This is a genomic window from Pseudomonas sp. PDM05 (assembly GCF_014851685.1).
Taxonomy (GTDB): domain Bacteria; phylum Pseudomonadota; class Gammaproteobacteria; order Pseudomonadales; family Pseudomonadaceae; genus Aquipseudomonas.
In genome coordinates this window covers 163,473-220,046 of the sequence record NZ_JACVAC010000007.1, presented here as the reverse complement: position 1 = coordinate 220,046, position 56,574 = coordinate 163,473, and the positions used below count along the sequence as shown (strand labels likewise).

Genomic DNA, 56,574 nt, shown 5'->3' with positions numbered 1-56,574 from the left:
TTCTGGTACTGGCAGTCTGTACTCAGGCTGAATGAAAGCAATTTTTTGCGGTGCGGGCCGTGACAGGCGCGAGGCTGCCGCGTTTAATGACCACCTGTCCTTTGGAGTTGATGCTATGCGTAAGTCCGTTTTACTAGTTGCCTGCTTCACCACCCTGTCACTTCTGCTGGGTGGCTGTGCTTCGAGTCTGACCGGCGACTCGTACTCCCGTGACGAAGCGCGTCGTGTACAGAGCGTTCGCATGGGCACCATCGAATCCCTGCGCCCAGTGAAAATCGAAGGCACCAAGACCCCAATCGGCGGCGCTGCCGGCGCAGTCATCGGCGGCGTTGGCGGCAGCGCCATCGGCGGCGGCCGTGGCAGTATCGTGACCGCGGTGATCGGCGCAGTTGCCGGCGGCCTGCTGGGCTCGGCCACCGAAGAAGGCCTGACCCGCACCCAGGGCGTGGAAATCACCGTCCGCGAAGACGACGGCAGCATGCGCGCCTACGTGCAGGCCGTGCAGGAGAATGAAATCTTCCGCATTGGCGACCGCGTGCGCATCATGACCGTTGATGGGACTAGCCGGGTTACTCGCTAAGTATTAGTCGCAGAAACGAAAAACCCCCAATCGGGTGACCGGTTGGGGGTTTTTGTTGCAAGCCCAGTTAGTGGCTGGGCTTGCGGCTTCAAAGATGCATCGACCTGCATCCAAAGGCCCACGTGTTCCGGTAAGTGTGCTGGAGGTAAGGCCCAACTTACGGAGGGCCGAGTATGTCCAAGTTTGCACCACGTACGTGGAACCTCGTAGTGAACTGCCTGCGCGCTTATCACGTCTGGACGTTCCTGCGGGACAGCTTTGATGACCTTTAAGGTCTGAGAGGTGGAGCCGTCTTGGTTCAGGCCAAGGCGGCTTTTTGGTGGGGGTCAGGTGAACATTTCTATGTCGTCCATTGCGCTTCCAATGACTCCCCTCAATGCGGGGCATTTGCGCCCTGCTTGAATTAGGGCCGGACCCACCTTCTCCATATCCAGTGTTCCGAAGCGACGCGCGATGTGGCCAATGGCGACAATTGCAGCGGATGCAATCTCATCGTTGTCGCTATCCATATGTTGCAAGCAAACGTTTTGCGCCCAAGTGCCATTCATTTCGTTAAGGCCGACTGAAATCAGTGCTGTGGTGACTTTGCTGACGTCTCCAGTTGCTAGATCGTGCACGGCTTCATCATGGGTCAAGTCGGGGTCGTGGTAGCGCATATTCATTTACCGGCTCCTAAAAGTTTTCCTTTGCGGTTGGTTTTCCCAGCTCTTATCAATGCGTTTTTCATGTGCTGATTAAGTGCTCCCCATGGTCGTACATGTCCGTGAAAAGTGCCTTCTGTTGAGAAATCAATAACCACAAACTCCTTTGTGTGTGGGTCAATACCTATTCGTCGAGGCTCTGAAGGTTTGACTAATACAGAGTCGTTCAAGGCATCCAAGCCATTGGTTGGTTTTTTACTTTTAACCGAATTCCCTTTTTTACTGTGATAAGGCGCGTCCTCGTACTTCCAACTGACGACGATATACAGCGGTCTAACACCCGAATCCGCCGGGAACACCAGGATGAAATCTTTGTAGTCCGGCGGATATATCGGGTCGACGATAATGTTGGCGGCCTTCTCGTTGGCCGGGTACACCCATATATGCGGTGTCGAAGGCGCGGCTTGCAACGCCGGGATGCCGAGGGTGTCACCGGGATTCGCGGCAGGCGTCCAGATCAGTTCAATCCCGTCACCCAGGTCGGCGATGTACTGCATCTCTCGCAACTGAAACTGCACCACATCGACCATTTCCCAGTCGCGATTTTTGCCTGTGTAGAACGCGTATCCCTTGAGCGTGCCGTCCTCCCGTTGCTCGACATGCAAGCGAACCCGCGTGCGTGCTCTCGCCATGGAGCGCAGTTGCTCTTCGGTGTAGAGCGCGCTGTCGCCAAGACTGGAGGGCCAGATCAGCCCCACCAGGCCCGTCAGGAAGGTAGCCCCGACAGTGCCTGCCCCGGCTGCGGCGGCTGAGCCTGTAACAGTGCCGGCCAGCGCCAGCATTCCAAGCCCTGCTGGCAGAGCACTGCCGCTGATTTTCTTGAGCGGTAGCACACCAGACTCGTCGGTCTCGCGACCACCCAGCAACGCGTACTCGCCATAGTCCTCAAGGCGATCAAGCGGTACATAACCGGTGGGGTCGTGATAGTCGATGATGCTGTCCGGCAGGTTGCAGGACTTGGTAAAAACGCAGCCTATCAAGGGCGTTGGGGCGGGGTGCGGATCAGCCTGGCGGCTGTTTTCGTAGGCTTCCTGGCGGGCGAGCAGGGTTTGGTGGTCTTTTTGCCGCGCTGCACGGGCCGCCAATTCGGCCTCGTTCATGGGCTCAAGCATGCGATAACCGCCGGTGCCGGTTCCGTAGGACCGCCAGACTTGGAATGTATCCTTGGTATTTGCCATCGTGCCCTCCTGGCGTGCTGCATAACGAGGGCCGACGTTATGGCAAGCCGAGCAGGGGCGATGTAGGTCTTATCTGAGGAGGGAAGGGGAACAGGAGGGAAATGTGGCGAGGGAGCAAGCTCCCTCGCCACAGTCATTGCATTCGTTATGCTTTCTTGCGACTCGCCATTGCCGTTACTGCATAGCCAATGCACGCAGCCAGAATCGACCCGGTCAGAATCCCCATTCGGTCTTCCCCGGCAAACTCACTGGCACCCGGCACAAACGCCAGGGAACCGACAAACAGGCTCATGGTAAAGCCGATGCCGCACAGGATCGCCACACCAAACACCTGGCCCCAGTTGGCGCCGCTGGGCAGTGCGGCGAGGCCGGTCTTGATGGCCAGCCAGGTCAGGCCGAACACGCCGACGGTCTTGCCGATCAGCAGGCCGGCGGCAATGCCCAGCGGTACGTGGTGGGTGAAGCTTTCCAGGCTGACGCCGGCCAGGGACACACCGGCGTTGGCGAACGCAAACAGCGGCAGGATGCCGTAGGCCACCCAAGGGTGCAGGGCGTGTTCCAGGGTCATCAATGGCGAAGGCTCGGCATTCTTGGTGCGCATCGGGATGCAGAAGGCCAATGTCACGCCGGCCAGGGTGGCATGCACACCACTTTTCAGCACGCAGACCCACAGGATCAACCCGATGATCAGGTACGGGCCAAGCTTGATCACACCGAGGCGATTCATCGCGATCAATGCAATCAGGCAAGCGCCCGCGCCCGCCAGTGCGGCGCCCGACAGGTCGGCGGAATAGAACACCGCAATCACGATGATTGCGCCCAGGTCGTCGATGATCGCCAGGGTCATCAGGAACAGCTTGAGCGACACCGGCACGCGTTTGCCCAACAGGGCCAATACGCCGAGGGCGAAGGCGATGTCGGTGGCCATGGGGATCGCCCAGCCCGACAGCGCGGCGGGGTAGTCCTTGTTGATCGCCCAGTAGATCAGCGCCGGTACGACCATGCCGCCAATCGCGGCTGCGCCGGGCAGCACCACCTGGGACGGCTTGGACAGATGGCCGTCAAGCAACTCACGCTTGACCTCCAGGCCGATCAGCAGGAAGAACAGCGCCATCAGGCCGTCGTTGATCCATAGCAGTGCAGGCTTGGCGATTTTCAGTGCGCCGATCTGTGCCACCACCGGCACATCGAGAAAGGCGTTGTAGAGGTGCGACAACGGCGAGTTGTTGATGATCAGCGCCAGTGCGGCAGCGGCGATCAACAGCAAGCCACTGGCGGCCTCCAGCTGGAAGAAACGGGTGAAAGTGCTACGCAGAGGCAAGGGATGCTCTCCAATCCAGGTTCAATAGGTGGCTACCCTAACCCGTACCGTTAGTTGTTAAAACAAAAGTTATATTCTTATTTGTTATAAGAGAGTGATTGGGAGGGCAGTGCGCCAAAGCTTAGCAATTGTGTGTCCAATTGAGTCGGTACTGTATCTGTGTGGAGTGTAGGAAACCTCCTAAGATTGGGCGTGAAATCCTTAGAGAACCTCCTCATGAGCGACCACCGTCCCTGGGCCCGCGAAGCCATTCGTATCATCGAAGCGGACTTCCAGCGCAGCGCCGACACACACCTGATCCCGTTGCCGCTGCCCGGCTTGCCGGGTGTCGAGTTGTACTTCAAGGACGAGTCCAGCCACCCCACCGGCAGCCTGAAGCATCGTCTGGCGCGTTCGCTGTTCCTGTATGCGCTGTGCAATGGCTGGTTGAAGCCGGGCGCACCGGTGATCGAGGCGTCCAGCGGTTCGACGGCGATATCGGAAGCCTACTTCGCCCGCCTGCTCGGCTTGCCGTTTATCGCGGTGATGCCGGCCACCACCTCCCAGGAAAAGATCGCGCAGATCGCCTTTTACGGTGGCAAGAGCCATCTGGTGAACGATCCGACGCAGATCTACGCCGAATCCGAACGGCTGGCGCAGGAAAGTGGTGGTCACTTCATGGACCAGTTCACCTACGCGGAACGGGCCACCGACTGGCGCGCGAACAACAACATCGCCGAGTCGATCTTCCAGCAGATGCGGTTTGAGCATTACCCAGAGCCGAGCTGGCTGATTTCCAGCCCCGGTACCGGCGGCACCACGGCAACCCTGGGGCGTTACGTGCGTTATCGCCAGCATTGCACCCGCGTGCTGTGTGCCGATGCGGAGCGCTCAGTGTTTTTTGATTACTACTTGAGCGGCGACGCCAGTTTGCGCCTGGACTGTGGTTCGCGCATCGAAGGCATTGGCCGGCCGCGGGTCGAGGCGTCGTTTCTGCCCAAGGTGATTGATGCGATGGTCAAGGTGCCAGATGCATTATCGCTGGCGGCCATGCATTACCTGGCCGCGCGCTTGGGGCGGCGGGTCGGCGGGTCCAGTGGGACTAACTTGATCGGCGCGTTGATGGCTGCGCTGCAGATGAAAGCAGCGGGGGAGTCGGGGTCGATCGTGGCGATCTTGTGTGACGGGGGAGAGCGGTATGCCACCACTTACTATGATCAGGCGTGGCTTAAAACGCAGGGCTACGAGCTACAGGATTTGATTGCCGCCGTGGCGGCGACTGTCGAACAGGGCGAGCCGCTGCCGGCCAGCGTCTTGCGCGCCAATATCTGACTCAACACAAAAACCAATGTGGGAGCGGGCTTGCTCGCGAATGCGGTGTGTCAGTCACACACTGTTCAACTGATCCACCGCTTTCGCGAGCAAGCCCGCTCCCACACAAGCCCGCTCACATTCAATAAATAAGCGAGTTGTCAGGCTTCGAGGCCCAACATATCCCGCGCCAACGCTTCGGCGATCCGAATCCCGTCCACACCCGCCGACAGAATCCCACCGGCATAACCCGCGCCTTCACCGGCCGGGAACAGGCCCTTGACGTTCAAGCTCTGCATCGACTCATTACGGGTGATCCGCAACGGCGACGACGTGCGCGTCTCGATCCCGGTCAGCACGGCATCGTGCAGCGAGTAGCCCTTGATCTGCTTCTCGAACGCCGGCAGTGCTTCGCGGATCGCTTCGATGGCGAAGTCCGGCAGGGCCAGGGCCAGGTCACCCAGGGCTACCCCCGGCTTGTAGGACGGTTCCACGCTACCGATAGCCGTGGATGGCTTGCCCGCGATGAAATCGCCCACCAGCTGCGCCGGGGCCTCATAGTTGCTGCCGCCGAGGATGTAGGCGTGGGACTCCAGACGCTCCTGCAACTCGATACCCGCCAGCGGTCCACCCGGGTAATCCACCTCAGGCGTAATGCCGACCACGATGCCAGAGTTGGCATTACGCTCGTTACGCGAATATTGGCTCATGCCGTTGGTTACTACGCGGCCCGGCTCGGAGGTGGCAGCGACCACCGTACCGCCCGGGCACATGCAGAAGCTGTAGACCGAGCGGCCGTTCTTGGCGTGGTGCACCAGTTTGTAGTCCGCAGCGCCGAGTTTTGGATGGCCAGCGTATTTGCCCAGGCGCGCCGCGTCGATCAGCGACTGCGGGTGTTCGATACGGAAACCCACCGAGAACGGCTTGGCCTCCATGTACACGCCACGGCCGTGAAGCATGCGGAAGGTGTCGCGGGCGCTATGGCCGAGGGCCAGGATCACGTGCTTGGAGAGGATCTGCTCGCCGCCGTCGACAACTACGCCATTCAACTGGCCGTCTTCAATCAGCACGTCAGTGACGCGTTGCTCGAAACGCACTTCACCGCCGAGGGCGATGATCTGCTCGCGCATGTTTTCCACCACGCCGGTCAGGCGGAATGTACCGATGTGCGGCTTGCTGACGTAAAGGATCTCTTCCGGCGCACCGGCCTTGACGAATTCGTGCAGGACTTTACGCCCGTGGAATTTCGGGTCCTTGATCTGGCTGTACAGCTTGCCGTCGGAAAAGGTCCCGGCGCCGCCTTCGCCGAACTGCACGTTGGACTCGGGGTTCAGCACATTCTTACGCCACAGGCCCCAGGTGTCCTTGGTGCGCTGGCGCACTTCGCGACCGCGCTCAAGAATGATCGGCTTGAAGCCCATTTGTGCCAGCAGCAGCCCGGCGAAGATGCCGCACGGGCCAAAGCCGACCACGATCGGGCGTTCCGTCAGGCCTTCAGGCGCCTGGCCGACCACTTTGTAGCTGACATCCGGCGCCTGGTTGACGTTGCGGTCATCGGCGAACTTGAGCAGCAGGGCGGCTTCGCCTTTGACGTCCAGGTCGATGGTGTAGATGAAGCACAGCTCCGATGACTTCTTGCGCGCATCGTAGCTGCGTTTGAACAGGGTGAAATCGAGCAGGTCATCACTGGCGATGCCCAGGCGCTGCACGATGGCAGGGCGCAGGTCTTCTTCGGGATGGTCGATGGGCAGCTTGAGTTCGGTGATTCGTAGCATGACGGGATCCGGTAGGCGGCGGGCAAAGAGGCCGGCTGTTTTGCAAACCGGCGATTATAAGCCCCAATGGACGTTTTCCGTCATGTTAAAACAGCCCAGGGCGGCGTCAGTCGTCGCGCGAGCCGCCAAACGCCGCGCAACCGCGTTGCACCTGGCCGTTGACGCGCAATTCGGCGGTCATGTGTTGCAGGCTGCCGCTGACGCTGTCCACGCAACGTTGCGGGGCTACCCACAGTTCGACGTGCTGGTTGTTGGCTTCGGTCATCAGGTTGAAACGGCCATCGCCGATCTGTTCTTCCACATACGGCACCGCCAGTGGCGGCTGGCCTTCGCGCTCCAGCACCATGCCCTTGGCCGTGACATTCATCGCCCAGGCCGGCTTGTGGCCGTTGGCGCGCAGGATCATGCGCTTGAAGTCCGGGTCGTTGCAGGCCGAGGTCGAACGCTCCACGCGGTAGAGCTGTTGCAGGTCGACGCTGCCCTGGGTGCCGCTGGCCACGCCGGAGAACTTGCCACGCAGGTCGGCGAACAAGGTGCCTTGCTGGCCGGCCAGGGAGGCGGCTTCCTGCAGGACGCTGGTGCCGCCGGTGTCGTTGACCACGTAGTTGCGTTGGTCGTTGCACGGCTGGAACAGCAGCTTGCCGTTGACCGCCGTGAGTTCGCCCTGCATGCGGGTCAGGCCGGCAGTCGACGGCTTGGCCGGCTCGCTTTCGAACATCTGGCAGGCGGCGAACAGGGGGAGCAGGGCAAACAGGGCAAGGGTACGAGCGGCACGCATAGAGGGTCTCCAGACAAGTGCCGCCACGTTACGCAGGCTGGCGCCGCATCACAAGCCCGCCTGCCAGCTTCAGGCGATTCTGACAGACGTTAAGGTCAGCCCACGATAAAGGTCTGACCGGTCTGCAAGCCCTCGACGCTTTTGGCGTAGGCCAACGCCACATCTGCCCCCGCCGCCGGTTTGAAACCGCGGAAATAAGGCGCGTAGCTGCCCATCGCTTCCACCAGTACCGTAGGACTTACAGAATTGACGCGCAGGCCCCGTGGCAATTCGATTGCCGCTGCTTTGACGAACGCATCCAGCGCACCGTTGACCAGCGCCGCCGATGCACCCGTGCGGATCGGGTCGCGGTTGAGGATGCCGCTGGTGAAGGTGAAAGACGCGCCGTCGTTGGCGTACTCGCGGCCGATCAGCAGCAGGTTGACCTGGCCCATCAGTTTGTCGCGCAGGCCCAGTTCAAAGTCGGCGTCGCTCATTTCACCCAGTGCCGCGAACTTCACGCTGCCGGCGGCGCAGACCAGCGCGTCGAACTTGCCGGTCTGCTCGAACAGCTTGCGGATTGAGGCGCTGTCGCTGATGTCCACCTGAAAGTCACCGCTGGTACGGCCGATGCTGATCACCTTGTGACGCTGCGCCAGTTCGTTCTTGACTGCCGAGCCGACGGTGCCGCTGGCGCCAATCAATAGGATTTTCATGGTGCTGTTCCTCCAGTGGGGGTAAGTGAGGGTTCAGTCTAGAGTGGCTTTTTCCCTGGATAAACGTGCTAATAGGCAACCTTTGGTTTTCTTTTGGAAACAATCCATGAGCGAGATGGATGACCTGGCGGCCTTTGCCGTGTTGATCGAAGCCGGCAGTTTCACCGTGGCGGCGGAGCAGTTGGGCTGTAGCAAGGGGCAACTGTCCAAGCGCATCAGCCAGTTGGAAACGCAGTACTCGGTCGTGTTGCTGCATCGCACCACGCGCAAGCTCAGCCTCACCGCGGCCGGCGCGGCGCTGCTGCCCCAGGCCCAGGCGCTGGTGGTCCAGGTCGACCGCGCCCGTCAGGCATTGGCGCGGCTCAAAGACGATCTTGTCGGACCGGTGCGTATGACGGTTCCAGTGTCGTTGGGCGAAACCTTCTTTGATGGCTTGCTACTGGAGTTTTCCAAGCAGTACCCGCAAGTTCAGCTCGAGCTAGAGCTGAACAACAACTATCGCGATCTGGCGCGAGATGGCTTCGACTTGGGGGTGCGTTCCGGTGCCATCGAAAACGCGCGCCTGGTGGCCAAGCCATTGCTGGCCTGGCATGAGATGACCTGCGCCAGCCCGGCTTACCTGGAGCAGCATGGCGAGCCGCAGACCCCGGCGGATCTGGCCCGCCACACCTGCCTGCTCAACAGTCACTACAGCGGCCGCGAAGAGTGGCTGTACCACCAGCAGCACGAGTTATTGCGGGTGCGGGTCAGTGGCACCTTCGCCTCCAATCATTACAACCTGTTGAAAAAGGCTGCGCTGGTCGGGGCCGGTATTGCCCGTCTGCCGTCCTACGTCTTACCCGCGGAATTGGCTGACGGGCGCTTGCGCTTGCTCCTGCGCGACTTTCAGACGCGGAGCATGCCGATGTACCTGGTGCATCCCTATCAAGGCGGCCTGCCGCGTCGCACTCAAGTGTTGGCCGATTACCTGGTGGACTGGTTCAAGCGCAGCGGCGAGGCCCTCGACCGGCTTTAGTGGTAACGGCGGGCGATCAACTGGTCGATGGACAAGCGTCCCGGTCCCTTGGCCACCAGCAGCAACAGCACGGCGATCCAGGTGCCGTGGGTCGGGTAGGCGTCCGGGTAGACGAAGAGCTGAATGACCAGGGTCATGCCGATCAGCGCCAGGGCCGAGAATCGCGTGGCGAACCCGATCAGAATCAGCACCGGGAAAAAATGCTCGGCAAACGCCGCCATATGTGCGGCCACCTCCGGCGACAGCAACGGCACGTGGTATTCGCTGCGAAACAGCGGCAAGGTCGACGCGGCCAGGCGTGGCTCACCCAGCTCAAAGGTGCCGCCGATCAGGTCCACGGCAAAGCCCTCGACCTTGGTTTGCCCGGATTTCCAGAACACCGCGGCGATGGAAAACCGTGCGATGAAGGCGAGCAGGCTGTAGGGGATTTTTTCGAATAGTTGAATGACCTGTCTTACCAGGCACGGTGCGGAGGTGTTCATGGCGATACCTTTTGGTCCAGATGCAAATGAATGATGGCCTGGTGGCTGATCAGCAGCGTCAGGCATTGGTGCAGGTCGAATTCAGCGTTGGCCTCCAGGGCGCACTCCACGGCCCTCAGCAAAGGCAAGCCGTGGCCCAGGCGGTCGATAAAGGCCTGCGATCCAGGGTCGATGGCGAACACCTTGACCTCCAGGCCTTGGCGCAATACCAGGGCACTCTGGGCATGCCAGGGGTCCAGGGTGCCGACGCCATCCTCTGCCTGATGCGCGGCCCACATCGCCACCAGCGCATACGCGCTAGCCAGCGTGGTCACCGACGGATGCAGTTGCACGCGCAGTGCCCCCAGGTCGGCTTGGCCTTGCAGGGCCTGGAGTAGCGCTTGAGGGGCCAGCGGCGCATGGTCGGCCGCGTGATACGCGCAGACCCGCAAGCGTTCCAGCCGTGCCATATCCGCCAGGTAGGGCACGCTGGCCGCCGGTTCGAAACCCTGGATGAAGTCGGCGAGCGTACTGCCGTACTCGCACATCAACGGGCTGGTGGGTGGGCAGCTCTGTAGGTAGAGGCCGGCCATGGCGCGGAAAAACCTGTCGCCCACCAGTTGCAGGGTCACGGGGTACGCGGTGGCCAGCGCGTTGATCAACGCGCTGTGTACATTGTTGCGATACACCGCGAAGCGGCTGGCGGGGTCGGCGCCGTTACGGCTGAACAGGCCGTCGGGGCAGGTCGCTTCGGGGGCCAGCAAGGCGGCGGCAAAATCGGCGTGCAGGCTCATGGGCTGACCTGCGACAGGTGCCAGTCCGCGTGCCGGGCTTCGGCTTGCAGCACGCTGAAGGCCGGTACCTGATTGTCGCGTTCGATCAATGTGGCGACCGGTCCGGTGCGTGTCAGTACGCTTTCGTACAACTGCCATACGGCGTTATCGATGGGCGCGCCGTGATCATCGATCAGTAGGCGTTCGCCGAGGCTGTCAGTGTCTTCGGCAAAACCGGCCAGATGAATCTCACCGACGGCGTGCAGCGGTAACGCGTCGATGTAGGCCAGTGGCTCGCGCTGGTGATTGATGCACGACACGTAGACGTTGTTGACGTCCAGCAGCAAACCACAGCCGGTGCGGCGGACGATTTCGCTGATGAAGTCGGTCTCGTCCAGGGTCGAGCGCTGGAATTGCAGGTAGGTCGACGGATTCTCCAGCAGCATCGGGCGCTTGAGCGCGCTTTGGACCTGGTCAACGTGTTCGCACACACGCTTGAGGGTGGCGGCGTCGTAGGCCAGGGGCAGCAGGTCATGGAGAAACACCGGGCCATGGCTCGACCAGGCCAGGTGTTCGGAAAAGGACTGGGGTTGATAGCGCTCGATCAGCGTGGCCAGGCGTGCCAGGTGCGCAGGGTCCAGGGGGCCTTCGCCGCCGATGGACAGGCCCACGCCGTGCAACGACAGCGGGTACTGTGCGCGGATCAATCCCAGGTAGTGATGAAAGGGCCCGCCGGCGACCATGTAGTTTTCGGCGTGCACTTCAAAAAAACCGATGTCGGGGGTGGTCTCAAGCACTTCGCTCAAGTGCTCGTGCTTGAGCCCCAGCCCGGCCCGGCGCGGAAGGCCGGGCGCCTGAGCCTGGGAGGCGGGGTGCAGGGATGAAAGAATCATCATCAGTACTCAGGCGGCCCAGGGTTTCAGGACTTGGCGGTGAAGGCCGCTTCCTGGCCGAAACCGGTCGGCGAGGTGGAGCTTGGGGTTTGGGTGCAGGTGCCAGCGGGGACCAGCTTCCAGGCGTTGGCCTGGTCCTTGGTTTTCGAGGTGCCAGCGCAGGACGTGCCAGCGCCTGCGGCACAGTCGTTTTTACCGGCTTCAGCGACGCCGAAACATTTCTGCATATCGTCAGCGGCGTGGGCGGTGGTGGTCAGCGCGGACAGGCTCAGGGCGGAACCGAGGGCCAGGACGAGGGTGGCAGCGGACAGTTTGGTGGTCATGGTGAATCTCCAGCAGTGGGTTGAGTTGGCGGGCTTGATTGCCTGCTTGCACCACTAGAGACAGGAGGGGGTAATCCGTTACAAACCCACCCAAAATAATTTCGGGTCTCATCGGATTCAATGAAACACACAACGCAAATGTGGGAGCGGGCTTGCTCGCGAAAGCGGCGTGCCAGCCAACAGATACTTGGCTGATCCACCGCATTCGCGAGCAAGCCCGCTCCCACATTTTTTGACCCGGTTCGTGCAGCAACCGGTGGTTAACCGCCCAGGTACGCCTCACGCACCTTGGGATCGGTCAGCAATTGCTCACCCGAACCTTCCATCACCACCCGGCCGTTCTCCAGCACATAGGCACGGTCGGCGATTTTCAGGGCCTGGTTGGCGTTCTGCTCCACCAGGAACACCGTTACACCGTCCTTGCGCAGCTGTTCGATGATGTCGAAGATCTGCTGGATGATGATCGGTGCCAGGCCCAGGGACGGTTCGTCGAGCAACAGCAGCTTGGGCTTGCTCATCAGCGCCCGACCGATGGCGAGCATTTGCTGCTCGCCGCCGGACATGGTGCCGCCGCGCTGGCTGAAGCGCTCCTTGAGCCGAGGGAAAAGGTGCAGCACCTTGTCCATCTGTTCCTGGAAGTCGCCCTTGTCGGTAAAGAACCCGCCCATGGCCAGGTTCTCTTCCACGGTCAGGCGGGAAAACACCCGACGACCTTCCGGCACCACCGCGATGCTTTTGCGCATGATCTGCGACGATTGCAGGCCCACCAGTTCCTCACCCATGTAGCGGATGCTGCCGCTGTGGGCTTGCGGCGAACCGCACAGGGTCATCAGCAGGGTCGACTTGCCGGCACCGTTGGCGCCGATCAGCGTGACGATCTCACCTTGGCGCACTTCCACGTTGACGCTGTGCAGGGCCTGGATCTTGCCGTAGAAAGTGGAAACGTTTTCGAATTGCAGCATTTTACGCTTCCCCCAAATAGGCTTTGATCACTTCCGGGTTGTCGCGGATCTGCTCCGGCGTCCCGTCGGCCAGCGGCGTGCCCTGGTTGATCACCACGATGTGATCGGAAATGCTCATGACCAGTTTCATGTCGTGTTCGATCAACAGCACGGTGACGTTGTGTTCCTCACGCAGCACACTGATCAGCGCCTTGAGGTCTTCGGTTTCCTTGGGGTTCAGGCCGGCAGCCGGTTCGTCGAGCATGAGGATGCGCGGGCGGGTCATCATGCAACGGGCGATTTCCAGGCGACGTTGCTGACCATAGGCCAGGGTGCCGGCAGGGCGGTTGGCGAACTCGGTCAGGTTGACCTTGTCCAGCCAGTACGCGGCAAATTCCATGGCCTCGCGCTCGCTCTTGCGGAACGCCGGGGTCTTGAACAGGCCCGCCAGGAAGTTGGTGTTCAAGTGGCGGTGCTGGGCGATCAGCAGGTTCTCGACCGCTGTCATGTCCTTGAACAGGCGCACGTTCTGGAAGGTCCGCACCACGCCCTTGCGGGCGATCTCGTGACCGGCCAGGCCCTGGATCGGCTGGCCGTCCAGCATGATGCTGCCACCGCTCGGCTTGTAGAAACCGGTGAGGCAGTTGAACACCGTGGTCTTGCCGGCGCCGTTGGGGCCGATCAATGCAACCACCTGTTTCTCTTTCACGGTCAGGGCCACGCCGTTGACCGCCAGCAAGCCGCCGAAGCGCATGCTCAAGTTTTCAACCTTCAGGATCTCGCGGCTCATTTGCGCAGCTCCATGTGTGGACGTTGCATAGGGAGCAGGCCTTGAGGACGCCAGATCATCATCAGCACCATCATGGCGCCGAACATCAACATGCGGTATTCGCTGAACTCACGCATCATTTCCGGCAGCAGGATCATCACGATTGCCGCCAGAATGACGCCCAACTGCGAGCCCATGCCGCCCAGTACCACGATGGCGAGGATGATCGCCGACTCGATAAAGGTGAACGACTCCGGGGTGACCAGGCCTTGGCGCGCGGCGAAGAAGCTGCCGGCGAAACCGGCGAACGCAGCACCCAGGGTGAAGGCGGAAAGCTTGATGATGGTCGGGTTCAGGCCCAGGGCACGGCAGGCGATCTCATCTTCGCGCAACGCTTCCCACGCACGGCCGATCGGCATGCGCAGCAAACGGTTGATCACGAACAAGGCCGCCAACGCCAGCAACAGCGCCACCAGGTACAGGAACACCACTTTGCTTACCGGGTTGTAGTCGATCCCGAAGTACTCGTGGAAGGTCTGCATGCCTTCTGCGGCGCTGCGGTCGAACGACAGCCCGAAGAAGGTCGGCTTGGGGATGCTGCTGATGCCGTTCGGGCCACCGGTGATGTCGGTCAGGTTACGCAGGAACAGTCGGATGATTTCCCCGAAGCCCAAGGTCACGATCGCCAGGTAGTCACCGCGCAAGCGCAATACCGGGAAGCCCAGCAGGAAGCCGAACGTCGCCGCCGCCATGCCCGCCAGTGGCAGGCAGATCCAGAAGCTCCAGCCCAGGTAGTGCGAGAGCAGCGCGTAGGTGTAGGCACCCACCGCATAGAAACCCACATAACCGAGGTCGAGCAGACCGGCCAGGCCCACCACGATGTTCAGGCCCAGGCCCAGCAACACGTAGATCAGGATCAGGGTGGCGATGTCGACGGCGCCGCGCGAGCCGAAGAACGGCCAGATCAATGCGGCAATGATCAACGCGATGATGATGTAGCGCTGGGTACGCGGCAGGGTCAGGAATTGGCTGACCTTGGGCGATACCAACGGCCCACGGTTGCCCTTGAACAAGGCACCGACCTGTTGGGTGAACAACACGCGCAGGAACATCAGCACCGAGCACAGGGCAATGATGGTCAGGGTCACGGGACCGGTGCCATGCACTTCCAGGTTGATGCCGACAATGCTCAGCTTGAGGCCGAGTACCGGAAAGGCCACGGCCCACACCAGCAGGGCGCTGAAGAACGCCGATTTAAGATATCTGCTCATACTTTCTCAACCTCCGGACGGCCCAGAATGCCGGTCGGACGGAACAACAGCACCAGAACCAACAGGCCGAACGCCACGACGTCCTTGTACTGGTCGCCGAAGATGTCGGCGCCAAAGGCTTCGGCCACACCCAGCACCAGGCCACCGAGCATCGCGCCCGGGATACTGCCGATGCCGCCCAATACCGCCGCGGTAAAGGCCTTGAGGCCTACCAGGAAACCGGCGTTGGGGTTGATCACGCCGTACTGCATGCTCAGCAGCACCGCCGCGACCGCGGCCAGCGCGGCACCGATCACGAAGGTCAGGGCGATGATGTTGTTGGTGTTGATGCCCAGCAGGTTGGCCATCTTGATGTCTTCGGCGCAGGCCCGGCAGGCGCGCCCCAGACGGGAGCGGGAGATGAACAGGGTCAGGCCCAGCATGGCCACCAGGGTGACAACGAAGACCAGGATCTGCATGTAGGAAATCAGCACTTCCTCCGCGCCGCCCGGGCCGAAGGAGAAGCTCCCAGGGATCAGGTTGGGGATGGATTTATCCTTGGAATCTTGGGACAGCAATACAGTGTTCTGTAGGAAAATCGACATGCCGATGGCGGAAATCAACGGGATCAAACGGTTGCTGCCACGCAAGGGACGATAGGCAACACGCTCGATACTGTAGCCGTAGGCACTGGTTACAACGATTGACGCGATAAACGCGGCGGTCATCAACAGCGGCAGGGAGTGGATTCCCATCATGGCCAGCCCGGCAAGGGCGATAAAGGCCACGTAGGAACCAATCATGTACACCTCGCCATGGGCGAAGTTGATCATTCCAATGATGCCGTAAACCATTGTGTAGCCAATGGCTATCAAGGCATAGGTGCTGCCAATGGTCAGGCCATTAACCAGCTGTTGGAAAAAATGATAGATCTCAGGCATTACAGCGCTCCTAAAAACCCGATACGCATTTCACTGGTGGAGTCATGTTCCGGCCCCGCGCTGTGTTCTATGAGCACATTTGCACGAAGCGTTTGCCAGCGAACCGCTGGTGACGGTTTTAAGATTTTCAGGTGAGCCAGCGCCCGGATCGCGGGTGACAGGCCCATAAACCTCGTAAAACAAAGCCCACTGCTTTCACAGTGGGCTTGTTGGACCAGTAACGCCTGGCTTACTGAGGGGAAACTTCGGTTTTTGGTTTGCCGAAGTGCCATTCGTAGACCACGAACTTGAAGTCCTTCAGGTCGCCCTTGGCGTCAAAGCTCAGGTCGCCGGTAGGGGTCTTGAACGTGCCCGCGTGGATCGCGGCTGCCACTTTGGCGGTGTCTTCGCTCTTCGCGGCAGCGATACCGCTGGCGATCAGCTCAACGGCGGAGTAGGCCGGGAACACGAACGGGCCGCTTGGGTCCTTGCCGTCAGCCTTGATGGCGTCAACGATGGCCTTGTTCTCTGGCTCGGCGTCGAACGACTTCGGCAGGGTGACCAGCAGGCCTTCGGAAGCGCCTTGGGCGATTTGCGAGATGGAGTCGTTGCCGACGCCTTCCGGACCCATGAACTTGGCTTTCAGGCCTTTTTCCTGGGCTTGGCGCAGGATCAGGCCCAGCTCTGGGTGGTAGCCGCCGTAGTAGACGAAGTCGACGTTGGCTTGCTTGAGCTTCTGGATGATCGAGGAGAAGTCTTTGTCGCCGGCGTTCAGGCCTTCGAAGACGGCAACCTTGGTGCCTTTCTTCTCAAGGGTCTGTTTGACGGCGGTGGCGATGCCTTCACCGTATTGCTGTTTGTCGTGCAGTACGGCAACGACTTTCGGCTTCACGTGGTCGGCGATGTAGTTGCCGGCCGCTGGGCCCTGGGCGCTGTCCAGGCCGATGGTGCGGAAGACCAGCTTGTAGCCACGGGCGGTGATGTCCGGGCTGGTAGCGGCCGGGGTGATCATGATGACGCCTTCGTCTTCATAGATGTCCGACGCTGGCTGAGTGGAGCTGGAGCAGAGGTGACCGACCACGAACTTGACGCCATCGTTGACCACTTTGTTGGCTACGGCAACGGCTTGTTTTGGATCGCAAGCGTCATCGTATTCCTTGGCTTCAAGCATCTTGCCATCGACGCCGCCCTTGGCATTGATGTCTTTGATCGCTTGTTTTGCGCCTACGAACTGCATGTCGCCGTATTGCGTAACCGGGCCGGTCTTCGGGCCGGCGATGCCGATCTTGATGGTGTCGGCTGCAAACGAATGGCCGGCAACCCCAGCCAGGACCATAGCGGCAAACAGTTTGGAAATCTGCTTAGTAGCCTTATTCATAGTGCTCCACTCTTGCTGTTGTATTTTTTATAGTTCTAGCGGCCTTGTGAGCTGCAGAACCGGATCGGATATCTCGGACATCCCCCGGCAGCGGCCTGGCAACTGTACCGGTACAGTGTAGAGCGCCGGTTGATCGCTTGAAAAGCTGGCTGCTGGGGGCAAAACCCGGGCATGTCGCTTAAATGAAAGAAAAAGACAGAATCGCGGCGGGCTGATGCCAGAGTTTCGGGCAATCCTTGGCTTTTCTGAAACTTTCTATCGATGACTCATTTTGCAACTGGGTTTCTGCCTGGCTTTTTATGCGAACGCCTCGACGTTAAGATTGCGCCGATTTTTTACTCAGGTGAATTCCCATGACGCAAGAACCTAGCACCCTCTATGCCAAGCTGCTCGGTGAAACCGCCGAAATTTCCTGGAAGGAGCTTGAACCGTTCTTTGCCAAGGGTGCCCTATTGTGGGTCGACGCCGGCCTGGATTTGATCGAAGCCGCCGAAGGAATGGCTGAGGACAACCGTGACAAAGTCGCCTCCTGGCTGGCCTCGGGGAGCCTTGGCGAAGTGTCTGCGACGCGGGCATTGGACCTGGTGGAACGTGATCCCAGCCTCTGGGCGGTGGTGGTTTCGCCTTGGATTCTGATCCAGGAAAGGGCGGCACAAGAAAGCTAGGCACCAAAAAGGTGCGTGTTTTTCGCCGAAGGAAGTGTGTAGCGGAGTAACCGCTGGCGCCGTGATGGCATGTTGCCGTAGAGAAAGGTCACAGCGCAGGGTGACGTGCACGTCATGGGAACAGTTTTCTCGCGGCCAAAAGCGCGGCTGAATTGTTTCTTGGTGTGAATAAACGGCGGGTGCCTGTCAGATAAATCCGTGTGAAGCGGTGAAGCAAGGAAGTTCGCGCACCACTTCTACGCCGCAAAACGTTTCTTCCACGCCATGCCGGCGTACTTTTTCAGCCGGCACGGTAGAGTGCGTCAAACCCATGCCACAGGCCTGGCAACGCCAGCGCATGGCACTCTGAAACAACGACGGCGCCGATGGGCGCCGTCTCAAGGTCTCAGGCCGTTTTACCTGTGTGGTTATTCAACGAAATAACCTTGGTCTTGCCGATGCGGTGACGGTAGATCTCGCGCAGGTACTTGATCGCCTTCTTCACACAGTCCCGCGACAGGCGGATGTCATTGATCGACACGAATTTCTCTTTGTCGTTGATCAGTTCGCGGTACTTCTTCTCATACATCGGCTTGATCGCGTACCAGTTGGTATCGAGGATCTTCGCCGGGTTTTCAAACTCGTTGAGCAACTCGTCGATGCGGTCTTCGTCGAAGTCCTCGTGGATGATGAAGTCCAGGATCGAGTTGTCCAGCGTCTCGTCGAAGCGGTACGGGTTGCGCGCAAAGCAGCGTTTGATAAACGCCACGATCAAGGTCAGGAAGTCGTCCGACAGGCATGGGCTCTTGGCGATCAAGGTGGTCAGCGATAGGTTGGCCGAGGCGCCGATCACCAGGGCATAGCGCTTGAGCGTGGTATTGGGGAACAAGCTGTTGAGGTGGGTCTTGAGCCGGTTGAGGTCCATGTAGGACAGTTTGTAGTCCTTGGGCAGCGAGACGATCGACACCACCGACGAGCAGTTCTTGAAGAAGTGCAGGTCGTGCAACGCCGCAGCGTCGTAGCCGGAGTTCTTGTACTGCTCCAGGGACGCTCTGTAGCGCTTGGATTCAATCGGCAGCAAGCTGATGCCTTCGATGGCCTGGGTGACCTTGTTGAAGTGCGGCAGGTCGATGGAGCGGAAGAACAGGTCGTCGATGTTCAGGCGCTGCGGTTCTTTGTCGAACACCTTGAACTTGTCGTTGGACGGCGCCGGGGTTTCCGGCACCACCGACTCGGCGTAGGCAATCGCCACCGGCCCGGCCAGACTCATAAACAGGTCGTTGGCATCCAGGCGGATGGTCTCGCCGATGTCGATACCGGCGCGGCGGAAGTAGTTCTGGTCGTAGTCGGTGGTCACCGCCTGGGCGGTGAGGATGTTGAAGATCTGCTGGGAAATATACTGGTTGGCGTGTTTTTCCATGGCATTGACGTCAATGTTCTGGATATTGCCGTCATCGCTCTCTTCGGCGTAGCGCATGATGTCGTTGGAGATCAGCATCATCGCGTTCCATGGGCGGATTCGCCCCTTCACGCTGGCCTCGCTGCTGTCTTCATTGGCGAAGTTGTATGAGAAATCCCATTCTTCCGACAGATACTTGCAGAGCAAACGCCCGGCGTTGATATGCAGTGCCTCGGACATTTCGCTGCGGTGGTCGGAGATGTTCGGCAGCACGCAGATGCCGCTGGTGAAGATCGGCTCGAACACAAACGCGTGGCCGCTCTTGCTGTCGTGCTCGTCGGCGGGCTTGGTGTCGAAGGTCTTGTTCATGTACGAGTGTTGCTGGGCCAGGCCGAATTCCGAGGCCATGCCTGAACCCGTGCCGCCGCCGGCGCTGAAGATCGAGAAGTACAGGCGCGACTGGTTGGCCTTGATGCCGCAGGAGTCGATCAGGTACGAGTGGATCATTTTCCAGTCGGGGCTGGAAAAGCGCTGGGTGTCTTTGTTGAGGATGATCTTGGCCAGGTACTGGCCGAGGATCGGCGCGTTACCCGCGCCACCGGCATGCACCTCCGACAGGTCCATGATTTTCATTTTGCTGTAGTCGCGCAGGAACCCGCTTTTTTCACCCTTGCGCGAGAAGCGGATGCGCCCGGCGATGTCCTTATCCAGGTCGCCGAGCATCACCAGCGGTTCCACCAGGAACACCGGCTTGCTGGCCTTGCCGCCGCCCAGGCGCAGGTTGTTGCGGATCCACTGCGCCGGGCTGTAGCCCTTGTCCGCCGATTTGTCTTCGTTACTGAACTCATTCAGGTAGAACTTGCGCGCGTTGTACACCAGCTCGGCCACGTCCAGCGCGATGTTCGAACCGCAGCGCCCCAGGCCGATCAGGCAGACCGAAGGAAATTCCTGCTCGTTGCGCGGGTCGCCGTCGCCTTCCTGCTGGGGCAGGCGTGGGAACACCATGTCGCGCAGGCCGTCGAGGTTGTCGAGGATGCGGTCGGTGTTGGTTTCGGTGAAGTACAGGTATTGCTGGGTGGCCAGCGGGCGGGCGCTGCTCAATGACTTTGAACCTGGGGATTTTTCCACAGGTGCTGTCGGCAACACGTCGGGGACCACGGTGGCAGAGTTATTTTTGGAAGTCATTGGGCGCCATGTACCTGAACGGATGGCTGGAGAATTTCAAGGAGCCATCACTGAATGGGAGTTCGCGACTTTGCAGCGCGTCTTCGTCCGGGATGTGAAAATTAACCCTGCGTTCTCAAGGGAAAACGTAGCCGGACTCTGATGAATCGGCCGTTGGTCGGGTTTCTTTAAACAAATGATGGCGTAATGCCAAAGTTTCGACGTCAGCGGATTGGCCGCACCACCGAGGTGGAGCCGGCACGGCCGGGGGAGGGCGCCTTGGGGGCGCAAATGTCCATCGCGCCCGCCGCGCTCAACGCATGCAGCGGGTTCTGCCTTTCAATGCCTTGGATCACGCCGATGATATCGGCGGCGCACACCGCCGGGCTGAGCAGGTAGCCCTGGACGAAATCGCAGCCATGCTTGAGCAGCAACTCGAACTGCGCCTGGGTTTCCACGCCTTCGGTGACCACCTGCAGGTGCAGGGTGTGGGCCATGCCGATAATCGCCTGGACGATCTCGATGTCGGCAGTGGATTTGGGGATGTCCTGGATAAACGAACGATCAATCTTCAAGGTATTGAGCGGCAGGCGTTTAAGGTAGGCGAGGGAGGAATAGCCGGTGCCGAAATCATCGATGGCCAGTGAAACACCCAGTGCACGGATCTGGCGCAGCAACGCCAGGGTGCTGCTGATATTGCCCATCAGCGCGTTTTCGGTGACTTCCAGTTCCAGGCGGTGGGCCGCCACACCGGCGAAACGCAGTGCGTCTTCGATTTCATCGGCCAGTTCGTCGCGGGCCATGTTCAAGGCCGAGCAGTTCACCGCCATGGTCAGTTCGTAATAGCCCCGGTCAGACAACAGGCTCAGATCGTGACAGGCCTGGCGCAATACCCAGTGGTCCAGTTCGGCAATCAGGCCGTTGCTTTCGGCGATCCCGATAAACCGGTCCGGAGCCAACAGGCCGTGTATCGGGTGTTGCCAGCGCACCAAGGCCTCCAGGCGCGAGACTTTGCCCAGTTTCATGTCGAAGATCGGTTGGTAGAACAACACCAGCTGGTTTCTGGCCCGCAGTGCGCCACGCAGCTCTTCTTCCAGTTGCAGTTCGAGAAAGGCGCGGGTTTTCAGGTTGGAGCTGAAGAAGTTCAGGGTATTGCGGCCGGTGTCTTTGGATTGGTACAGCGCCAGGTCGGCGGTTTTCAGCAGCTCTTCGCAGGTCTGGCCATCGTCCGGGAACAGGCTGATGCCGATGCTGGTGGTCATCACCATGCGCCGCCCGGCCAACTCTATCGGGTCTTTCATCTTTTGCATGATGCGCTGGGCCATGTGCCGCGCTTCGTCACGGTGGTGGATGTTGATCAGGATGCAGAACTCATCGCCGCCAAACCGCGCAACCACGTCTTCATGGCTGCGCACCGACCCTTTGATATGCCCGGCAAGGACGCTGAGCAATTGGTCGCCGGCGTCGTGGCCGAGGCTGTCGTTGATGCGCTTGAAATGGTCGATATCAAGGAAAATAACCGCCAACATGCCGTTTGATGCGGTTTTTTCAGCGACTTTTTCCGCAAAGATCTGGTTGAAGCCGCGCCGGTTGAGCAGGCTGGTCAGGGCGTCAAAATGCGCTACTTGCTGCAGCGAGGCACGGGCCTGGTCCAACTCGCTGAGCAGGGCGTTGACTCGGCGCAGGTCGCGCTCCTTGTGTTGCAGCTTCTTGTCCGCCAGTGCCGCGCTGACGCTGCTTCCGATCACCAGCAAGGTGATGACGGCGACCGACAGGCCGAGTTGGATGGGGTTGTTGTTCAGCGGCAGTGAGAGGTCTGCGCCGGTGGGCACGATCAGGCGCATGGCCGCCATGCCGGTAAAGTGCATGCTGAGGATGCCGGCGCCCAGCACCAGGCTGGCCGCGTATTTGAGCAGTTGGTGAAACACCCCGGCGCCGTTGCGCAGGTAGCTCGACAGCAGCAGCGCCGCAAGGCTGGCACCGATGGCGATGCCAATCGAGGCCATGAACAGTGCTGACTCGAAATACGCCTGGGCCTGGGAACGCATGGCGGATATGCCGACGTAGTGCATCAGGGCGATGCCCAGGCCCATCCATACCGACGCCAGCAGATACTGGTGCAAGCGCAGCCGGGGATGACTGAGGGTTTGCATGGCGAACAGCGAGGCAATCATGGCGATCAGCAGCGAAATGAAGGTCATGAACAATTCGTGGTGAATCGCGATGGGCGCCTGGAAGGCCAGCATGCTGATGAAGTGTGTGGACCAGATACCACCGGCCAGGCAACCGGCACCGAGCCAGCGCCAGCGGCGACGTGCAGTAGGGTCTTCGACGTGGCCGACGCGCTCGGCCATATCGAGCGTACCGAAACCGGCCGCACAGGCGACCAGGTAGGCCAGTAGCACCAGGAAGGGGTTATGACTGCAATTGAGTAATAAATGCCCGTTCGCTGGAAGCTCGGTAAAGAAATTCAGACCAAGCCATTCCATAGCGTGCCCCATCATAGAGTCTCGTCACTGCCTACGGCGATGACCTATGCAGTCGAGTATAGAAGCCTCGCAGGATTCGCCATGAATAATGGCACTTTGCTCTGAATGATTTTGGCATGCCGGCCATAGCGTTTGATGCTAAGCGCTGATGGGCAGATCCAGCTCGAAGGGCGCTTCCAGGGGCGGCAGGCCGAAGGCGGCGCGGGCTGCATCGCAATCGGCGTTGTGCACGCCCTCGTGCCAGGACGCTTCAAATTCGCGGCAGGTACTCGAGCGTTGCGTGTAGATCGAGCAACTGGTGCCCTTGCCCACTTCACCTTCAAGGCTGCAGCAGCGTACGGGTTTCTGGTCGGTGCCGATCATCGCCACGCGCGTCGGGTTGATCTGTACCACCAGATCGTCGGGTACCGTCCCTCCGGACGAGGCGCACTCACCCCAGAAAAAAGACACGCGAAAGTGTGAACAGCAGGCACCGCAACTCAGGCACGGACTGGCTTCGGACATGGGCGTCATCGATAAGAAAGTAAGAGGGGGACTACAGGAAGGCTTGCCATTCTATCTGCGCCATGGCCGTTGGGAAGAGGGGAGCAGATATATATTTTCGTAGGGAAAGTCCCATGAAACCGGGAGAAATCATGCCCTATCAGCTTTACGAATCATTACAGACAAGCGCTGCCAGCCCCACTATGTTGCAGGGACCGGGCAGGATGCATCGGGCATCGCAGCTCTCATAACAATAAAAGAGACGGACCCATGCAGAACTCGACCCAAGCGGCGAATGCCTGGCGCATTCTGTTCCTGCTGTTCCTCGCCAATTTGTTCAACTTCTTCGATCGCACCATTCCCGCGATCATCATCGAGCCGATCCGCATGGAATGGCACCTGAGCGACTTCCAGCTCGGCATCATCGGTACCGCCTTCACCATCGTCTATGCCATCGCCGGCCTGCCCCTCGGGCGCCTGGCCGATACCGGTTCGCGCAGCAAATTGATGGGCTGGGGCCTGTTCGCCTGGAGTGGGCTGACGGCGGTCAATGGCCTGGTCGGCAGTTTCTGGAGCTTTTTGCTGGTGCGCATGGGCATCGGTATCGGCGAAGCCAGCTACGCCCCGGCGGCCAACTCGCTGATCGGCGACCTGTTTCCCGCTCATCGCCGTGCCCGGGCGATGGGTATTTTCATGCTCGGCTTGCCCCTGGGCCTGTTGTTGGCCTTCTTCACTATCGGTTGGATGGTCAAGGCGTTCGACAGCTGGCGCGCGCCGTTCTTTATCGCCGCCGTGCCGGGGATGATCCTTGCGGTGTTCATGTTCTATATCAAGGAGCCCAAGCGCGGCGCCGCTGAAACCGTGCAAGTCTCCCAGGCGCGCGTCGACCGCCCGATCCGTCGCGTGCTGGCAGTGCCGACGTTCCTTTGGCTGGTGCTGGCCGGGCTGTGTTTCAACTTCGCTACCTATGCCTGCAACTCGTTCCTGGTGCCGATGCTACAGCGCTACTTCCTGATGCCATTGCAGGATGCAGCGGTCGCCACGGGCGTGATCGTCGGCCTGACCGGCCTGGTGGGCCTGACCCTGGGCGGTTGGGTGGCCGACAAGATTCATCAGCGGGTTGCCAACGGCCGCCTGCTGTTCGCGGCGTTCAGCCTGATCATTTCCACCGTCACCACGGCCTGGGCGTTGCACGCCGGGCGTATCGAGATCGGGGTGTTTGTGGCGTTGTTCAGTGTGGGCTGGCTGTTTGCCTATAACTTCTACACCTGCGTGTACACGGCGATTCAAGACGTGGTCGAGCCGCGTCTGCGGGCCACGGCGATGGCGCTGTTTTTTGCCGGGTTGTACTTGCTGGGCGGCGGCATGGGGCCGATCGTGGTGGGGGGCTTGTCCGATCATTTCGCCCATTCGGCGATGTATGCGGCGGGGGCGGAGCAGATGACCGAGGCGTACAAGGCAGTGGGGTTGCATGACGCCATGTATCTGATCCCGGTGGCGCTGTTGCTGACCATGCTGTTTCTGTTCCAGGCGTCGCGGTGTTTTGTGCGTGATGCCAAGAAGATGAAGGAGGGCTTGAGTGTTATTGAGGTGCCGGCGTCGGCGGTTACAGCTTGAGACCGAGGTGACTTCATCGCAGGCAAGCCAGCTCCCACATTTGGCTGCATTCCAACGTTGGAACTCGGTCAACTGTGGGAGCGGGCTAGCCCGCGATGAGGCCCTCAAGGCATATAAAGAAGGCCCGCATTGCGCGGGCCTTCTTTATTACTAGCCTGCGACCAGGACTCGAATCGCTTCCAACCGCAGCGCGGCTTTGTCCAGCATCGCCAAACCTTGCTCGCGCTGGTTGCGCAACGCCACCAACTCACTGTCACGCACGGTTGGGTTGACCGCTTGCAACGCGGTCAGGCGTGCCAGTTCTTCGTCGGTGTCCGCTGCCAGGCGACGCTTGGCCTCGGCCACACGCTCGGCGTGCTGCGGGGTGATCTTCTCTTCGCCGGCGTTGATCCGTGGCGTCAGCTGGTCGCGCTGGGCCTGGATAAACTTGTTGGCGCTGGCCCGTGGCACGCTTTCCAACTGGTCGTTGAGCGTCACGAACGACACACGGCTCGACAGGTCATTGCCATTGGCATCCAGCAAGCAGCGCAAGGCGGCCGGCGGCAGGTAGCGGCCCAGTTGCAGGGCGCGCGGTGCGACCACTTCGCTGACGTAGAGCAGTTCCAGCAACACGGTGCCCGGTTTCAGCGCCTTGTTCTTGATCAGGGCCACGGCGGTGTTGCCCATCGAACCGGACAGCACCAAGTCCATGCCGCCCTGCACCATCGGGTGTTCCCAGGTGATGAACTGCATGTCTTCACGTGACAGTGCCTGGTTGCGGTCGTAGGTGATGGTCACGCCTTCGTCGTCGCCGAGGGGGAAGCTGGCGTCGAGCATTTTTTCGCTCGGCTTCAGGATCAGGGCGTTTTCCGAATGGTCTTCGCTGTCGATGCCGAACGCATCGAACAGGGTTTCCATGTAGATCGGCAGGGCGAACTGATCGTCTTGCTCCAGGATGTCCTCGACCAGCGCGTCGCCTTCCCCGGCACCGCCGGAGTTGAGTTCCAGCAAGCGGTCGCGACCGGTGTGCAGCTCTTGCTCCAGGCGCTCGCGCTCGGTGCGGGCTTCGTCGATCAGGGCTTGCCACTCGCCGTCGTCGGCTGCTTCCAGCAGCGGCAGCAGGCGTGGGCCGAACTGATGCTGCAAGGCGTTGCCGGTCGGGCAGGTGTTGAGGAATGCATTCAGCGCCTCGTTGTACCACTGGAACAGGCGCTCTTGCGGGCTGGTCTCCAGGTACGGCACGTGCAGTTCGATCACGTGTTTCTGGCCGATCCGGTCCAGACGGCCGATCCGCTGTTCCAGCAGGTCCGGGTGAGACGGCAGGTCGAACAGCACCAAGTGGTGGGAGAACTGGAAGTTGCGGCCTTCGCTGCCGATCTCGGAGCAGATCAGCACCTGGGCGCCGAACTCTTCATCGGCGAAGTAGGCGGCGGCGCGGTCACGCTCGAGGATGTTCATGCCCTCGTGGAATACCGTGGCCGGAATGCCGGAGCGCACGCGCAGGGCGTCTTCCAGGTCCATGGCGGTTTCGGCGTGGGCGCAGATCACCAGGACCTTGGTGCGCTTGAGCATTTTCAGCTGGTCGATCAGCCATTCGACCCGTGGGTCGAAGCGCCACCAGCGGTTTTCTTCCTCAATGTCCGGTTGCGCCTGGAAGCTGACTTCCGGGTACAACTCGGCGTGCTCGCCCAGCGGCAATTCGAGGTATTCGTCCGGGTTCGCCAGCGGGTAGGCGTGCAGCTTGCGCTCCGGGAAACCCTGCACGGCGGCGCGGGTGTTGCGGAACAGCACGCGGCCGGTGCCGTGGCGGTCGAGCAACTCGCGCACCAGGCGTGCGCTGGCTTCGGTGTCACCATCGTTGACGGCGGTGAGCAGGGCTTCGCCTTCGTCACCGAGGAAACCCTGGATGGTCTTGTGGGCGGCTGGCGACAGGCGGCCCTTGTCCATCAGTTCCTGCACGGCTTCGGCCACCGGGCGATAGTTCTCGCTCTCGGCGCGGAAGGCGGCCAGGTCGTGGAAGCGGTTCGGGTCCAGCAGGCGCAGGCGGGCGAAGTGGCTGTCCTGGCCCAATTGTTCCGGGGTGGCGGTCAGCAGCAGCACGCCAGGAATCACTTCGGCCAGTTGCTCGACCAGAGCGTATTCGGCGCTGGCCTTTTCTTCGTGCCAGACCAGGTGGTGAGCTTCGTCGACCACCAGCAGGTCCCAGCCGGCGGCGAACAGCGCGTCCTGGGCCTTCTCGTCGTCCACCAGCCATTCCAGTGCCACCAGGGCAAGCTGGGTGTCTTCGAATGGGTTGGCGGCATCGCTTTCAATGAAGCGTTCTTCGTCAAACAGCGCAACCTGCAGGTTGAAGCGGCGGCGCATTTCCACCAGCCATTGGTGCTGCAGGTTTTCCGGGACCAGGATCAGCACGCGGTTGGCGCGGCCCGACAGCAGTTGGCGATGGATCACCAGGCCGGCTTCGATGGTCTTGCCCAGGCCTACTTCGTCGGCCAGCAATACCCGCGGCGCGATACGGTCGGCGACTTCACGGGCGATGTGCAATTGGTGGGCAATCGGTTGCGCACGCACGCCACCCAGGCCCCACAGCGAAGACTGCAATTGGCGGCTGGTGTGTTCCAGGGTGTGGTAGCGCAGCGAGAACCAGGCCAGCGGGTCGATCTGCCCGGCGAACAGACGGTCGCTGGCCAGGCGGAACTGGATGAAATTGGAGAGTTGGGTTTCCGGCAGGGTGACCTGCTCGTTCTGCCCATTGAGGCCGTGGTACACCAGCAGGCCGTCGACGTCGTCGACTTCCTGCACGGTCATTTTCCAGCCTTCGAAATGGGTGATGGTGTCCCCCGGCGAGAACCGCACGCGAGTGAGGGGCGCATTCCGTAGCGCATACTGGCGGGTGTCGCCAGTGGCCGGATAGAGCACGGTCAACAAGCGGCCGTCCTGTGCCAGAACGGTGCCTAACCCCAGCTCTGCTTCGCTGTCACTAATCCAGCGTTGCCCCGGTTGATACTGCTGCGCCATGCTGCCTGACTCCCGCCGTGAAAAAGCCGACTATCTTAACGGAACACGGCCCTCAGCCAAAGGACTCCTGACAAAAACTACTCCGTTTGAGTGGCTGCCCGGAAGTCGGATCGACGGGTGGCGGGCACTTGGGAGTGTCGACTGGGTCACAGCTTGGCGAGTGTAGGCTCAAGTCGCCCGCAGGCGCGCCGACAGCCTGTTGATCAGGAGAACAAACCTTATGCTGCCACCCATGCTGCCCGTCAGCGTTGTGCCGGTCACGTCACAACTCGATCCGGTACGCCAGAAACCGGATATTCCGCCCGTGGTGCCAGTTCAGGCGGGCTCCAACGAAAGCACCATCGACCTGAAGAAGGGCGATGCCGAGCAGTCGACCTTTCTGCTGCGCGAAGAACAACGCCGCCAGCAAGAGCAGCAAAAACGCCGCCGCGAAGCCGATGAAGATCCGGAGCAGCACCTAGCCATTCCGGGCGACCTGCTCAACGCCGACAACACCGTGCCGGTGGTGCCGCTGATCGAAGACGCGCCGCGCCAGGGCTTGTGGGTGGACGTCGAGGTTTAGCCGCGCAATTGCTCCAGGGCCACCAGCAACCGTTCGACGTCGTGTGTGTTATTGAGCGGGCTGACGGAAACCCGCGCAATGCTGGCCAGGCCGCGCGCCTGCATGTCCAGCGGGGTGTACGCCACATCATTGGCGCCGATGTTGATGCGCTTGAGGCCCAATTGCCGCTTGAGTTCGAAGGCGTCCCAGCCGGCGAGGTTGAAGGCGATCAGCCCGGATTGGCAGGTGCCCAGGTCGTGCAGGGTAATTCCTGGAATCTGACGCAGCCCCTCGCGGATTCGCTCGCTGACCTGTGAGACGGTTTCCCATACCCGCGCAATCCCCAACTGATTGATTTCCTGCAACGCATTGCCCAATCCCGCCAATAAGGCGTAGGACGCTTCGCTGGTTTCAAAGCGGCGGGCGTCGTTGCGCAAGTCGAACCCTTCGGTTGTCCACGGTGCAGAAAATACATCGCGCTGGGCCGGGTTCAGTTGCTTGAGAAAGTCTGGTCGCACATACAACAGTGCCGTGCCGCGTGGCCCGCGCAGGTGTTTGCGCCCGGCCGACTTGAGCACGTCGCAGTGCAGCGCCTGCACATCCACCGGCACTTGGCCGACGGCTTGGCCGGCATCGATGAAGTAAGGGATACCGTGCCGTCTGGCCACTTCGCCGATGGCCTGGGCGGGGTTGATCAGGCCGCCGTTGGCGGGCAGCCAGGTGAGGTCGATCAGCCTGACCTTGGCATCGATCATTGCTTCCAGCGCCAGCGGACAGACCGCGCCGGTTGCGTCGCAGGGGATGACTTCTATGCGGGCACCGGCTTGCACTGCCAGTTGCATGCTCGCCAGGTTGCCGCCCCATTCATGACGCCCCACCAGGATGCGGTCGCCTGGCTGCCATGGGGCCAGCGCCTGGAACGCCATGCTCCAGGCGGTCGAGCCGCTGCCGGCGAAGGCGATGGATGCGGTGGGCGCATTGAGCAATTGCCCGGCGGCGTGACGGGCGTTATCCAGCAGTTGCGCGCCGTACTCGCCAGCCTCCATCGGCCCGTCGCGGGCCTCGCGGTGCAGTTGTTCGATGATGGCATCGAGGGTGGCCTGGCTCGGTAGCGATGCCCCTGCGTGATTGAAGTGCGCGATGCCGGACTGGCAGCCGGGGGTGGCGTCGCGCAGCGCCTGGATGTTGAGCGGGCTCACGGGCGTAGCTCGAAAATGGCGTCAATCTCCACCGCCACACCGGCGGGCAGGCTGGAGACACCCACGGCGGTGCGCACATGGCGGCCTTTTTCACCGAGGGCATTGACCAACAGGTTCGACGCACCGTTGGCGACCAGGCTCTGGCGCTGGAAGTCGCCGCTGCTGGCGATGTAAACGCCCAGGCGCAGCGTGCGAACCAGCTGTGACAGGTCATCCTCCAGTGCATCGCCCAATTGCGCGAGCAGGCTCAACGCTGCCAGTTCTGCGGCGTGGGCGCCTTCTTCATCGCTGAGGGATTCCCCCAGGCGGCCGACATAGGCAGGTTGGCCATCGATCAGGGGAATTTGCCCGGAGATAAACAGCTGGTTGCCGCTGATGACATGGCTGATGTAGTTGGCCGCCGGCAGGCTGGGCGTTGGCAGCGTGAGGCCGAGGGTGTGTACGCGTTGGCGCAGGGAGTCGCTCATGATCCATCCTCAAGGGTTAGGGAGGACTGATCATGTTGCTCGGTCGGATTGGCGACAAACGGATAGATCTCACACGACGTATCGAAATAACTCACGCGTCGCTGCAGGCTTCCTTCAACCACTGGCTAAAACACTCGGCCGCTGCACTGAGGCGGCCTTGGGGGGCGATCAGCCAGTAGCCGATGTCACTGTGGTAGGGCGGCCAGTCGAAGGCTTGCACCAGGCTGCCGTCTTGGAGCCGACGCTCGATAAGGCGATGGCGGCCCATGGCGATGCCTTGGCCGGCCACGGCGGCTTCGACCACGATGTTGTAGTCGTGCAGCATCACGCGGGGGTGAAGGCTGAGGTCGACCTGGTAATGCGCGGACCAATCCGTCCATTCGAAGGGTTTGTGCGATGTAGCCATCAGCAACGGGCCGTCATGACGGGCCTTGAATGCCGGGCTGCATACGGGGGAGATCACTTCCGCCATCAGTCGGGTGGCCTGCACGTCGGGCCAATCGCCCTTGCCGTAGCGGATCGCCAGGTCGACTTCGGCACCGGCGACGTCGGCCAGTTGGATGGCTGGCAGCAGCTCGACCTGGATATGCGGGTAACGGTTGAGAAACCCGGCCAGGCGCGGCGCCAGCCACAGGGTAGCGAAGGAGGCGAGCAGGCCGATGCGCAACACCGTGGCGCTGGGTGTCGCCCGCTGGGTGCGGGTGGCGGTGGCAATTGCGTCGAGGGCAGGGCGGATTTCATCGTAGTAGCGTTGGCCGTCGGCAGTCAGATCGATCGCACGGGTGCGTCGGATAAACAGCGGTTTGCCCAGATGCTGTTCAAGTTTCTGTACTTGATGGCTCAACGCACTCTGGGTCACCGACAGCTCTTGCGCCGCCTTGATAAAGCTCAAGTGCCGCGCCACGGCTTCGAAGGCGCGCAGGGCCAGCAACGGCGGAAGGTCCTTGTGCAGTGCCACTCGCGTGCGCTCCAGTACCAATGGGAAGTGCCGATTTTGGGCGATGACCTGCCTTTTGTCGCCCGCTGATTTGCCGTCGGGCGGGGCAGGCCGCATTATTGAGGCATTTCCGCCACGACGTAAGCCAAGCCATGAGTGATGACGACAAGCTGATTGACCTGAATGCCGAACGTGCCAAGCGTGTGCATGACCTCAATGACAAACGCCTGAATGAAGTGCGCCAGGCATTCGAACAAGCGATGCCGTTGGGCAAAGTTAAGAAAAAACCAAAGAACAAACCGAAAAAGCGTTGAAACAACCTGCATCTGTTGATGCAGGTCAGTTATTGCCCTTCTTTACGCCCCGTCGTGGGCGACATTGATCCCCGTCAATTTTCCAATCCGCCTTCTCGATTAACTTAGCCCTATCGCAACAGGGCAAGTGCAGGAGGCCGGTCATGTTTATCGACAATGTGGTATTTGCCGGAGTGCTGACCGTCAGCCTCATGGTGTTGTTTTTTGTAGGGTTTGGAATTTTTATCTGGAAAGACGCGAACAAGCGTAAAAAACCATAGGGCTTTCCAGGTTACATGAGCACGCAAGGCATTTTGGGCGACTTCGGTCGCCCTTTTTTTTGCCTGCAATTTAATCAACAAGACATTTTTATTGAGCTTGGCGACAGGCATAAAAAAAGGTGCGACCCTCGCGGATCGCACCTTTTTTATTGCAAGCAGACTATCAGTTGCCCAGCGCCTTGGACGCCAGCCAGAACAGCCCGGCCGACAGGCCCACGGTGGCCGGCAGGGTCAATACCCACGCCATCAGGATGGTCTTGACCGTACCGCCTTGCAGGCCGCTCTTGTTGGCGACCATGGTGCCGGCGACGCCCGACGACAGCACATGGGTGGTCGACACCGGCAGGCTGAAGATGTTGGCCAGGCCAATCATGCTCGCCGTGGTGATCTGTGCCGACATGCCCTGGGCATAGGTCATGCCCTGCTTGCCGATTTTCTCACCGATGGTCAGTACCACACGCTTCCAGCCCACCATGGTGCCCAGGCCCAGGGCCAGTGCAACCGCGAGGATCACCCAGAACGGTGCGTACTCGGTGGTGGCGGTCAGGTCTTTGCGCAGCTTGTCCAGGTCGGCCTTCTCACGGGCTTCCAGGCCCGGCAGTTTGCCGACTTTTTTCGCGGTATCGTCCAGGCAGAGCAGGTAGCGACGTACTTCGATACGGTGATCGGCGGTCAACGAGTGGTAGTCGGACACACCTTTCAATGTCTCCATCAGCGCACTGATAGTGGGTTCGGTCTGCTGTGGGTTGCACTGGAACTTGCCCGGCAGGTCATCCTTCACGCTTTTGCCCAGGGCCAGGAACTCGCCAAGGGTGGCACTGTTGCGCTGGTAGAACTGGCTCAAATGCACCGTGGCGTCGCGGGTGCGTTCGATCTGGTAGGTGGTGCTGCCCAGGTCGAGTACGAACTGCGCCGGCACGATACCGATGAGTACCAGCATGATCAGGCCGATACCTTTCTGGCCATCGTTGGAACCGTGCACGAAGCTCACGGCCATGGCGGAGATCACCAGGACCAGGCGGTTCCAGAATGGCGGGTGCTTTTTGTCGTCGAGCTTACGGCGCTGGTCCGGCGTCTTGTGCATCTTCGACAGCGGGCGCCACCACTTCAGGCCGATCAGCACCAGGGCTGCGACCAGGAAGCCGGCCATCGGCGAGAACACCAGGGAGGCGCCGATATCGATCGCTTTCTGCCAGTTCACACCATCGGCCAACGGGATGTCGTTGATCAGAGCGTTGGCCAGGCCGACACCGAGGATCGAGCCGATCAGGGTGTGGGAGCTGGACGCCGGGATACCGAAGTACCAGGTGCCCAGGTTCCAGGTGATCGCCGCCGCCAACAAGGAGAAGACCATGGCCAAGCCGTGGCCGGTGTTCACATTGATCAGCAACTCCACCGGCAGCAAGTGCACGATGGCGTAGGCGACACCGACACCACCGAGCAACACGCCGAGGAAGTTGAACACCCCGGAGAAGAACACGGCCAGGTGTGGCGGCATGGCTTTGGTATAGATGACTGTGGCCACCGCGTTTGCGGTGTCATGAAAGCCATTGATGAACTCGAAGGCGAGGACAAAGGCCAGGGCGAGCAACAGGCTCACTAGAACCCAAGCATCCAGTCCGCTGAATAAATCGATCATGAAGGTTTTCTGACCCGGTCGTAAGGGGGCGCGATTATGCCAGAAAACCTCAGTAATCGATGCATTAGCTGCTCATCGGTAACAATCTTCATTGAAAAAGCCTGGGGGGAAGGCGCCTATCCCAGGGTTTTCGGGGCTTTGACAAGTCTTTGATTTATAAAGCACAAGGCTTGCAGGGCAGGGAATTGCCATGAAAATGGCATGCCTGAAACATTTGTATGAAATTTCGTCTGCGACTGTAGGTCGCTTGCTAGAGCAATGGCTGCCCTCAGCTGGCAATACGCCAGCCGAGGTGGCAAATCCTGGCGCTCGGGCCGAAGCGCTTATGGCTCTTCGGCTTTGAGTTCCTGTTCAATCTTTTGGATTTCCTGGGCAAAGGCCTGGTCAAGCAGGCTGGCGCGTTTACGCCAAGGTTTGCGTTCAGGTTCTGGCTGGGCGGCGTAGGTGGTGACTTCCCCGCCGTAAACGTCCTTGTAACGTTGTTCCTGGCGCTCAAGTTCCGCGCGCAGTTCATCTTTTGTCACTTTATTGAATACCTTATTGAAGTGAGTTGAGTTTAATTGCCGTACAGGGGTGTATTGGACAGTCGTGCTCAGGCAATTCCAAGTTGAACCCTTCAAGTTAGAAAGTCGTGCCTGGAGTCCATTCAATAAACCGGTACTTGTGACCGACGTCACACACTGAGTGTGCCGCCTGGCGAGCTCTGATCCCGATTATCAAACCGGGCTGACCTCTGCACAGCTTGCAGTATAGCGGCGCATTTGAATAACACTATCACCATAAAGTTAAAAATCGACAACTTTGTGTGAGCGTTCTGTTACTTGAGCGCGTGCGTAATTGCTGAAAATCTGGCGTCAAGAAATATCTCCTCTTCATGCTGTTGCGAGGCGCCACCCAGCTTTATGATCCGGGCGGGGTAAATTGCGATAATCGGATATGTGTTCGATAATCGCCCAGCGTTGCGGGGCGGACATTGTGTCTGGCGACCCGCGCGGCTTGTAATAGAGGCCAAACCTTCTGTGGTTGAAAACAAGAAAAAGGATCCCTGAGATGAACGATCAACTGCGCAACTCTTTCGCATCAGTGGCGCCACCGATCGTGGCTTCACCGGCCAAGCGGATTCAGGCGTTTACCGGCGATCCGGATTTCATGACCTCCCTGGCCCGTGGCCTGGCCGTGGTGCAGGCGTTCCAGGAGCGCAAGCGGCACCTGACCATTGCGCAAATCAGCCACCGCACCGAAATCCCCCGCGCCGCCGTGCGCCGTTGCCTCTACACGCTGATCAAGCTCGGCTACGCCACCACCGATGGGCGCACCTATTCGCTGCTGCCCAAAGTGCTGACCCTCGGCCATGCGTACTTATCGTCCACGCCGCTGGCAGTGTCGGCGCAGCCTTATCTGGACCGCATGAGCGAGCAACTCCACGAAGCCTGCAACATGGCCACCCTCGAGGGTGATGACATCCTCTACATTGCCCGCTCCGCCACGACCCAGCGCCTGATCTCGGTCGACCTGTCGGTAGGCGGCCGCCTGCCGGCGTATTGCACCTCGATGGGCCGCATCCTCCTTGCCGCACTGGATGACGCCTCTTTACAGGACTACCTCGATCACGCCGACCTGCAAACCAAGACCAGCCGCACCCTGACCACGCCGACGGCCTTGCTCGACTGCCTGCAACAAGTACGTCAGCAGGGCTGGTGCATCGTCGATCAGGAACTGGAGCAGGGCCTGCGTTCCATCGCCGTGCCGGTGTATGACGCGTCTGGCCAGGTGTTGGCCGCGCTCAACGTCAGCACCCACGCCGGACGCGTCAGCCGCAATGAGCTGGAGCAGCGTTTCCTGCCGAGTATGCTCAGCGCCAGTCGCGAACTGAGCGCGCAGCTGTTTACCTAAGGTGTTCGGTGACCGCACAGATCCCGGCTCGGTCAATTGACGATGTTTCCCCTGGCTTATTAATGTGCGGCAGCGCTCTAGGGCGCGCCCCAATAATAATGACGACCAAAGGTTGTCAGCCCGCCCATCGGTGTGGAAATAACAATAATGAATCAGCCTTCTGTCGGTACTACCCTGGACGTCCAGTCCTTCATCAACGCCCAGCCGCTGTCACGCTACCAGTGGCGTGTGGTGATCCTGTGTTTCCTGATTGTCTTCCTCGATGGCCTCGACACGGCGGCCATGGGCTTTATCGCGCCGGCCTTGTCCCAGGACTGGGGCATCGACCGCGCCAGCCTCGGCCCGGTGATGAGCGCCGCGTTGATCGGCATGGTCTTCGGCGCCCTCGGCTCGGGTCCGCTGGCCGACCGCTTCGGGCGCAAAGTGGTGTTGGTCGGCGCGGTGCTGGTGTTTGGTGCGTTCAGCCTGGCGTCGGCCTACAGCAGTAACGTCGACCAGTTGCTGGTGCTGCGCTTCCTCACCGGGCTCGGCCTGGGGGCGGGCATGCCGAATGCCACCACGCTGCTCTCCGAATACACCCCCGAGCGCCACAAGTCGCTGCTGGTGACCAGCATGTTCTGCGGTTTCAACCTGGGCATGGCCGGTGGCGGGTTTATCTCGGCCAAGCTGATCCCGGCGTTCGGCTGGCATGCCCTGTTGATGATCGGCGGCATTCTGCCCTTGATCCTGGTGGTGGTGCTGATGCTCTGGCTGCCGGAGTCGGCGCGTTACCTGGTGGTGCGCAATCGCGGCACCGACAGGGTGCGCAAGACCCTGGCGCCCATCGAACCGAATATCGTCGCCCAAGCCACTGCGTTCAGCGTGCCCGAGCAAAAAACCGTCAAGGCGCGCAACGTCTTCGCGGTGATCTTCTCCGGCACCTACAGCGCCGGCACCTTGCTGTTGTGGCTGACCTACTTCATGGGCCTGGTGATCGTGTACCTGCTGACCAGTTGGTTGCCGACCCTGATGCGCGACAGCGGCGCCAGCATGGAACAGGCCGCGTTTATCGGAGCACTGTTCCAGTTTGGTGGCGTGCTCAGTGCGGTCGGTGTGGGGTGGGCGATGGACCGGTTCAATCCGCACAAGGTCATCGGCACTTTCTACCTGTTGGCCGGGGTGTTTGCCTACGCGGTCGGCCAGAGTCTGGGCAACATTACGCTGCTGGCAACCTTGGTGTTGATCGCCGGGATGTGCGTCAACGGTGCGCAATCGGCGATGCCATCGCTGGCCGCACGTTTCTACCCGACCCAGGGCCGTGCCACGGGCGTGTCGTGGATGCTCGGCATCGGTCGCTTCGGCGCGATCCTCGGCGCTTGGATGGGCGCGACGCTGCTGGGGCTGGGCTGGAATTTCGAGCAAGTGCTGACGGCACTGGTGATTCCGGCTGCGCTGGCCACGGCTGCGGTGGTGATCAAGGGCATGGTCAGTCATGCGGATGCGACCTAGCGCTTGGCGCTGATTCTATGCCGACCGGGCTTATGTGGGAGCGGGCTCGCTCGCGAATGCGGTGGGTCAGTGAATACATGAGTTGACTGATACACCGCATTCGCGAGCAAGCCCGCTCCCACAGGGGGCCGTGCCCACTTTGGGCCTGCATGTAGGAAAGATTAGCTAGACAACAATCGGTTCGATAATCGAACACTGAGTCGATTATCGGATTGTTTGGCGCATTCCCCCGACTTAACCTTCAAAGCACTTCGGCGCCACCTCCGCGCCTTTTTTGATCCACACCGGGAGCCCAACCCCATGGCTGAAATGCTCACCCTGACCGACGCGGTAAAGCGCTTCGTGAACGACGGCGATACCGTTGCGCTCGAAGGTTTTACCCACCTGATCCCTACGGCAGCGGGTCATGAAATCATTCGTCAGGGCAAGAAAGACCTGACGCTGGTGCGTATGACCCCTGACTTGGTCTACGACCAATTGATCGGTGCCGGTTGCGCCCGCAAGCTGATTTTCTCCTGGGGCGGCAACCCGGGCGTGGGTTCCCTGCACCGCCTGCGCGACGCGGTCGAGAAGCAATGGCCGCAACCGCTGGAGATCGAAGAACACAGCCACGCCGACCTGGCCAATGCCTACGTCGCCGGTGCTTCCGGCCTGCCGTTCGCGGTGCTGCGTGCCTACGCCGGTTCCGACCTGCCCAAGGTCAACCCGCTGATCAAGAGCGTGACGTGCCCGTTCACCGGCGAAGTGCTGGCGGCGGTGCCGTCGGTGCGCCCGGACGTGACCGTGATCCACGCGCAAAAGGCCGACCGCAAGGGTAACGTGCTGCTCTGGGGCATTCTCGGTGTGCAGAGGGAGGCGGCCCTGGCGGCCCAGCGCTGCATCGTCACCGTGGAAGAAATCGTCGATGACCTGAATGCACCGATGAACAGCTGCGTATTGCCGACCTGGGCCCTGACGGCCGTGTGCCATGTACCCGGTGGCGCGCATCCGTCCTACGCCCACGGCTACAACGAGCGCGACAACCGTTTCTACCAGGCGTGGGACCCCATCGCCCGTGACCGTGAGACCTTTACCGCCTGGATCGATGAATACATCCACGGCACTGCCGACTTCAGTGAATTCCAGGCCAAGCTGACCACACAGCAGGAGGCCCAGTAATGGCTTACTCGACCAATGAAATGATGACCGTCGCTGCCGCGCGCCGTCTCCAGAACGGCTCCGTGTGTTTCGTCGGCATCGGCTTGCCGTCCAAGGCTGCCAACCTGGCGCGCCTGACCTCCTCGCCGGACGTGGTGCTGATCTACGAGTCCGGCCCGATTGGCGCCAAGCCCAGCGTGTTGCCGCTGTCCATCGGTGATGGCGAGCTGGCGGAAACCGCCGACACTGTCGTGCCCACGGGTGAGATCTTTCGCTACTGGCTGCAAGGCGGGCGCATCGACGTCGGCTTTCTCGGCGCAGCGCAGGTTGACCGCTTCGGCAACATCAACACCACCGTGGTCGGTGACTACCACCAGCCCAAAGTGCGCCTGCCGGGTGCCGGTGGCGCACCGGAAATTGCCGGCTCGGCCAAGAGCGTGCTGATCATCCTCAAACAGTCGGCGCGTTCGTTTGTCGACAAGCTGGACTTCATCACCTCGGTCGGCCACGGCGAGGGCGGCGATTCGCGCAAGCGTCTGGGCCTGCCGGGCGCCGGTCCTGTCGGGATTATTACCGATCTGTGCATCATGGAACCGGAAGCGGGCACCCATGAGTTTGTGGTCACCGCGCTGCACCCCGGCGTGACCCGCGAGCAAGTAGTGGCCGCCACTGGTTGGGCGATTCGGTTTGCCGACCAGGTCAGCACCACCGCCGCACCGACCGACCTGGAACTGAGCGCCCTGCGTGACCTCGAAGCGCGCACGGCGGCCGCCCACGGCCAAGCGCCAGGAGAAGCCTGATGCGTGACGTATTTATCTGCGACGCGATCCGCACGCCCATCGGCCGGTTCGGCGGTGGCCTGGCCACGGTACGCGCCGATGACCTGGCGGCGTTGCCGATCAAGGCGCTGATCGAGCGCAACCCGTCGGTGGATTGGAATGCCGTCGACGAAGTATTCCTCGGCTGCGCCAACCAGGCCGGTGAAGACAACCGCAACGTCGCGCGCATGGCGCTGTTGCTCGCGGGCCTGCCGGAGAGTATTCCCGGCGTGACCCTCAACCGATTGTGCGCCTCGGGCATGGACGCCATCGGCACCGCGTTCCGTGCGATCGCCAGTGGCGAAATGGAGCTGACGATTGCCGGCGGCGTCGAGTCGATGTCCCGGGCGCCGTTCGTGATGGGCAAGGCCGACGCGGCGTTCTCACGCACGATGAAACTGGAAGACACCACCATTGGCTGGCGTTTTATCAACCCGCTGATGAAGGCCCAGTACGGCGTGGATGCGATGCCGCAGACCGCCGACAACGTTGCCGATGACTACCAGGTTTCCCGCGCCGACCAGGACGCCTTCGCCCTGCGCAGCCAGCAACGCACCGCCGCCGCACAAGCCGCCGGGTTCTTCGCCGAAGAAATCGTGCCGGTACGGGTCGCCCATAAAAAAGGCGAGACGCTGGTAGAACACGATGAGCATCCACGGGACACCACCCTGGAAGCCCTGGCCAAGCTCAAACCCGTGAACGGCCCGGACAAAACCGTCACCGCCGGCAATGCTTCCGGTGTGAATGACGGTGCCGCCGCCTTGATCCTGGCCAGCGCCGAGGCCGTGCAAAAACACGGCCTGACTGCCCGCGCCCGCGTCCTGGGCATGGCCAGCGCCGGTGTCGCGCCGCGTGTAATGGGGATCGGCCCGGTGCCAGCGGTACGCAAGTTGGTGGCGCGCCTCGGTCTGGCGGTCACCGACTTTGATGTCATCGAACTCAACGAAGCTTTCGCCAGCCAAGGCTTGGCGGTACTGCGTGAACTGGGCATTGCCGACGATGCGCCGCAGGTCAACCCGAATGGCGGCGCCATCGCCCTCGGCCATCCCCTGGGCATGAGCGGCGCGCGCCTGGTACTGACGGCTTTGCATCAATTGGAAAAAACCGGCGGCCGCAAAGGCCTGGCGACCATGTGCGTGGGCGTCGGCCAAGGCTTGGCCCTGGCGATTGAACGCATCTAATAAAAGAGGACTGCACCATGAGTGACAAGCCTGGATACCGGCGCCCGCAAGCGGGCACTCAACCTGATTACCTGCACCCGGCCTACCAGTCGACGAACGTCCGTTCGCCGTCCCAGCCGTTGGTGTTTCTGCCCCATTCCTTGTCGGAAATCACCGGCCCGACCATCGGCGCCGAGCGGATCAACGCGAAGGACAACGACCTGACCGCCCAGCATGACGGCGAGCCCCAGGGCGAACGCATCATCATTCACGGCCGCGTGCTCGACGAGAATGGCCTGCCTGTGCCGGGCATTCTGGTGGAGATCTGGCAGGCCAACGCCGCCGGGCGCTACAACCATAAGCGCGACCTGCATGACGCGCCGCTGGACCCGAATTTCACCGGCACCGGCCGTACCGTCACCGATGCCGATGGCTGGTATCAGTTCCAGACCATCAAGCCCGGCGCCTACCCGTGGGGCAACCACCACAACGCGTGGCGCCCGGCGCATATCCACTTTTCGCTGTTCGGTCCCAGCGTGCTGACGCGCCTGGTCACGCAGATGTACTTCCCCGGCGACCCGCTGCTGGAATACGACCCGATCTACAACTGCGTGCCGGACACCCGCGCCAAGGAACGATTGATCGCCCGTTTCGACCTGGAAAAAACCATTCCTTCCTATGCCCTCGGCTACCGCTGGGACATCGTCCTGCGCGGCCGCGACGCCACGCCGATGGAGAAATGAGATGACACTCAACGCGACCACGTCCCACACCGTCGGGCCGTATTACCACATCGGCCTGACCTGGCTGAACCGCGAAGACCTGACCACCGCCGCCACCCTCGGCGAACGCGTGGCGATCAGCGGGCAAGTGCTGGACGGCAACGGTGAAGTCGTCAACGACGCTATGTTGGAAGTCTGGCAGGCCAACGCCGCCGGCAAGTACGACCACCCGGAAGACGAGCAGGACAAGGCCGTCGACCCGAACTTCGAAGGCTTCGGCCGCGTACCCGTGGATGGGGAAGGGCGGTTTCGCTTTACCACCATCAAACCGGGCGCAGTGCCAGGGCTCAAGGGCACGACCCAGGCGCCGCACCTGGTGGTGCTGGTGTTTGCGCGGGGCCTGGTGAAGCACTTGCTCACGCGGATTTATTTTGAGGGCGAGCCAATGAATGGGGATGACCCGTTGTTGGCGTGTGTACCTGCTGAGCGGCGTGAGACGTTGATTGCCAAGCAGGATGCAGAGGGTGTGCATCAGTGGAATGTGATTTTGCAGGGGACCGACAAGGAGACGGTGTTCTTCGATTATTGAAGTGGTCTTGAGGGCCTCATCGCAGGCAAGCCAGCTCCCACCTTGATGTGTGAACACCGTCAAAGGTGGGAGCTGGCTTGCCTGCGATAGGGCCAGTTCGGCCACCCCACCTCTAAAGGTCTTGTTGTGGAACGAGCTTGTTGCAAAGTATGTCTAGGCTATAACCGTTCCCACTGAGTGAAAAATCATGACAACAACCACCAGTCACTACACCGGAGAAGAACGCAGCAAACGGATTTTTGCGATTGTCGGTGCCTCCTCCGGCAACCTCGTCGAATGGTTCGACTTCTACGTCTACGCCTTCTGCGCCATCTACTTTGCCCCGGCCTTCTTCCCTTCGGACAACCCCACGGTGCAACTGGTCAACACCGCTGGTGTGTTTGCTGCCGGCTTCCTGATGCGCCCCATCGGCGGCTGGCTGTTCGGTCGCGTGGCCGACAAACACGGGCGCAAGAACTCGATGATGATCTCGGTGCTGATGATGTGCGCCGGCTCCCTGGTCATCGCGTTTTTGCCCACCTACAACGACATCGGCGTGTGGGCGCCGATCCTGCTGCTGATCGCGCGGCTGTTCCAGGGTTTGTCCGTGGGCGGCGAGTACGGCACCACCGCGACCTACATGAGTGAAGTCGCGCTCAAGGGCCAGCGCGGGTTCTTCGCCTCGTTCCAATACGTGACCCTGATTGGCGGGCAACTGCTGGCGGTGCTGGTGGTGGTGATCCTGCAACAGATCCTCACTGAAGAAGAGCTGCGTGCCTGGGGCTGGCGTATTCCATTCGTGATCGGCGCCGTTGCGGCGGTGATCTCGTTGCTGCTGCGCCGTACGCTCAAGGAAACCACCAGCAAGGAAATGCGCGAAGACAAGGACGCCGGCAGCATTGCCGCGCTGTTTCGCGACCATAAGGCAGCGTTTATCACGGTGCTCGGCTACACCGCTGGCGGCTCGCTGATTTTCTATACCTTCACCACCTACATGCAGAAGTACCTGGTGAACACGGTCGGCATGCACGCCAAGACGTCGAGCTACATCATGACCGGCGCGCTGTTCCTGTATATGTGCATGCAGCCGGTGTTTGGCATGCTCGCGGACAAGATCGGCCGTCGTAATTCGATGCTGTGGTTTGCCGGCCTTGGCACCTTGTTCACCGTGCCGATCCTGCTCACCCTGAAAACCGTCAGCAGCCCGTTCCTGGCCTTTGTGCTGATCACCCTGGCCTTGGCGATCGTCAGCTTCTACACCTCCATCAGCGGCCTGGTGAAGGCGGAAATGTTCCCGCCCCAGGTGCGTGCGTTGGGGGTTGGCCTGGCGTATGCGGTGGCCAATGCGATCTTTGGCGGCTCGGCGGAATTCGTCGCGCTGAGCCTGAAATCCATCGGCATGGAAAACAGCTTTTATTGGTACGTCACTTTGATGATGGCGATCGCTTTCCTGTTCAGCTTGCGCTTGCCGAAACAGGCGGCGTACCTGCACCACGACTTGTAAGGGACGGGTTATGACACTGCGCACGAGCAATCAACTGTTCGACGCTTACTTCACGGCAGGCAGCATGGCCGAAGTGTTCTGCGACAGGGGACGCCTGCAGGGCATGCTGGATTTCGAGGCCGCGTTGGCCCGGGCCGAGGCGCGGGTGGGTTTGATCCCGCAGGCCGCCGTTGCGTCGATTGCCCAGGCTTGCCTGGCCTCGCTGTACGACGTCGATGCCCTTGGCGTGGCGATTGCCACGGCGGGCAATTCGGCGATCCCGCTGGTGAAGGCGTTGGGCAAGTTGATCGCCAGTGAAGACGCCGGTGCCGAACGTTATGTACATTTGGGCGCCACCAGCCAGGATGTGATGGACACCGGCCTGGTGCTGCAACTGCGCCAGGCGCTGACGCTGATCGAAACGGACCTGGCGCGCCTGGGCGATATCCTCGCCGCCCAGGCCCAGCGCCATGCCGACGTGCCGCTGGCCGGACGCACCTGGTTGCAGCATGCGACGCCGGTCACGCTGGGGATGAAAATCGCCGGTTGGCTGGGGGCGGTGACCCGTAGTCGTCAACGCCTGGCCGAATTGAAACCGCGTTTGCTGGTGCTGCAGTTTGGCGGCGCCTCCGGCACGCTGGCCGCCCTTGGCGAACAGGCACTGCCGGTGGCGCAGGCCTTGGCCGACGAGTTGCGCTTGAGCCTGCCCGAACAACCCTGGCACACCCAGCGCGATCGCCTGGTGGAGTTTGCCAGCGTGCTTGGCCTGATCGCCGGTAGCCTGGGCAAACTGGGGCGCGACATCAGCCTGTTGATGCAGACCGAAGCGGCCGAGGTGTTCGAGCCCTCTGCGCCGGGCAAAGGTGGCTCGTCCACCATGCCGCACAAACGCAACCCGGTGGGCGCTGCCGTGCTGATCAGCGCCGCCACCCGCGTGCCCGGGCTGGTGGCGACGATGTTCAGCGCCATGCCTCAGGAACACGAGCGCAGCCTGGGCCTGTGGCATGCCGAATGGGAAACCCTGCCGGAGATCTGCCGGCTGGTGTCCGGCGCGCTGCAACAGGCGTTGCTGGTGAGTGAAGGTTTGGAGGTCGATCCTGAGCGCATGACGCAAAACCTCGATCTGACCCAAGGCCTGGTGTTGGCCGAAGCCGTGAGCATCGTGCTCGCCCAGCGCCTGGGCCGTGAGACCGCACACCATCTGCTGGAACACTGCTGCAAACGCGCCGTCGCCGAAGGGCGGCACTTGCGTGCGGTGCTGGCGGACGAACCCCGGGTCACCGCCGAACTGTCAGCGGCCGAACTCGACCGCCTGCTTGATCCCGGCCATTACCTCGGGCTGGCCCGCACGTGGGTCAGCCGTGCCGTCACTGAACATTTTGCTTGAGGAGACCACCGTGGCCTTTGTACAACTCGCCGATGGCGAACTGCATTACCAACTGGACGGCCCCGTGGGTGCGCCGGTCTTGGTGTTGTCCAACTCCCTGGGCACCGACCTGCACATGTGGGACATCCAGATCCCAGCGTTCACTGAGCATTTTCGTGTGCTGCGCTTTGATACCCGTGGTCATGGCAAATCCCTGGTCACGCCAGGGCCCTATAGCATCGAGCAACTGGGCCGCGACGTGATCGCGCTGTTGGATGCGCTGGATATCCAACGCGCGCATTTCTGTGGCTTGTCCATGGGCGGCTTGATTGGCCAGTGGCTGGGCATCCATGCGGGCGAGCGCCTGCATCGCCTGGTGCTGTGCAACACCGCTGCCAGGATCGGCACGCCGCAGATCTGGAACCCGCGTATCGAGATGGTCCTGCGCGACGGCACGGCGGCAATGGTCGCCCTGCGTGATGCGTCGATTGCGCGCTGGTTCACCGCCGACTTTGCGGCGGCCAACCCGCACCAGGCCAAGCAGATCACCGACATGCTGGCCGCCACATCCCCCGAAGGTTATGCCGCCAACTGCGCCGCCGTGCGCGATGCGGATTTTCGCGAGCAACTGGCGTTGATCAAGGCCCCGACCCTGGTGATTGCCGGTACCGACGACGCTGTTACGCCACCAGAGGGCAGCCACTTTATCCAGAACCATGTGCAGGGTGCCGAATACGCCGAGTTCTATGCGGCGCACCTGTCCAATGTCCAGGCCGGCGCAGCGTTCAGCGACCTGGTTGTCGAATTTTTGCTGGCCCACTGAGGAGTTTTTTGTGGACGAGAAACAACGTTACGCCGACGGCCTGCAAGTGCGCCGCGAAGTGCTGGGCGACGCCCATGTCGATCGCAGCCTCAATGCCTTGACCGAGTTCAACAGCGAGTTCCAGGACATGATCACCCGCCACGCCTGGGGTGACATCTGGACCCGCCCGGGCCTGCCTCGGCACACCCGCAGCCTGATCACCATTGCGATGCTGATCGGCATGAACCGCAATGACGAGTTGAAGCTGCACCTGCGTGCCGCCGCCAGCAATGGCGTGAGCCGCGCAGAGATCAAGGAAGTGCTGATGCAGAGCGCGATCTACTGCGGGATACCGGCGGCGAATGCGACGTTCCACCTGGCGGAGTCGGTGTGGGATGAGCTTGGGGTCGAGTCGCGGGGTTGATCTTCAGGCCCGCTGCGCCGTGCCAGCTTCCGTCTGCTTTTCCTCAGGGCCGTGTCACTCTCTGTATCGGGTGCGCAATGCCTCGCCCATTTCTTTACGCAGGGCGTTTTCATTAAAGGGGTCGGGGTTGGTATCGGTGGGCGGGGTTGCTGGATCATTGTCAAAGTCAAACGGGGCGGCATTGGTGGGTAAGCCAACAGCTTGGCGTTCAACATTTGCCTCGCGTTGGGTCGTACCTGGTAGCACTGTGCCATTTCTGCCGTTATAGGCATGCGACATCTCGTGGTACAAGTAGCTGGCGGGATGATTTTTATGCGTGCCGTTATCAACATACGAGCGATTGTATTGCAGCTCTCCATGGGTAAGCGGGTTGCCGCGAATACCGTCTTTTATGACCGCCAGATTTGGGTCTTCTGCTGAATGGGGTTTTTTTCCATCGTTGACTTGCTGATCAAAGTTGGAATTGCGGCCCATGTAGAAGCTGTTATCTTCGGATTGTGCTTCCGTTATCTTCAATGGCGCTCCGACGCGTGATGTGGATGCATCGAACTCTTTAAGCATCTGCTGTCCGGAAGGAGAACTTCTCAACATTTCCAAATCATCCTCGACCCGCTGTTTGAACGCGTCGGATCCTTCAACGGTAATGCCCGTTTTACCGACGTTTTCATAAGTGACAGGTATAAAGCGTGTGTCGTTTTGTTTGCGTATCTGGTCGGTGGGTTTTGCATAAATCAAGTCCTCCTTGTTATTGGAGATCACGCAGTCATTGCCATTGCCCGAATAGAATGTGCTGCGGCCTTTGCCTAGCAATGTATCGTTACCCAAACCACCGTTCATCACCGAGTGCGCGCTGCCTCCGACGAGCAGATCGTTTCCTGCACCACCGTCGATGTAAGTCGGGTTTGCATCAGGCCCTGTGTACCCGAATAGTCGATCATTTCCGTTGTTGCCGTACAAGACGCTTTTGCCGCGCCCACCGTAGATGGTGTCATTGCCGTCGTTGCCTTCGGCATAACCTGTGCCTCGACCCAGGCGAATGGTGTCATTTCCTGCGCCACCGAAGATGCGACTGCGGCCGCCGCCGGCATTTATAACGTCATCCCCATCTCCACCTTCGACAATCACCTCGGACTCAACCTCATCATCGATGGTGACGGTGTCATTGCCGCCCTGCGTTTGAATGACTAGTTTTTGGCCGGAACCGAGTTCATCGCTGGGTTGGATGGAATAAGTCTGCTCGTTTATTTTTGCCGTGAGGGCGCCATTCTTTCCTTTGCCAATATGCACAGTGTCTGCTTGGTCACCCGTTTTTATAACTAGGGCGTCATTCGTCAGTGAGGGGGATAATGCTTTATTGGTAGAGTAACGAACGGTGCGCTCTCTGGTGATTTCTACATCGTTGTCGCGGTGTAAGGGGTTGTATTCGATGCGGGTCGTGCTGAAGGGGCGCTGGTCGGTTGTGAGTGTAGATTTACCTGCATAGTGAGCAGGAATAAGCGGTTTGTTTTGTTCGGCAAAAAGTTTGTTTTTTTCTTTTATGTAATTCGGATCAACGTAGGTTTTCTTGTTTCCATCGACCACTATGGTCGTGGCAGGTTTGTTTTCAGGTGTTTGTTCAGACAGTTGTGTGGGGGCTTGATGTTTGACGAGGGATGGATAAGAAATAGTCGGCGCACGTATGACCATTGGCAGTTGTTTCCTTCGCTTATCAGGGACTCATTCAGTTGCTGAGTGGACTGCTGTAAGTGAAAGGTTCCAGTGCCTGTGTAGTCTGTTTCTCTCGCTCAGTGTGAGTCTGCGTCCCACACCCAATTCCACACGCCCGGCAGATGCACCTCTTCACTCACATCCTTGACGGTACGCGCCAAGGCTGCGCGCTGAAGTTGGGCCGTATCGGTGTAGAAGGGCTCAGCGGCAGTTCTCACGCCGTTGATCCGTGCGCTGTCCAGCAAGATCTGCAAGTACTCCTGCATATGCCGCGCGGTATAGCGGTTGATGTCATGAAACGTCACCACCACCGGAATCACCCCGTCCACCGTTGGCAACTCGCCCTGGGCGATGCGTTCGCGCACCACCGAGAGCTGTCGGTACAGGTTGGCGCGGCGGCGTGGGCTGGCGTTGAAGCCCCAGATCTTGCCGTCGTTGGCGCTCAAGTCGGTCAGCAGCACGTGCAGGCCATGACGCTGGTAGGCGGCGAAGGTGCGGCGGTCGTAGTTCCAGAACGGCGGGCGCACCAGCAGGGGCGGGCGGCCGGTGATCGAGGCGATGTCGGCGGTGCCCTGGGTGAGGGTGCTTTCCAGTTCGGCGTCGCTGAGCCAGCGATGGTTGGTATGAAACATCGTGGCCGTGTGGAAGGCCAGGACGTGCCCGCCGGCGTACTCGCGCTCCATGGTCTTGCGCCCGCGGGAGCTGCCGCCGGAGCGTGACGATTCGGTCTGCAGGAAGAACACCGCCTTGATCCCCGGCAACACCGGGTTGTGCGCCAGGTCGTTGATCACCGTACGGCTCGGGTTGTTGTAGCCCGAGGCGCTGGGGCCGTCATCGAAGGTCAGCAGGAAGCGGATCGGCGCCAGGCTCTGCAGGCGTTGCTCGGTCTGCGGCGTGAGGGCAATGGGTGCGCCGATGCAGCCGCTGAGGCTCAGGGCCAGGGCTAGCAGGGCGCACGCTAAAGCAAAGGATTTCATGGTGTGCACGGGCTCGAATAAAAAGCCGCTGCTGATTCAGCTCAGCAGCGGCAGGCGCGCACCATACAGCAAGGTCGATGACGGTTTACAGCAGACTGATCGGGTAACTGACGATCAACCGGTTTTCGTCGAACTCGTTGTTGCTGTAGTCGCGGCGCATGCTGGAGTTGCGCAGGCGCACATTGAGGTTTTTGGCCACCCCACTTTGCACGGTATAGCCCACTTCGGTTTCGCGGCCCCACTCCTTGCCGTCGGTGATGGTGCCGGTGTGCACGTTGCTGCCACTGATGTAGCGGTTCATCAGGGTCAGGCCCGGCACGCCGAGGGCGGCGAAGTTGTAGTCGTGGCGCACTTGCCAGGATTTTTCCTGGGCGTTGTCGTAGCTGGAGTTGTAGCTGTCGTTGGCCAGGGTGCCGCCGCTGGTGCCGTTGACGCGCATCCAGGCGTTGTTGCCGGTGAGTTTCTGCAGGCCGACGTAGAAGGTGTTGCCGCCGTATTTGGCCGAGAACAGTCCGGACCAGGTTTTGTTGTCCAGTTCCCCTGCGCGGGCGCTGCCGTCGTCCTTGCCGTAGAAGAAGCCGAGGTTGGCGCCCAGGGTCCAGTCGCCCAGGGGTTGGCTGTGGATCAGGTTGACGTATTGCTGGCGGTAGATGTCCTTGAGCTGGGCGTTCCACAGGCCGACCTGGGTGCGCTTGTCGTTGAACGTATATTCACCGCCCTGGAAGTTGAAACGGTCGGACGTGAAGGCGGTTTTACCGACCATCGACATGTCGTTCATGCTGCTGTCGTCACGCGGGCTGTTGGCGCGGAACTGGCCGCCATACAGGGTCAGGCCGTCGATTTCCTTGGAGGTGATCTGCCCGCCGCGCAAGGTTTGCGGCAGGGAGCGGCCATCGTCTGCGCGCAGGATCGGCAGTACTGGCATCCATTCGCCGACCTTCAGTTCCGTCTTCGAGATCCGCGCCTTGAACGCCACGCCCAGGCGCCCGAATTCATCCGCCGGGCGGCCGTCGTGGTCCAGTGGCAACAACTGGGTGCCACCGGTGCCGCGCCCACCATCGAGCTTCAACGAATACATGCCCAGCACATCCACCCCGAAACCCACCGTGCCCTGGGTGATGCCGGACTTGGCGTCGAGGATGAAACTCTGCGTCCACTCCTGCGCGCCGCCCTGGGTCTTGGTCGGGTTGGTGTAATTGCGGTTGAAGAAGAAATTACGCAGGTTGAGGTTGGCGCTGGCGTCTTCCAGGAAGCCGTGCTCTTGGGCGACGACGGGCAAGGCAAGGCTGGTGACGGCGGCAGCCAGCAACAGCTGGCGAGGGTGGAACGTGCTCATGGCGTTGAACCTATTGTTATTGGAGGTGTGCAGGTGCGGGCCATGGTGCGGGGCGGTGTGCAGGCGGTTCAATCGGGGGGAGGCGGGTTGTGGGCGGTGATCGCACGCAAGTTGCCGGGCAGTGGCGCCCGGCGTTTATGCGCCTAGAGCACGTGCATCAGGCTGGTCCAGGGGATCTCGGGCAAATAGCGCTGGCACAGCAGCGTAGCGGGCACCATCACCGCCAGGAATGCCACCTGCAACGGACTCCAGTGGGCCCAGTGCAGGCCGCTGATCCACGGGTAGAGCTGCTCGAAGTTCTCGCTGGGTTGGCCGATGCGCCTGCGGTGAAGCAGGTGGATCAGGATCATTCCCAGGTAGCCCAGCATGCCCATCACCCCCAGCAGCAGGCCAAACATCCACAACATGCCCAATTGCGGGATGCCGTGGCGCAATACCAGCCACTGCTGATGCGGGTTGAACCGTTCGGGCAGCAGGCGCTCTGTCAGCCACAGGTCGGGGATGATCAAGCGAGAGGTCAGGGCGGCCCATAGCTGTGTGGAACGGATAGCGATGAACGCTGGAATGAGCGTCAGCAGCACCACCATCACCGCTTCGGTGGTCATCTCCGATTTGGTCTCGGGCGCGACGGCCAGTGCCGCGGCCAGGGCCAAACCGCCCCACACCCTTATCCAGCTGCGATGGGACACCGGGCGTGGCAGGAATTTACGCCAGAAAAACACGTCGGCCTGGGGCAGGCGTTCCAACAACTGCGGGTAACGCCAGTTGAGGGTTTGGGCCAGCTGTTGGCAGGCGTGCCAGTCGTTGTCGCTGAACTGCGCCGTCATCCAGTTTTGCTGGGTCTTGGACATCGGCGTCAGCAGCAGGCGCGCCGCCATGGCATCGGCGGATTTCCAGGTGCGGTCCTCGGCCTTGGCCTGCAAGTGTTCGAAAAAGCTCTCCTGTTCACAGCGCGTGACCAGTTCGCGCCACATCCAGGCCGGTTCCGGGAACACGCCGGCCTGGTCGTCCCAGCCGAACGCCTGGCACACGCGCTCGAACAGCGGCACGCTCCAGGTGGTGTCATGCAGCAGGTGCAGGACGATGCGTTGCCACTGTTGTTGCAGGTCGAACACCCGCAGCCAGGGTTGGCCGGTCATTTGCGTGAGTTGGGTGATGAACTCGCGTTCGGCCTTCTGCTCCAGCAGCTCCTGCAAGGTGCGCCGGTACTCCTGCAACAACTCGCCGCTCAGCGCGTCGTGCTGCCACGGGGTCATGGCCACCTGTTGCCAGGGTGTCAGCCATTCAAGATGCTGCACCGCCCAACGGGTAATCGCGGCGCGCTCGCCTGGGCTTTCGAAGCAGTGGCGCAACAGGCCGGCCTGGAACGCCTCGGTGCAGCCCTGTTGTTGGGCCTGGGCCCAGCGTTCGTCCAGGTTGTGCAGGGTGAGGCCGTTGATCAGCGCCTGGGCCGGGTCGGGCCGGGGCGTTGCAAGCGGGGCAGGAGGGCGGGCGTTGACGTCCATCAGTTCGGCGAGGTCGTTGAGGTTGCCGTAGGCCGATTCGGCCACGGCGGCCGGTGCGGTCTCGGCCTCTTCTTCCCAGTCTGCCCGCCAGCGTGCGTAGGCCAGGGCTTCTTCGTAGGCTTCGCGCAGGCGCTGGAAGCCTTCGGCGTCATCGTCCGGGCGGCAGTTTTTGAGCAGCCGCGCGTAGCTGCGTTTGATGCTGCGTTCGTCGCTCTCTTGCGGCAGTTGCAGTACGGTCCAACAATCCATGTGGTTGTTCCCTTAGCGCCAGAACCCGTTGTCGAGCTGCTCAAGTTGACGGGTCAGTTCGCTGCGGGCCTCGCGGATGCGGCGTTCGTCCTGGGTGTCGAGCACCTGCTGGAACTGCGCGGCCCAATGGCCGAGTTGTTCGCGCAGCTCGCCGAGGTTTTCCTGGTAAAGGCGTTCGAGGCGGGCGCTGAGTACGGTGTTGACCTGCTGGTCGCGCGGGTGGACCTTGAGCAGCGCCAAGGCTTGCAGGCGTTGCTGGATCTCGTCCGGGCTCAACACGCCAGGGTTGTTCTCGATCACCAGCGAGTGCTGCTCGCCGGTCAGCGGGATCTTCACCTGGGCTTCGAGCAGGCCGTTGTTGTCGTAGGTGAAGCGCACGTCCAGGGACACTTCACCGGCTTTGCGCTTGGGCACGGCAATGTCCAGTTGGCCCAGTTCGATGTTGTCTTTGACCAGCCGGCTTTCGCCCTGGTAGATCTTCAGCAGCACCTGGCTCTGGTTGTCGTGCAGGGTCACGACGGTCTTGACCCGGCTCACCGGCACGCTGCTGTTGCGTTCGATCAGCGGCAGGTAGTGGCCGCTTTCGATATGGCCACCGTATTGGTGCGAGGTTTCGATGCCGAGGGTGTAGGGGCAGACGTCGGTCAGCACCACTTCTTCCAGCGCCGCCGAACGTGCCTTGAGTGCCGCCTGGATCGCGGCGCCGTGGGCGACCACCTGGTCCGGGTCGAGACTGATGGAGGGGAAGCGCCCGAACAAACCGGCGGCGAGTTTACGCACCAGCGGCATGCGCGTAGTGCCGCCCACCAGCAGGATTTCATCAAGGTCGCCCACGCGGATCCGCGCATCGCGCAGGGCCCGTTCGATCGGCGCCCGCAGGCGTTCGAGCAGCGGCGTGTAGAGCTTGGCGAGTTCCTGCTGGGTGATGGTTTTGACCCATTGGCGGCCGTCGACGCGCAGGGCGAACTCGGCGCTGTCGTCCTGGCCCAGGGCTTTGCGCACGCGCTCGGCTTCGCGGCGCAGGGCGTGCAACACGCTGCTGGTGGGCGGGAAGTCGGCGGCGTTGCGCTGGCTGTCGACGAAGTGTTCGAGCAGCAGGGTGTCGAAGTCTTCGCCGCCGAGGAAGTTGTCGCCGGCGCTGGCGCGCACTTCCATGACCCCGTCGAACAGCTCGATGATCGACACGTCAAAGGTGCCGCCGCCGAGGTCGAAGACCAGGAACGAGGTTTCCTTGTCGCGCTGGTGCAGGCCGTAGGCGAGGGCCGCGGCAGTCGGTTCGTTGATCAGTTTGTCGACGTTGAGCCCGGCCAGTTCACCGGCGATGCGCGTGGCTTTGCGCTGGCCGTCGCTGAAATACGCGGGCACGCTGATCACGGCGTCGGTGACGGTGTGGCCGTAGGTGCGTTCGATGTCTTCCTTGAGGCTTTTGAGCACCAGTGCCGAGAGTTCTTCGGGACGGAACGAACGGTCGCCCAGGCGCACTTCGGTGGCGCTGCCCATGTAGCGCTTGAACAGCGAGGTCGTCAGGTGCGGGTGGGTGTGCAGGCGTTCCTTGGCGGCCTGGCCTACCAGGATGCGGCCTTGGTCATCCAGGCCGACCACGCTTGGGGTCAGCAACTCGCCAAGGGCGTTGGGCACCATTTCGGCGGCATCACCGCGCCAGACCGCGGCGAGACTGTTGGTAGTCCCCAGGTCGATTCCTACGATCATTACGACAAGCTCCCTCTGTGGTCTGTAAGAATCTGTGACCAATTTTATCCTGAAAGGTTAAGCGAAATGCAAGGCGGCGGGTTTAGGGGGGGCAGATGGGGTTTGAACAAGCGCCGCTAGACCAATGTGGGAGCTGGCTTGCCTGCGATGCGGGCACCTCGGTGTGTCAGTTGCACCGCGGCGATGCTATCGCAGGCAAGCCAGCTCCCACAAAAGCGAGGCTCCACAAGCCAGCGCCTACATGCGCCACATTCAGGGCATAAAAAAACCGCTTCCGGTGAGGGAAGCGGTTTGTTCACAGCGGTGCGATCAGAACAGCTTCAGCGCCGGTGCTTCTTCTTTCAACGCCTCGTTTTTCGCGGTCTGCGCATTCCAGCCACCGCCGAGGGCCTTGTACAGGTTGACCTCGCTGGTGAGCTGCGCCAGGCGGTCGGTGATCAGCGATTGCTGGGCACTGAACAGTTGGCGCTGGGCGTCGAGGAAGGTCAGGTTGCTGTCGACACCAATGCGGTAGCGACGCTCGGCCAGGCGGTAGTAGTCCTGGTTGGCGGCGACGAAACCACGCTGGGCCTCCAGTTGCTGCTTGTAGGTCTCACGTGCGGCGAGGCCGTCGGAGACTTCCTGGAAGCCGGTCTGGATCGCCTTCTCGTAGGTCGCCACGTTGATCTCTTTCTGGATCTTCGCGTAGTCCAGGCTTGCGCGCAGGCTGCCAGCGTTGAAGATCGGGATGTTGATCTGCGGGGCGAACGACCAGGTGCCCGAGCCGCCCTTGAACAGGCCGCCCAAGTCCGGGCTCAGGGTGCCGGCGTTGGCCGTCAGGCTGATGCTCGGGAAGAACGCCGCACGGGCCGCGCCGATGTTGGCGTTGGCAGCCTTGAGGTTGGACTCGGCTTGCAGGATGTCGGGACGCCGTTGCAGCAGGTCCGACGGCAAGCCAGCCGGTACGTCGCTGAGCAGGTCATCCGACAGCGGCTTGCTGACCAGATTCGCCGGCAGGCCTGTGCCCAGCAGCAGGGTCAGGCTGTTTTCGTCCTGGGCCACCTGGCGGGTGTAACGCGCCAGGGCAACCCGGGCGTTCTCCACCGAGGTGCGCGCCTGGCTGAGGTCGAGGGCCGAGGCCACACCGACTTCGTTGCTGCGCGAGGTCAGCTTGAAGCTCTGCTCGTAGGCACCGAGGGTGTCCTGGGTCAGTTTGAGCAGCTCTTTATCGGCCTGCCAGGTCACGTAGGCCGTGGCCACGTTGGCGACCAGGCTGATCTGCGTGCTGCGGCGGGCTTCTTCGGTGGCGAAGTACTTCTGCAGGGCTTCTTCGCTCAGGCTGCGCACACGGCCGAACAGGTCCAGCTCGTAGGCGCTGATCCCGAGGGTGGCCGAGTACGAGCTGTTGATGCTCGACTCGCCGGTTTGCGAGGCACGTGCCGGTACACGCTGGCGGCTGCCGCTGCCCGTGGCCGAGACGGCCGGGAACAGGTCGGCACGCTGGATGCGGTACTGCGCGGCGTAGGCGTCGATGTTCAGGGCCGCGACACGCAGGTCGCGGTTGTTCTCCAGGGCAACCTGGATCAGCTGTTGCAGGGCAGGGTCATGGAAAAACTGCTTCCAGCCCTGTTCGGCAGCAGCCTGGCTCGGCGCCTGGGCCGACGAATACGCCGGCCCCTGCGGGAACTGTGCGGCTACCGGGGCTTCGGGGCGCTGATAGTCAGGTATCAGCGAGCAGCCACTGAGCACGAATGCCGTGACAGCTAAGGAAAGGAGCGACTTGCTCATTGGCCAGCCTCTTTATGGATGTCAGTAGGTTCAGTCTTTTTACGCTCGCCCGCGGCGGACACGGTTGCGAAGAACAGCGGTACCCAGAAGATCGCCAGGACAGTCGCGGTGATCATGCCGCCGATCACGCCTGTACCAATCGCGTGCTGGCTGCCCGAGCCGGCGCCCGAGGAGATCGCCAGCGGCAATACGCCAAGGATGAACGCCATGGAGGTCATGATGATCGGCCGCAGACGCATGCGGGACGCCTCGATGGCAGCCTCGACAATGCCTTTGCCCTGCTCGTGCAACTCCTTGGCGAACTCGACGATCAGGATGGCGTTTTTCGCCGCCAGGCCCACCGTCACCAACAAGCCCACCTGGAAGAACACGTCGTTGGACAAGCCGCGCATGCTCGTGGCGATCAACGCACCGACCACACCCAGCGGTACGACCAGCACCACCGCAATCGGGATCGACCAGCTTTCGTACAGTGCCGCGAGGCAGAGGAAGACCACCAGCAGCGACAGTGCATACAGCGCCGGCGCCTGGGAGCCGGACAGACGTTCTTCGTACGACAGACCGGTCCACGCGTAGCCGACACCCGCCGGCAATTGCTTGGCGATGCGCTCGACTTCAGCCATGGCATCGCCGGTGCTGTAGCCCGGTGCCGGGGTCCCGAGGATTTCCATCGCTGCTACACCGTTGTAGCGCGAGAGTTTCGGCGAACCGTAGATCCACTTGCCCGAGGAAATGGCCGACATCGGCACCATCTTCCCGGAGTCACTGCGCACGAACCATTTGTCCAGGTCTTCAGGCGACATCCGGCCAGCGGCCTCACCCTGCACGTACACCTTCTTCACCCGACCACGGTCGATGAAGTCGTTGACGTAGCTGCCACCCAGGGCAATCGCCAGGGTCTGGTTGATGCTCGACAGCGTGATGCCCTGGGCACTGGCCTTCTCGTCGTCAACGGTCAGCTCGTACTGCGGCTCATCGTTCACGCCGTTGGGACGCACGCCAGCAAGGATCTTGCTCTGCGCTGCCATGCCTAGGAACTGGTTGCGCGCTTCCATCAGTTTTTCGTGGCCGACGCCGCCCTGGTCTTGCAGGAACACGTCGAAACCGGTGGCGTTACCCAATTCGAGTACCGAAGGCGGCACGATGGCGAACACCATGGCGTCCTTGAAGGCGCCGAAGAAGTAACCCTGGGCACGCTTGGCCACTTCGAACACGGACGTCGAAGCATCACGCTCATCCCATGGCTTGAGCATCACGAACGCGAGGCCCGAGCTCTGGCCACGGCCGGCGAAGTTGAAGCCGTTTACGGTAAATACCGATTTGACGGCTTTGCCTTCGCCTGGCTCGCCTTCCTTGTCGTGCAGCAGGAAGGCGCGCATGTCGTCGATGACTTTCTGCGTGCGTTCAGCCGACGAGCCGACCGGGGTCTGCACCTGGGCGAAAATCACGCCCTGGTCTTCTTCCGGGAGGAATGCGCTTGGAATACGGGTGAACAACCAGACCATGCCGAGGACGATGACCAGGTACACAAAAAACGCCGGGAATTTGTGCTTGATCATGTTGCCCACGCCGCGCTCGTAGCTCAGTACGCCACGGTCGAAGGTGCGGTTGAACCAGCCGAAGAAACCACGCTTGGGTTGGCCGTGCTTTTCCGGGTCGATCGGCTTGAGCATGGTGGCGCACAAGGCCGGGGTGAAGATCAGGGCAACCAGTACCGACAACGCCATCGCCGAAACGATAGTGATGGAGAACTGTTTGTAGATCACACCTGTGGAGCCGCCGAAGAACGCCATCGGCAGCAGTACCGCCGAGAGTACCAGGGCAATACCCACCAGGGCGCCCTGGATCTGGCCCATGGACTTGACCGTCGCTTCTTTGGGCGACAAGTGTTCCTCGGCCATCACCCGCTCGACGTTCTCCACCACGACGATGGCGTCGTCCACCAGCAAGCCGATGGCCAGGATCATGCCGAACATGGTCAGGGTGTTGATGGTGAAGCCGAACGCCGCGAGGATGCCGAACGTACCCAGCAATACCACCGGTACGGTCATGGTGGTGATGATGGTGGCGCGGAAGTTCTGCAGGAACAGGAACATCACCAGGAACACCAGCACGATCGCTTCGACCAGGGTGTGAACGACACCGGAGATCGATTCGGTCACAACCGGGGTGGTGTCATACGGCACCACCGCCTTCATGCCTGGCGGGAAGAACGGTTCCAGGGACGCAACCGTGGCGCGGATGGCCTTGGCGGTGTCCAGGGCGTTGGCA

General features: G+C 61.2%; 50 protein-coding genes (1 of these 50 cut by a window edge). 19 read left to right on the top strand and 31 right to left on the bottom strand.

Annotation, left to right across the window (positions count from 1 at the left end; all coding sequences use genetic code 11):
- Positions 1-115 precede the first annotated feature (115 nt).
- The gene (locus IB241_RS16325) at positions 116-580 is read left to right on the top strand and encodes a glycine zipper 2TM domain-containing protein (RefSeq protein WP_026136695.1); all 465 of its coding nucleotides are present in this window, start codon (positions 116-118) and stop codon (positions 578-580) included.
- Between the two features lie 326 nt (positions 581-906).
- On the opposite strand, the gene IB241_RS16320 is transcribed toward IB241_RS16325, so the two are convergent.
- The 3 genes from IB241_RS16320 to nhaA all read right to left on the bottom strand — a co-directional run bounded on the left by IB241_RS16320 (position 907) and on the right by nhaA (position 3,780).
- Entirely contained in the window at positions 907-1,242 is a 336-nt protein-coding gene (locus IB241_RS16320; RefSeq protein WP_192299311.1) for a hypothetical protein, read from the bottom strand.
- Complete coding sequence (locus tag IB241_RS16315) at positions 1,239-2,459, bottom strand: S-type pyocin domain-containing protein (RefSeq protein WP_192299310.1); 1,221 nt, start codon at positions 2,457-2,459, stop codon at positions 1,239-1,241. The genes IB241_RS16320 and IB241_RS16315 overlap by 4 nt, the downstream gene beginning before the upstream one ends.
- Positions 2,460-2,604: 145 nt before the next feature.
- Positions 2,605-3,780 (bottom strand): Na+/H+ antiporter NhaA, encoded by a 1,176-nt coding sequence (nhaA, locus tag IB241_RS16310; protein WP_192299309.1) that lies wholly within the window; start codon positions 3,778-3,780, stop codon positions 2,605-2,607.
- 216 nt (positions 3,781-3,996) lie between these two features.
- Here nhaA and IB241_RS16305 point away from each other — a divergent pair, with 216 nt between their 5' ends.
- Entirely contained in the window at positions 3,997-5,091 is a 1,095-nt protein-coding gene (locus IB241_RS16305) for a PLP-dependent cysteine synthase family protein (protein ID WP_192299308.1), read from the top strand.
- A 140-nt stretch (positions 5,092-5,231) separates the two neighbouring features.
- Here the strand turns inward: IB241_RS16305 and IB241_RS16300 are convergent, their stop codons facing one another.
- The 3 genes from IB241_RS16300 to IB241_RS16290 all read right to left on the bottom strand — a co-directional run bounded on the left by IB241_RS16300 (position 5,232) and on the right by IB241_RS16290 (position 8,318).
- Complete coding sequence (locus IB241_RS16300; protein WP_192299307.1) at positions 5,232-6,845, bottom strand: NAD(P)/FAD-dependent oxidoreductase; 1,614 nt, start codon at positions 6,843-6,845, stop codon at positions 5,232-5,234.
- 106 nt (positions 6,846-6,951) lie between these two features.
- Entirely contained in the window at positions 6,952-7,623 is a 672-nt protein-coding gene (locus IB241_RS16295) for a COG3650 family protein (RefSeq protein WP_192299306.1), read from the bottom strand.
- A gap of 95 nt (positions 7,624-7,718) precedes the next feature.
- A complete protein-coding gene (locus IB241_RS16290; protein WP_192299305.1) occupies positions 7,719-8,318 on the bottom strand; it encodes a short chain dehydrogenase in 600 nt (199 codons plus the stop codon).
- Positions 8,319-8,424: 106 nt separating this feature from the next.
- Between IB241_RS16290 and IB241_RS16285 the strand changes: the two genes are divergently transcribed.
- The gene (locus tag IB241_RS16285) at positions 8,425-9,333 is read left to right on the top strand and encodes a LysR family transcriptional regulator (protein WP_192299304.1); all 909 of its coding nucleotides are present in this window, start codon (positions 8,425-8,427) and stop codon (positions 9,331-9,333) included.
- Here IB241_RS16285 and IB241_RS16280 read toward each other — a convergent pair.
- The 9 genes from IB241_RS16280 to IB241_RS16240 form a co-directional block, all read right to left on the bottom strand.
- Positions 9,330-9,815: a DoxX family protein gene (locus tag IB241_RS16280; RefSeq protein WP_192299303.1), complete on the bottom strand. Its 486-nt coding sequence runs from the start codon at positions 9,813-9,815 to the stop codon at positions 9,330-9,332. The two genes, IB241_RS16285 and IB241_RS16280, sit on opposite strands and share 4 nt — an antisense overlap.
- Positions 9,812-10,588: a DUF2063 domain-containing protein gene (locus IB241_RS16275; protein ID WP_192299302.1), complete on the bottom strand. Its 777-nt coding sequence runs from the start codon at positions 10,586-10,588 to the stop codon at positions 9,812-9,814. The genes IB241_RS16280 and IB241_RS16275 overlap by 4 nt, the downstream gene beginning before the upstream one ends.
- Entirely contained in the window at positions 10,585-11,463 is an 879-nt protein-coding gene (locus IB241_RS16270; protein ID WP_192299301.1) for a DUF692 domain-containing protein, read from the bottom strand. Before IB241_RS16270 ends, IB241_RS16275 begins: the two co-directional genes overlap by 4 nt.
- A 23-nt stretch (positions 11,464-11,486) precedes the next feature.
- Entirely contained in the window at positions 11,487-11,783 is a 297-nt protein-coding gene (locus IB241_RS16265) for a DUF2282 domain-containing protein (RefSeq protein WP_024073886.1), read from the bottom strand.
- Between the two features lie 260 nt (positions 11,784-12,043).
- Positions 12,044-12,745, bottom strand: coding sequence for an ABC transporter ATP-binding protein (locus IB241_RS16260; protein WP_017735935.1), 702 nt, complete (start codon positions 12,743-12,745; stop codon positions 12,044-12,046).
- A gap of 1 nt (position 12,746) precedes the next feature.
- The gene (gene livG, locus IB241_RS16255; protein WP_192299300.1) at positions 12,747-13,514 is read right to left on the bottom strand and encodes a high-affinity branched-chain amino acid ABC transporter ATP-binding protein LivG; all 768 of its coding nucleotides are present in this window, start codon (positions 13,512-13,514) and stop codon (positions 12,747-12,749) included.
- Positions 13,511-14,764, bottom strand: coding sequence for a high-affinity branched-chain amino acid ABC transporter permease LivM (locus tag IB241_RS16250; protein ID WP_192299299.1), 1,254 nt, complete (start codon positions 14,762-14,764; stop codon positions 13,511-13,513). The genes livG and IB241_RS16250 overlap by 4 nt, the downstream gene beginning before the upstream one ends.
- Positions 14,761-15,684, bottom strand: coding sequence for a high-affinity branched-chain amino acid ABC transporter permease LivH (livH, locus tag IB241_RS16245; RefSeq protein ID WP_060753800.1), 924 nt, complete (start codon positions 15,682-15,684; stop codon positions 14,761-14,763). The genes IB241_RS16250 and livH overlap by 4 nt, the downstream gene beginning before the upstream one ends.
- Positions 15,685-15,913: 229 nt before the next feature.
- On the bottom strand, positions 15,914-17,041 hold the full coding sequence (locus IB241_RS16240) for a branched-chain amino acid ABC transporter substrate-binding protein (protein ID WP_192299298.1): 1,128 nt from the start codon (positions 17,039-17,041) through the stop codon (positions 15,914-15,916).
- Between the two features lie 353 nt (positions 17,042-17,394).
- On the opposite strand from IB241_RS16240, the gene IB241_RS16235 reads away from it, so the two are divergent.
- Positions 17,395-17,706, top strand: a complete 312-nt coding sequence (locus IB241_RS16235) for a DUF2288 domain-containing protein (protein ID WP_192299297.1) — start codon at positions 17,395-17,397, stop codon at positions 17,704-17,706.
- A gap of 385 nt (positions 17,707-18,091) precedes the next feature.
- Here the strand turns inward: IB241_RS16235 and IB241_RS16230 are convergent, their stop codons facing one another.
- The 3 genes from IB241_RS16230 to IB241_RS16220 form a co-directional block, all read right to left on the bottom strand.
- Positions 18,092-20,269 carry a hypothetical protein gene (locus IB241_RS16230; protein WP_192299296.1) on the bottom strand — a complete coding sequence of 726 codons (2,178 nt, stop codon included), beginning with the start codon at positions 20,267-20,269 and terminating at the stop codon, positions 18,092-18,094.
- Positions 20,270-20,472: 203 nt separating this feature from the next.
- Positions 20,473-22,737, bottom strand: a complete 2,265-nt coding sequence (locus IB241_RS16225; protein WP_192299295.1) for a putative bifunctional diguanylate cyclase/phosphodiesterase — start codon at positions 22,735-22,737, stop codon at positions 20,473-20,475.
- A gap of 138 nt (positions 22,738-22,875) precedes the next feature.
- Positions 22,876-23,241 carry a YkgJ family cysteine cluster protein gene (locus IB241_RS16220; RefSeq protein WP_192299294.1) on the bottom strand — a complete coding sequence of 122 codons (366 nt, stop codon included), beginning with the start codon at positions 23,239-23,241 and terminating at the stop codon, positions 22,876-22,878.
- A 249-nt stretch (positions 23,242-23,490) separates the two neighbouring features.
- Here IB241_RS16220 and IB241_RS16215 point away from each other — a divergent pair, with 249 nt between their 5' ends.
- Complete coding sequence (locus IB241_RS16215) at positions 23,491-24,837, top strand: spinster family MFS transporter (RefSeq protein ID WP_192299293.1); 1,347 nt, start codon at positions 23,491-23,493, stop codon at positions 24,835-24,837.
- Between the two features lie 150 nt (positions 24,838-24,987).
- On the opposite strand, the gene rapA is transcribed toward IB241_RS16215, so the two are convergent.
- A complete protein-coding gene (rapA, locus tag IB241_RS16210) occupies positions 24,988-27,834 on the bottom strand; it encodes an RNA polymerase-associated protein RapA (protein WP_192299292.1) in 2,847 nt (948 codons plus the stop codon).
- A 220-nt stretch (positions 27,835-28,054) separates the two neighbouring features.
- Here rapA and IB241_RS16205 point away from each other — a divergent pair, with 220 nt between their 5' ends.
- A complete protein-coding gene (locus IB241_RS16205; protein WP_025855310.1) occupies positions 28,055-28,396 on the top strand; it encodes a hypothetical protein in 342 nt (113 codons plus the stop codon).
- Here the strand turns inward: IB241_RS16205 and IB241_RS16200 are convergent.
- From IB241_RS16200 to IB241_RS16190, 3 genes are all read right to left on the bottom strand, one after another.
- On the bottom strand, positions 28,393-29,574 hold the full coding sequence (locus IB241_RS16200) for an aminotransferase class V-fold PLP-dependent enzyme (protein ID WP_192299291.1): 1,182 nt from the start codon (positions 29,572-29,574) through the stop codon (positions 28,393-28,395). The genes IB241_RS16205 and IB241_RS16200 overlap by 4 nt on opposite strands.
- Positions 29,571-30,041, bottom strand: a complete 471-nt coding sequence (locus IB241_RS16195) for a RidA family protein (RefSeq protein ID WP_192299290.1) — start codon at positions 30,039-30,041, stop codon at positions 29,571-29,573. The genes IB241_RS16200 and IB241_RS16195 overlap by 4 nt, the downstream gene beginning before the upstream one ends.
- A 91-nt stretch (positions 30,042-30,132) precedes the next feature.
- Positions 30,133-30,999 carry a LysR substrate-binding domain-containing protein gene (locus IB241_RS16190; protein ID WP_192299289.1) on the bottom strand — a complete coding sequence of 289 codons (867 nt, stop codon included), beginning with the start codon at positions 30,997-30,999 and terminating at the stop codon, positions 30,133-30,135.
- 131 nt (positions 31,000-31,130) lie between these two features.
- On the opposite strand from IB241_RS16190, the gene IB241_RS16185 reads away from it, so the two are divergent.
- Together IB241_RS16185 and ccoM are read left to right on the top strand one after the other, a co-directional pair.
- Positions 31,131-31,292: a hypothetical protein gene (locus IB241_RS16185; protein ID WP_017844811.1), complete on the top strand. Its 162-nt coding sequence runs from the start codon at positions 31,131-31,133 to the stop codon at positions 31,290-31,292.
- Positions 31,293-31,435: 143 nt separating this feature from the next.
- Positions 31,436-31,552 carry a cytochrome c oxidase subunit CcoM gene (gene ccoM, locus IB241_RS27785; protein WP_003172387.1) on the top strand — a complete coding sequence of 39 codons (117 nt, stop codon included), beginning with the start codon at positions 31,436-31,438 and terminating at the stop codon, positions 31,550-31,552.
- Between the two features lie 163 nt (positions 31,553-31,715).
- On the opposite strand, the gene IB241_RS16180 is transcribed toward ccoM, so the two are convergent.
- Both IB241_RS16180 and IB241_RS16175 read right to left on the bottom strand, forming a co-directional pair.
- Positions 31,716-33,191 (bottom strand): inorganic phosphate transporter, encoded by a 1,476-nt coding sequence (locus IB241_RS16180; protein WP_192299288.1) that lies wholly within the window; start codon positions 33,189-33,191, stop codon positions 31,716-31,718.
- 323 nt (positions 33,192-33,514) lie between these two features.
- Complete coding sequence (locus IB241_RS16175) at positions 33,515-33,715, bottom strand: hypothetical protein (protein ID WP_003172389.1); 201 nt, start codon at positions 33,713-33,715, stop codon at positions 33,515-33,517.
- A gap of 526 nt (positions 33,716-34,241) precedes the next feature.
- Between IB241_RS16175 and pcaR the strand changes: the two genes are divergently transcribed.
- The 11 genes from pcaR to pcaC all read left to right on the top strand — a co-directional run bounded on the left by pcaR (position 34,242) and on the right by pcaC (position 45,052).
- A complete protein-coding gene (gene pcaR, locus IB241_RS16170; protein WP_192299287.1) occupies positions 34,242-35,084 on the top strand; it encodes a pca regulon transcriptional regulator PcaR in 843 nt (280 codons plus the stop codon).
- Between the two features lie 147 nt (positions 35,085-35,231).
- Positions 35,232-36,572 carry an MFS transporter gene (locus tag IB241_RS16165; protein WP_192299286.1) on the top strand — a complete coding sequence of 447 codons (1,341 nt, stop codon included), beginning with the start codon at positions 35,232-35,234 and terminating at the stop codon, positions 36,570-36,572.
- A gap of 300 nt (positions 36,573-36,872) precedes the next feature.
- Positions 36,873-37,730: a CoA transferase subunit A gene (locus IB241_RS16160; RefSeq protein WP_192299285.1), complete on the top strand. Its 858-nt coding sequence runs from the start codon at positions 36,873-36,875 to the stop codon at positions 37,728-37,730.
- Positions 37,730-38,509 carry a CoA-transferase subunit beta gene (locus IB241_RS16155; RefSeq protein WP_192299284.1) on the top strand — a complete coding sequence of 260 codons (780 nt, stop codon included), beginning with the start codon at positions 37,730-37,732 and terminating at the stop codon, positions 38,507-38,509. Before IB241_RS16160 ends, IB241_RS16155 begins: the two co-directional genes overlap by 1 nt.
- On the top strand, positions 38,506-39,708 hold the full coding sequence (pcaF, locus tag IB241_RS16150) for a 3-oxoadipyl-CoA thiolase (RefSeq protein ID WP_192299387.1): 1,203 nt from the start codon (positions 38,506-38,508) through the stop codon (positions 39,706-39,708). Before IB241_RS16155 ends, pcaF begins: the two co-directional genes overlap by 4 nt.
- 17 nt (positions 39,709-39,725) lie before the next feature.
- Positions 39,726-40,430, top strand: coding sequence for a protocatechuate 3,4-dioxygenase subunit beta (pcaH, locus tag IB241_RS16145; RefSeq protein ID WP_192299283.1), 705 nt, complete (start codon positions 39,726-39,728; stop codon positions 40,428-40,430).
- Between the two features lies 1 nt (position 40,431).
- Positions 40,432-40,998: a protocatechuate 3,4-dioxygenase subunit alpha gene (gene pcaG, locus IB241_RS16140; protein WP_192299282.1), complete on the top strand. Its 567-nt coding sequence runs from the start codon at positions 40,432-40,434 to the stop codon at positions 40,996-40,998.
- Between the two features lie 187 nt (positions 40,999-41,185).
- Positions 41,186-42,481 carry an MFS family transporter gene (locus IB241_RS16135; protein ID WP_192299281.1) on the top strand — a complete coding sequence of 432 codons (1,296 nt, stop codon included), beginning with the start codon at positions 41,186-41,188 and terminating at the stop codon, positions 42,479-42,481.
- A gap of 10 nt (positions 42,482-42,491) precedes the next feature.
- Positions 42,492-43,847 carry a 3-carboxy-cis,cis-muconate cycloisomerase gene (locus IB241_RS16130; protein WP_192299280.1) on the top strand — a complete coding sequence of 452 codons (1,356 nt, stop codon included), beginning with the start codon at positions 42,492-42,494 and terminating at the stop codon, positions 43,845-43,847.
- A 10-nt stretch (positions 43,848-43,857) separates the two neighbouring features.
- Positions 43,858-44,649, top strand: a complete 792-nt coding sequence (pcaD, locus tag IB241_RS16125; protein WP_192299279.1) for a 3-oxoadipate enol-lactonase — start codon at positions 43,858-43,860, stop codon at positions 44,647-44,649.
- A gap of 10 nt (positions 44,650-44,659) precedes the next feature.
- Positions 44,660-45,052: a 4-carboxymuconolactone decarboxylase gene (pcaC, locus tag IB241_RS16120; protein ID WP_192299278.1), complete on the top strand. Its 393-nt coding sequence runs from the start codon at positions 44,660-44,662 to the stop codon at positions 45,050-45,052.
- 54 nt (positions 45,053-45,106) lie between these two features.
- Here the strand turns inward: pcaC and IB241_RS16115 are convergent, their stop codons facing one another.
- The 7 genes from IB241_RS16115 to IB241_RS16085 form a co-directional block, all read right to left on the bottom strand.
- Positions 45,107-46,738: a M91 family zinc metallopeptidase gene (locus tag IB241_RS16115; RefSeq protein WP_192299277.1), complete on the bottom strand. Its 1,632-nt coding sequence runs from the start codon at positions 46,736-46,738 to the stop codon at positions 45,107-45,109.
- Positions 46,739-46,836: 98 nt separating this feature from the next.
- Positions 46,837-47,736, bottom strand: coding sequence for a polysaccharide deacetylase family protein (locus tag IB241_RS16110; protein ID WP_192299276.1), 900 nt, complete (start codon positions 47,734-47,736; stop codon positions 46,837-46,839).
- A gap of 85 nt (positions 47,737-47,821) precedes the next feature.
- Positions 47,822-49,072, bottom strand: coding sequence for an OprD family porin (locus IB241_RS16105; RefSeq protein WP_192299275.1), 1,251 nt, complete (start codon positions 49,070-49,072; stop codon positions 47,822-47,824).
- 143 nt (positions 49,073-49,215) lie between these two features.
- Positions 49,216-50,826, bottom strand: a complete 1,611-nt coding sequence (locus IB241_RS16100; RefSeq protein WP_192299274.1) for a J domain-containing protein — start codon at positions 50,824-50,826, stop codon at positions 49,216-49,218.
- Between the two features lie 12 nt (positions 50,827-50,838).
- Entirely contained in the window at positions 50,839-52,536 is a 1,698-nt protein-coding gene (locus tag IB241_RS16095) for a molecular chaperone HscC (protein WP_192299273.1), read from the bottom strand.
- A 309-nt stretch (positions 52,537-52,845) separates the two neighbouring features.
- Positions 52,846-54,303 carry an AdeC/AdeK/OprM family multidrug efflux complex outer membrane factor gene (gene adeC, locus IB241_RS16090; RefSeq protein WP_192299272.1) on the bottom strand — a complete coding sequence of 486 codons (1,458 nt, stop codon included), beginning with the start codon at positions 54,301-54,303 and terminating at the stop codon, positions 52,846-52,848.
- Positions 54,300-56,574, bottom strand: partial view of an efflux RND transporter permease subunit gene (locus tag IB241_RS16085; protein WP_192299271.1) — the 3' portion only. It continues 887 nt past the right edge of the window; the window shows 2,275 of its 3,162 coding nt (coding positions 888-3,162); the start codon falls outside the window, past its right edge; it ends in the stop codon at positions 54,300-54,302. Before IB241_RS16085 ends, adeC begins: the two co-directional genes overlap by 4 nt.

What these genes read in the sequence shown, in the direction of transcription:
- IB241_RS16325 (WP_026136695.1), top strand. Translation starts at nt 116, where the DNA reads ATGCGTAAGTCCGTTTTACTAGTTGCCTGCTTCACCACCCTGTCACTT.
- IB241_RS16320 (WP_192299311.1), bottom strand. Translation starts at nt 1,242, where the DNA reads ATGAATATGCGCTACCACGACCCCGACTTGACCCATGATGAAGCCGTG.
- IB241_RS16315 (WP_192299310.1), bottom strand. Translation starts at nt 2,459, where the DNA reads ATGGCAAATACCAAGGATACATTCCAAGTCTGGCGGTCCTACGGAACC.
- IB241_RS16305 (WP_192299308.1), top strand. Translation starts at nt 3,997, where the DNA reads ATGAGCGACCACCGTCCCTGGGCCCGCGAAGCCATTCGTATCATCGAA.
- IB241_RS16300 (WP_192299307.1), bottom strand. Translation starts at nt 6,845, where the DNA reads ATGCTACGAATCACCGAACTCAAGCTGCCCATCGACCATCCCGAAGAA.
- IB241_RS16295 (WP_192299306.1), bottom strand. Translation starts at nt 7,623, where the DNA reads ATGCGTGCCGCTCGTACCCTTGCCCTGTTTGCCCTGCTCCCCCTGTTC.
- IB241_RS16290 (WP_192299305.1), bottom strand. Translation starts at nt 8,318, where the DNA reads ATGAAAATCCTATTGATTGGCGCCAGCGGCACCGTCGGCTCGGCAGTC.
- IB241_RS16285 (WP_192299304.1), top strand. Translation starts at nt 8,425, where the DNA reads ATGAGCGAGATGGATGACCTGGCGGCCTTTGCCGTGTTGATCGAAGCC.
- IB241_RS16280 (WP_192299303.1), bottom strand. Translation starts at nt 9,815, where the DNA reads ATGAACACCTCCGCACCGTGCCTGGTAAGACAGGTCATTCAACTATTC.
- IB241_RS16275 (WP_192299302.1), bottom strand. Translation starts at nt 10,588, where the DNA reads ATGAGCCTGCACGCCGATTTTGCCGCCGCCTTGCTGGCCCCCGAAGCG.
- IB241_RS16270 (WP_192299301.1), bottom strand. Translation starts at nt 11,463, where the DNA reads ATGATGATTCTTTCATCCCTGCACCCCGCCTCCCAGGCTCAGGCGCCC.
- IB241_RS16265 (WP_024073886.1), bottom strand. Translation starts at nt 11,783, where the DNA reads ATGACCACCAAACTGTCCGCTGCCACCCTCGTCCTGGCCCTCGGTTCC.
- IB241_RS16260 (WP_017735935.1), bottom strand. Translation starts at nt 12,745, where the DNA reads ATGCTGCAATTCGAAAACGTTTCCACTTTCTACGGCAAGATCCAGGCC.
- livG (WP_192299300.1), bottom strand. Translation starts at nt 13,514, where the DNA reads ATGAGCCGCGAGATCCTGAAGGTTGAAAACTTGAGCATGCGCTTCGGC.
- IB241_RS16250 (WP_192299299.1), bottom strand. Translation starts at nt 14,764, where the DNA reads ATGAGCAGATATCTTAAATCGGCGTTCTTCAGCGCCCTGCTGGTGTGG.
- livH (WP_060753800.1), bottom strand. Translation starts at nt 15,684, where the DNA reads ATGCCTGAGATCTATCATTTTTTCCAACAGCTGGTTAATGGCCTGACC.
- IB241_RS16240 (WP_192299298.1), bottom strand. Translation starts at nt 17,041, where the DNA reads ATGAATAAGGCTACTAAGCAGATTTCCAAACTGTTTGCCGCTATGGTC.
- IB241_RS16235 (WP_192299297.1), top strand. Translation starts at nt 17,395, where the DNA reads ATGACGCAAGAACCTAGCACCCTCTATGCCAAGCTGCTCGGTGAAACC.
- IB241_RS16230 (WP_192299296.1), bottom strand. Translation starts at nt 20,269, where the DNA reads ATGACTTCCAAAAATAACTCTGCCACCGTGGTCCCCGACGTGTTGCCG.
- IB241_RS16225 (WP_192299295.1), bottom strand. Translation starts at nt 22,737, where the DNA reads ATGGAATGGCTTGGTCTGAATTTCTTTACCGAGCTTCCAGCGAACGGG.
- IB241_RS16220 (WP_192299294.1), bottom strand. Translation starts at nt 23,241, where the DNA reads ATGTCCGAAGCCAGTCCGTGCCTGAGTTGCGGTGCCTGCTGTTCACAC.
- IB241_RS16215 (WP_192299293.1), top strand. Translation starts at nt 23,491, where the DNA reads ATGCAGAACTCGACCCAAGCGGCGAATGCCTGGCGCATTCTGTTCCTG.
- rapA (WP_192299292.1), bottom strand. Translation starts at nt 27,834, where the DNA reads ATGGCGCAGCAGTATCAACCGGGGCAACGCTGGATTAGTGACAGCGAA.
- IB241_RS16205 (WP_025855310.1), top strand. Translation starts at nt 28,055, where the DNA reads ATGCTGCCACCCATGCTGCCCGTCAGCGTTGTGCCGGTCACGTCACAA.
- IB241_RS16195 (WP_192299290.1), bottom strand. Translation starts at nt 30,041, where the DNA reads ATGAGCGACTCCCTGCGCCAACGCGTACACACCCTCGGCCTCACGCTG.
- IB241_RS16185 (WP_017844811.1), top strand. Translation starts at nt 31,131, where the DNA reads ATGAGTGATGACGACAAGCTGATTGACCTGAATGCCGAACGTGCCAAG.
- ccoM (WP_003172387.1), top strand. Translation starts at nt 31,436, where the DNA reads ATGTTTATCGACAATGTGGTATTTGCCGGAGTGCTGACCGTCAGCCTC.
- IB241_RS16180 (WP_192299288.1), bottom strand. Translation starts at nt 33,191, where the DNA reads ATGATCGATTTATTCAGCGGACTGGATGCTTGGGTTCTAGTGAGCCTG.
- pcaR (WP_192299287.1), top strand. Translation starts at nt 34,242, where the DNA reads ATGAACGATCAACTGCGCAACTCTTTCGCATCAGTGGCGCCACCGATC.
- IB241_RS16165 (WP_192299286.1), top strand. Translation starts at nt 35,232, where the DNA reads ATGAATCAGCCTTCTGTCGGTACTACCCTGGACGTCCAGTCCTTCATC.
- IB241_RS16160 (WP_192299285.1), top strand. Translation starts at nt 36,873, where the DNA reads ATGGCTGAAATGCTCACCCTGACCGACGCGGTAAAGCGCTTCGTGAAC.
- IB241_RS16155 (WP_192299284.1), top strand. Translation starts at nt 37,730, where the DNA reads ATGGCTTACTCGACCAATGAAATGATGACCGTCGCTGCCGCGCGCCGT.
- pcaH (WP_192299283.1), top strand. Translation starts at nt 39,726, where the DNA reads ATGAGTGACAAGCCTGGATACCGGCGCCCGCAAGCGGGCACTCAACCT.
- pcaG (WP_192299282.1), top strand. Translation starts at nt 40,432, where the DNA reads ATGACACTCAACGCGACCACGTCCCACACCGTCGGGCCGTATTACCAC.
- IB241_RS16135 (WP_192299281.1), top strand. Translation starts at nt 41,186, where the DNA reads ATGACAACAACCACCAGTCACTACACCGGAGAAGAACGCAGCAAACGG.
- IB241_RS16130 (WP_192299280.1), top strand. Translation starts at nt 42,492, where the DNA reads ATGACACTGCGCACGAGCAATCAACTGTTCGACGCTTACTTCACGGCA.
- IB241_RS16115 (WP_192299277.1), bottom strand. Translation starts at nt 46,738, where the DNA reads ATGGTCATACGTGCGCCGACTATTTCTTATCCATCCCTCGTCAAACAT.
- IB241_RS16110 (WP_192299276.1), bottom strand. Translation starts at nt 47,736, where the DNA reads ATGAAATCCTTTGCTTTAGCGTGCGCCCTGCTAGCCCTGGCCCTGAGC.
- IB241_RS16105 (WP_192299275.1), bottom strand. Translation starts at nt 49,072, where the DNA reads ATGAGCACGTTCCACCCTCGCCAGCTGTTGCTGGCTGCCGCCGTCACC.
- IB241_RS16100 (WP_192299274.1), bottom strand. Translation starts at nt 50,826, where the DNA reads ATGGATTGTTGGACCGTACTGCAACTGCCGCAAGAGAGCGACGAACGC.
- IB241_RS16095 (WP_192299273.1), bottom strand. Translation starts at nt 52,536, where the DNA reads ATGATCGTAGGAATCGACCTGGGGACTACCAACAGTCTCGCCGCGGTC.
- adeC (WP_192299272.1), bottom strand. Translation starts at nt 54,303, where the DNA reads ATGAGCAAGTCGCTCCTTTCCTTAGCTGTCACGGCATTCGTGCTCAGT.